We start from the raw sequence: 55300 nt of genomic DNA on the forward strand, positions 1-55300 counted from the left end.
CTGCGCAACGTGCCAGTGCCGCCGCGTCCCGATCCACGCACGACGCTCGGCTTCTGGCAGCGCACGCTGGGCTATTCCTACCTCTTCGACTTCGTCCTGCGCCGCCTCGACCTGCTGCACGACTGGTTCGGCGACCATATCCGCGTGCATCCGGCCGGCGAAGGCGAGGCGATCGCCTGCCGCCTGACGGCGCGGCTGCAGACCCTGCAGCGCGTGAGCGATGCGCGGGTGCTGGTGCTCGCGCAATACGATCCGGTGGTGTGGCAGGATCCCGACTTCGCGGCCGATCAGCGCCGCATGACGGCCGGCCTGCTCGCCTGCGCCCGCCGGCGCGGCCTCGACGTCCTCGACAGCTACGACACCCTGGCGAAGTGGTCCGACACGGACGGGCCGCGCGGCCTCTACGGCCTCTGGCACATGAACGACCGCGGCAATGCGCTCACGGCAAAGCTCGTCGCCGAGGCGCTGGCGAAGCAGGATCGCTGACGGCTCTGCCGCTTGTCCACACATCCGGCGCCGCGCCTGACTAATGACGATGCTTTTCTCGCTGTGCTATCAGGGTTGCCGCGAATGCCACGAAGCTTGCAGCGGCAGCGAGCGACGCTTCGGCCCGCTCTGTCAGACCAGTTGCGCCTGCGTCGTCGTCGGCAAGCAGGCGCAACTCGAAGCTTTCGCGCAGGGCCCGGCCATGTTCACGGGCATTGCCGGGCATGTCTTTGATCAGCAGGCCGAACTGGCCGACGAGCGATGCGTGTGTCTTGGGATAGGTACTGTCTCGTTCCAAGAAGACCGCGGTCGCCGCATTGTACATTGCATAGTACGCGTGATGCGCGATGCCTTCCGGGTCTTTCCTGGCGTCGTAGCGGCGGGCAATTCGGACAAGCCGCCTTGCCTTGGCGAGCCTCTGCCGCACTTCAGGTTTCAAACAACGATTCCATCATGGCGGACGTTGCGCAGGAAGAAGCTGTCTTCGTTCTCTCGGCGCGCCGGCAACGTCACCGGATGAATATTCCATCCTAGATCGAAGAAGAGATCGGAGCCGATATGGGAAAGCATCGTTGCCTCGGCCGGCGCCACCGCGCCCTTCACGAAGATCGCGACGTCCCAATCCGAGTGGCGGCGAGCCTCTCCGCGTGCGCGCGGTCCATAAAGCACGACCTTCTTGATCCGGCCCGGCAGGGCTTGCTCGGCGCGGCGCTTGAATTCGCGGACAGGAGCGAGATCGCCTCTCATGCTAGCCATCATAGCGTGAGAGGCGATCGATTGCATTGCGGTCACTTCCCGCAGTACGCCTCCAGCCGATAGCCGTCGGGATCGATGACGAAGGCAGCGTAATAGCCGGGGCTGTACTCCTTGCGAAGGCCGGGCTTGCCGTTGTCCTTGCCGCCGGCCTCGAGCGCGGCGGCATGGAAGGCGTCGACGGCGGCGCGGTCGGGGGCGTTGAAGCAGAAATGCAGGCCCGACTCCATGTCGGCCTTCACCGGCTTGGTCGCCGCCGAGATCCAGAGCTGCACGCCCTTGCCGCCGTAGCCGAGCGAGCTCTCGCCGTCCGACAGTCGCGTGAAGCCCAGCGGCCGCAGCGCCGCGTCGTAGAACCTGCCCGTCCGCTTGATGTCGCTGACGCCGATCGAAACGTGGTCGAACATCGTTTCCTCCTTAACTGGATAACCAGTTAAGTGGTTAATATCTCCTATCGAGCTTGTCAACCGGTCAGGCGGTTATTAACTGCTGGTCATAATGGTCCGTCCCGATCTCTGCCTCGACTTCGCCAACACCCGCTATTGGCGCGGCCAGGCCACTCCCACCGAGACGCTGGACGGGCCGGAAGACCTCGCCACCTGGGCAGCGGCCAGTCTCGGCGCCAGGGCCGACAGGCCGCTGCCGAGCAGGGAGTTCGAGCATGCGCTTGCCCTGCGCGAGACGATCTATCGGCTGTTCGATGCGCAGGCCCAGGCCCGGCCCGCGGCGGCGCGCGACCTCGCGGCCCTGAACGGCGCGCTGGCAGCGGCGCCGGCACGAACGGCGCTCAAGCGCACGCGCAACGGCTATGAATGGGACATCGAGGCGCGGTCGGGGACCGCGCTCGCCCTGCTCGCCCCGGTCCTGTGGACGGCCGGCGATCTCCTGACCGGGCCGCGGCTCGGCCGCGTGCGGCGCTGCGCCAACCCGGAATGCGGCTGGCTGTTCCTCGACGACAGCCGCGCCGGCAAGCGCCGCTGGTGCTCGATGTCGGCCTGCGGCAACCGTGCCAAGGCGCGGCGCCACTATCACAAGAGCAAGGAAGAGGCCTGATGGCGCCGGCCGGGACGGACAGGCTGGCGCGGAAGGCGTTCCAGAGCATTGTCGGCGTCTTCCTCGTCACCGCGGCGCTCCTGTTCGGCATTCCGTGGACGCTGGTTTACTGGCAGGCCTGGATCTTCCTGATCGTCTATTTCGCGGCGTCGCTTCTGATCACGGCCCGTCTCCTGAAGACCGATCCCGGGCTGGTCGAGCGGCGCATGCGGGCCGGTCCTCTGGCCGAGAAGGAAACGTCGCAGAAGATCATCATGCTGTTCGCCTCGATCGGCTTTGCCGGCCTGATCGTCGTTCCGGCGCTCGACCGCCGCCTCGGCTGGTCCCACATGCCGCCGCCGATCGCCGTGGCTGGCGACATCCTCGTCGTGCTGGGCTGGCTCGCGGTCTGGCGGGTGTTCCGGGAGAACAGCTTCACCTCGGCGACGATCGAGGTCGCCGACGACCAGAAGGTCATCTCGACCGGGCCGTACGCCTACGTGCGCCATCCGATGTATGCCGGATCGCTGGTGATGCTGCTCGGCATTCCGATCGCGCTCGGCTCCTGGTGGGGGCTGATCGCGCTCGGCGTCATCGCTGCCGCGCTGGTCTGGCGAATCGTCGACGAGGAGCGCTTCCTCGCGCGCCGGCTCGCGGGCTACGCCGCGTACAAAGAAAAAGTGCGGTATCGCCTGATACCGCACCTCTGGTGAGCCGCCTGCGGCGCCCTTAGCGCAGGATGCTTTGCAGCTTCATGGCGACACCCATGTCGCCCTCGATCTTGAGCTTGCCGGTCATGAACGCGCTCATGCCGTCGAGCTTGCCGCCGATCAGGTCGGCGAAGTCGCTGAAGTCCATCTTGATGGTGCAGTCGGCGGCCTTGTCGTCGTTGCTGACGGCGGGCGGGTTCGCGTTGCCGTCGATATAGACGACGCCCTGGTCCGTAGCGAACTTCACGGTGTTGCCGAAGGACGACTTCTTCGCCGCGCCTTCCTTCATTTTCGCGGTGATTTCCTGCAAGGTCATGTCGAGTTCCTCCTGTCGGCCGACCGTCCGGGGGGCTTACTTGACCTTTACGTAAACGTCAACTACAGCCCGGTGAACGGCTGTTCAGGCGTGCGGAGGAAACATGTCGTATCGCTCGGTCTTCGCGCCGGGACTGTTCAGGGACCAGACGGTCGTCGTGACGGGCGGCGGCAGCGGCATAGGGCGCTGCACGGCGCACGAGCTGGCCGCGCTCGGCGCGCACGTCGCCATCACCGGCCGCAAGATCGAGAAGCTCGAGAAGGCGAAGGCCGAGATCGAAGCGAGCGGCGGCAGTTGCGAGTTCCACGCCTTCGACATCCGCGAGGAGGCGCAGGTCAGGGAAGCGGTGGCCAGGATCGTCGCCGCCAACGGTCGCATCGACGGGCTGTTCAACAATGCCGGCGGCCAGTTCCCCTCGCCCGCCGCCGAGCTCAGCGCCAAGGGCTTCGACGTCGTCGTGCGCAACAACCTCACCGGCGGCTTCCTGGTGAGCCGCGAGGTCTATACGCAGTCGATGCGGCGGCACGGCGGCTCGATCGTCAACATGACGGCCGACTACCGCAACGGCTTCCCCAACATGGTGCATACGGGCGCGGCCCGCGCCGGCATGGCGAACCTCACCATGACGCTCGCCTACGAATGGGCGGTCTCCGGCGTGCGCGTGAACTCGGTGGCGCCGGGTTGGATCGCCTCCTCCGGCATGGACACCTACAGCGGCGAGTTCAAGGAACAGATTCCCAGGCTCAAGGGCTACTGCCCGCTGGGGCGCCTCGGCACCGAGAGCGAAGTCTCGGCCGCCGTCTGCTTCCTGTTGAGCAAGGCCGCGGCCTACATCACCGGCACCGAGATCCGGATCGACGGCGGCGTGCCGCTCGCCAACCGCTCGGTCGACCTGCCGGCGACCGACCGGTCGCAGCCCTTCAACGGCTTCCACCTCGCCGTCACGCCCAAGGTCCTGGGCGGCTGAACCATGCCGATCATCGAGACCCAGATCGACCGCAACAGCGACGAGTTCGGGCGGAACCGGACGCGCATGCTGGCGGCCATCCGCGAGTTTCGCGACGCCGAGGCGAGCGTGCAGGCGGTCGCCGAGAAATCGCGGGCGCGGTTCGCCAAGCGCAAGCAACTCATGCCGCGCGAACGCATCGCCCTGCTGCTCGATCGCGGCGCACCGTTCCTCGAGCTGATGCCGCTCGCCGGCTACCGCATGCACGACGACAGGGACGGATCGAGCGCCGGCGGCGGCTCGGTCTCGGGCATCGGCTATGTCGAGGGCGTGCGCTGCGTCGTGACGGCGTCGAACTCCGCCATCAAGGGTGGCACTGTCGCACCGTCCGGCCAGCGCAAGGGCCAGCGCGTGCAGCAGATCATTCTGGAGAACAAGCTGCCGGTCGTGAACCTCGTCGAGTCGGGCGGTGCCAATCTCCTTTATCAGGCCGAGATCTTCGTGCCCGGCGGCCGCGGCTTCGCCAACCAGGCGCGCATGTCGGCGCGCGGCATCCCGCAGGTGACGGTCGTTCACGGTTCCTCGACGGCGGGCGGCGCCTACCTGCCCGGCCTCTCGGACTACGTCATCATGGTGCGCAACCAGGCCAAGGTCTTCCTGGCCGGCCCGCCGCTTCTGAAAGCCGCGACCGGCGAGATCGCGACCGACGAGGAGCTGGGCGGCGCGGAGATGCATGCCACCGTGTCGGGCGTCGCCGAATGGATGGCCGAAGACGATGCCGACGGCATCCGCATGGCGCGCGAGGTGATCGCCAGGTGGCACTGGAACGACAGGCTGCCGCCGCGAACGACCAAGCCGTTCAAGGAGCCGCTGTACGATATCGACGAGCTCTGCGGAATCGTGCCGCCCTCGCACAAGGACCCCTACGACGTGCGCGAGGTGATCGCGCGCCTGGTCGACGGCTCGGATTTCCTCGAGTTCAAGGGCCTGTTCGACCAGCAGACGATCTGCGGCTGGGCGGAGATCGAGGGCGAGCCGGTCGCCCTGATTGGCAACAACGGCCCCATCACCTCCAAGGGCTCGGTCAAGGCGGCGCAATTCATCCAGCTCTGCTGCCAACAGGGCACGCCGATCGTCTACCTGCAGAACACCACCGGCTACATGGTCGGCACTGAGGCCGAGCGCGGCGGCATCGTCAAGCACGGCTCCAAGATGATCCAGGCGGTGGCCAACGCGACGGTGCCGCAGATCACCATCGTGATCGGCGGCAGCTTCGGCGCCGGCAACTACGGCATGTGCGGCCGCGCCTACGACCCGCGCTTCATCTTCGCCTGGCCCAACAGCCGGATCGCCGTGATGGGCGGCGAGCAGGCGGCGGGCGTGATGCGGACCGTGACCGAGCAGAAGTTCCGTCGCGAGGGCAAGGAACCGCCGCGCGAGCAGATCGACAAGATGTACAAGTCGATCGTCGACCAGTTCGATCGCGAGTCCACGGCGCTTTACGCCACCGCGCATCTCTGGGACGACGGCATCATCGACCCGCGCGACACGCGCCGCGTGCTCGCCTTCACGCTCTCCATCGCCCGGGAGTCGATGGTGCGGCCGCTCAATCCCATCACCTTCGGCGTCGCGAGGATGTAGAGATGAAGTTCACGCCCGAGCACGAGGCGCTGCGTCAGACCTGGAAGACGCTGATCGACCGCGAGATCAATCCCCATGTCGATCAGTGGGAGAAGGAAGGCCGGTTCCCGGCCCACGAGCTGTTCAAGAAGATGGGCGATGCGGGCCTTCTGGGCGTCGACAAGCCGGTCGAGTTCGGCGGCTCGGGCCTCGACTTCTCCTACGCCATGATCTGCTCCGAATCGCTGGGCCTGGTGAACGGCGGCTCGATCCCGATGGCGACCGGCGTGCAGATCTCGATGGCGACCCCCGCCCTCGCCCGCTACGGCAGCGACGAGCTGCGCCGCGAGTTCCTCGCGCCCTCGATCAGCGGCGACTATGTCGCCTGCCTCGGCGTCTCCGAGACCGGCGCAGGCTCCGACGTCGCCTCGATCAAGACCACGGCCCGCCGGGTCGGCGGCGACTGGGTGATCAACGGCGGCAAGATGTGGACCACCAACGGCGCGCAGGCCGACTGGATGTGCCTGCTGGCCAACACCGGCGACGGCCCGGTGCACAAGAACAAGTCGCTGATCGTGGTGCCGATGAAGAGCAAGGGCCTGTCGATCGTGAAGAAGCTCGACAAGCTCGGCATGCGCGCCTCCGACACCGTGCAGACCTTCTTCGACGAGGTGAAGGTGCCGGTGCGCCATACGATCGGCCAGCCGGGCATGGGCTTCGTCTACCAGATGCAGCAGTTCCAGGAGGAGCGGCTGTGGGCGGGCGCCGGCACGCTGATGGGCTGCGAGCGCATCATCAACGCCACCATCGACTACACGCGCGAGCGCCAGGTCTTCGGCCGGCCGCTGCTCGACAATCAGGTCGTCCATTTCCGCCTCGCCGAGCTCAAGAGCGAGGTCGAGGCGCTGCGCGCGCTGGTCTATCGCGCCTGCGAGGAGTACCTCGCGGGCAAGGACGTCACGATGCTGGCCTCGATGGCCAAGCTGAAGGCGGGCCGCCTGCGCCGCGAGGTGTCGGATGCCTGCCTGCAGTACTGGGGCGGCGCGGGCTATCTCTGGGACAGCCCGGTCGCGCGCAGCTATCGCGACGGCCGCCTGGGTTCGATCGGCGGCGGCGCCGACGAAGTGATGCTGCAGATCATCGCCAAGCTGATGGGCACCCTGCCGCGGTTGGGGAACCGGTGATGACCGCTGTTTGCCAGTTGTCGGTGCCATCCCGAGCGCAGCGAGGGATCTTTGATCAGCATCGTGAAAGATCCCTCACTTCGTTCGGGATGACACGGATCTCGAGTAACGCGACCGGGCGTGCGCAGGAGGCATAGATGCAGTTCACGCAAGAGCATGACGAGATCCGCCGCACGCTGCGCGCCATCATCGACCGGGACATCAATCCGCACGTCGACCGGTGGGAGGAGGACGGCATCTTCCCGGCCCACGAGGTCTTCAAGAAGCTGGGCGATGCCGGCCTGCTCGGCATCAACAAGCCGGTCGAGTACGGTGGCATGGGCCTCGACTATTCCTACGCCATGGTGATGGCCGAGGAGCTGGGCCACATCCACTGCGGCTCGGTGCCGATGGCGATCGGCGTGCAGACCGACATGGCCACACCGGCCCTGGCCCGCCACGGCAGCGACGAGTTGCGCCGCGAGTTCCTCGCGCCCTCGATCGCCGGCGACTATGTCGCCTGCCTCGGCGTCTCCGAGGTGGGCGCCGGCTCCGACGTCGCCTCGCTCAAGACAACCGCGCGCAAGGTCGGCGGCGACTGGGTGATCGACGGCGGCAAGATGTGGACCACCAACGGCACGCAGGCCGACTGGATGTGCCTGCTGGCCAATACCGGCGAAGGCCCGGTGCACAGGAACAAGTCGCTGATTTGCCTCCCGATGAAGACCAGGGGCGTGCAGGTCGTGAAGAAGCTCGACAAGCTCGGCATGAGGAGTTCCGACACCGCCCAGATCTTCTTCGACGAGGTGAAGGTGCCGGTGCGCCACACCATCGGCCAGGAGGGCATGGGCTTTGTCTATCAAATGCAGCAGTTCCAGGAGGAGCGGCTGTGGGGCGCGATCAGCGCCGTGGTCGGCATGGAACGTCTGATCGACGAGACGATCGACTACACGCGCGAGCGCAAAGTGTTCGGCCGGCCGCTGCTCGACAACCAGGTGATCCACTTCAAGCTCGCCGAATTGCGGACCGAGGTCGAGCTGGTGCGCTCCCTCTGCTACCGCGCCTGCGAGGAGTACCTCGACGGCAAGGACGTGACGATGCTGGCCTCCATGGCCAAGCTGAAGGCCGGCCGCATGCTGCGCCTCGTCACCGACGGCTGCCTGCAGTACTGGGGCGGTGCCGGCTATCTCTGGGAATCGCCGACGGCGCGGGCCTTTCGCGACTCGCGGCTCGCCTCGATCGGCGGCGGCGCCGACGAGGTCATGCTGCAGATCATCGCCAAGATGATGGGCACCCTTCCCCGGCTGGAGAACCGCTGATGGCCGAACTCGCCTCGACATACGAGACGCTGCTGCTGCGCCGCGACCGTTCGCGCCTGCACGTGACGCTGAACCGGCCGCAGGTGAAGAACGCGCTCAACCCGACGCTGATCGGCGAGCTGTGCGCGGTGTTCCAGGGCCTGCGCGAGCGACGCGACATCAAGTCGGTGGTTCTGCGCGGCGCGGGCGGCACGTTCTGCGCCGGCGCCGACCTCAAGAACATGGAGCAGAGCTTCGCCGAGCAGCCGAAGCCCGGCGAGAAGGATCCGATCGCGCTCAACAATCGCGAATATGGAACCTTTCTCGAGATGGTGAACAGCACGCCGCAGGTCGTCGTGGCCGCTGTCGAGGGCTATGCCATCGCCGGCGGCTTCGGTCTGCTGTGCGTGTCGGACGTAGCGCTCTGCACCGAGGACGCGGGCTTCGCCATGAGCGAGACGGCGATCGGCATCGTGCCGGCCCAGATCGCCCCTTTTGTCGCCGCCCGCATCGGCGTGCCACAGACTCGCCATCTGGCGCTGACCGCGGCGCGCTTCAGGGGACCGGAAGCCTATCGCCTGGGCATCGTGCATCACCTCGTGAAGGATGGCGCGGCGCTCGACGCCAAGCTGGAAGAGGTCTTGAGGCAGATCGACCGCTGCGCGCCGCTGGCCAATGCCTTGACGAAGGCGGTGGTCATGAAGGTCGGGGCCGAGCCGCTGTCGGCCGTGCTCGACTTCGCCGCCGACAAGTTCGCCGAGGCGCGGCGCAGCCCCGAGGCGGCCGAAGGCCTGCGCGCCTTCGCCGAGAAGCGCCCGCCCAAGTGGGCCGTCGAATGACCTCCTTCACCAAGATCCTGGTCGCCAACCGCGGCGAGATCGCCTGGCGCGTGATGCGCACGGCCAGAGCGATGGGCTACCGCACGGTGGCCGTCTATTCGGATGCCGACCGGGAAACGCCGCACGTGGCCTTCGCCGACGAGGCGGTGCGGATCGGGCCGCCGCCCGTGGGCGAGAGCTATCTCAGCGTCGACCGCATTCTCGAGGCGGCGCGCGCCTCGGGCGCCGATGCCGTCCATCCCGGCTACGGCTTCCTTTCCGAGAATGAGAGCTTCGCGACAGCCTGCGAGAAGTCGGGCCTCGTCTTCATCGGGCCGCCGCCTGCGGCGATCGCCGCCATGGGCAACAAGGCCGCCGCCAAGCGCCGCATGATCGAGGCAGGCGTGCCTTGCGTGCCCGGCTATCAGGGCGCCGACCAGAGCGATGCCGGCCTCGAGCAGGAGGCGCGCAAGATCGGCTTGCCTGTCATGGTCAAGGCCGCCGCCGGCGGCGGCGGGCGCGGCATGCGGCTGGTGGAGCATGAGGCCGACCTGGCGGAGGCCATCCGGACCGCGCGCACGGAAGCGGAGAGCGCCTTCGGCTCCGGCGAGCTGATCCTGGAGAAGGCCGTCGTCGATGCGCGCCACGTCGAGATCCAGGTCTTCGGCGATAGCCACGGCAATGTGATCCATCTCGGCGAGCGCGATTGCTCGGTGCAACGGCGCCACCAGAAGGTGATCGAGGAAGCGCCCTCGCCCGCCGTCGACGCCGACTTGCGCCGGCGCATGGGCGCGGCCGCGGTCGCCGCCGCCAAGGCCATCGGCTATCGCGGCGCAGGGACGGTCGAGTTCCTGCTGGGCGGCGACGGCGCCTTCTACTTCCTGGAGATGAACACGCGGCTGCAGGTCGAGCATCCCGTGACCGAGGCCGTCACCGGCCTCGACCTCGTCGAATGGCAGCTTCGCGTGGCACGCGGCGAGCCGCTCCCCTTGGCACAGGACGATATCCGCCTGGACGGCCATGCCATCGAGGCGAGGCTCTATGCCGAGGATCCCGATGCCGGCTTCCTGCCGCAGACCGGCCGTATCGATGTCTGGCGGCCGGCGGCCGGGCCCGGCGTGAGGCTCGACCACGGCGTGCAGGAAGGGCTCGCCATCTCGCCCTTCTACGATCCCATGATCGCCAAGGTGATCGCCCATGGCGCAACGCGCGACGAGGCGCGCAGGCGCCTGGTCCGGGCGCTGCGGGACACCATGGTGCTCGGCCCGACCACCAACCGCCATTTCCTGATTCGCGTGCTGGAGCATCCAGCGTTCGCGAGCGGCAAAGCGACCACGGCCTTCCTCGGCAGACATGCCTTCCCCACTCCGGCCATCAGCGATGCCCATTGGAAGCTGGCGGCGAGCCTTCTGTGGCGGCGGTCCGCCGAGCGCTATCCCGCCCCCTTGCGCGGCTGGCGCAACTCCAACCCGGAACCGACCCCGATCAAGCTGGCGGTCGGCGACAGCGAGCGCGTGCTGCATCTTTTGCCCGAGGACGTCGTGGCCACGCATGCGCCCTTCCACCTCGACGGCAACGATATCCTCGTCGATCTCGACGGGCATACAGTGCGCTTCCAGGACCGCACCTATCTGCCGCCCGCGTCCGCGCAGGCCGGCGGCGACGGCAAGCTGCGCGCGCCCATGGACGGGCGCATCGTTTCCGTGAAGGTCGATGCCGGCGAGAAAGTCGTGCGCGACCAGACGCTGATCGTCCTGGAGGCGATGAAGATCCAGCACCAGCTCAAGGCGGCGCTCGATGCCACGATCGAGACGATCGCCGTGAAGGAAGGTCAGCAGGTGAGCAATCGCACGGTCCTGGTGACCATGACTGCGGCCGCTCAGTCGGCGTAGTTCGGCGGCACCGGACAAGGCGGCAGCAGCTTCTCCATCACTTTGGCGATCCCCAGCAGCCTGGCCTCGTCCCAGCGCTTGCCGACGAGCTGCAGGCCGATCGGCAGGCCGTCCTTCGAGAGACCGCAGGGCACCACGATCGCCGGCTGGCCGGTCAGGTTGGCGAGGAAGTTGTAGGACGTGCCCGTCAGGAAATAGGGATGCTCGCGGCCATCGACCGTCAGGGGCTGCCCGGACTTCTGCCGCTCGAACGCGACATCCGGTGTCACCGGCATCAGCCAGGCGTCGTGGCCATCGAGGAAGGACTCGCAGCGGCGGATCAGTTGGTCGCGGCGATCGAGGACCGCGAAGAAGTCGGCGAGACCGAGCCGCGAGGCGCGCGCCACCGAGCGCAGGCTGGGATCGGGCGCATCGGTCTTGTCGAAGAAGCGCTCGCGCTCGGCGAGCGGCTGCAGCGCCCGCACCTCGTATTGCAGCAGGTCCGACCAGTCGTCCCAGGCCTGCTGCCAGTCGAGCGCATCCGGCCCGGCATGCCTGACCTTCATGCCCGCCCTGGCCAGCAGGCGCACCGTCTCCTGCACCACCCTCGCCGTCTCGGTGGAGGCCGGCACCAGGGGATTGCCGTCGATGAAGGCGATGCGCAGCCCCTTGGCGGCGAGCTTCGGGGTCGGGCCCAGCGGCACCGGCGCCGCCTCCGCCTCGCTGCCGTCGGGCCCGGCGATGATGCGCAGGGCGACGTCGAGATCGTCGACGCAGCGCGCCAGCGGCCCGTAGACGCCCATATGGCGCACCGTCCGCGTCTGGCCGGGAAGGCCGGGCACGTGCCCTCGTCCCGGCACGCGCCACTCGGTCGGCTTCAGCGAGAAGATGCCGTTGTAGTGCGCGGGATTGCGCACCGAGCCGCCGATGTCGCTGCCCAGCTCGAGCGGCGACAACCGGGCCGCAACTGCCGCCGCACCGCCGCCGGTCGAGCCGCCGGCCGTGCGCCTCGCATCCCAGGCGTTCTTGGTCGTGCCGAAGAGCGGACTGTCGGTCTGAAAGTCCATGCACAGTTCGGGCACGTTGGTCTTGCCGAGAATGACGGCGCCGGCCGCGCGAAGCCGGGCCACGGCGGTTGCGTCCATGGACGCGACATTGTCCTTGAGTGGCAGGAAGCTGGAAGTCGTCACGAGTCCCTCGACGTCGAAGGCCTCCTTGATGGTGATCGGCACGCCGTGCAGCGGCCCGAGCCTGCTAGCCTTCCGCACCACGGCACGATCGGCGGCACGCGCGGCCTTCAGCGCATTCTCGCGGTCGACCACGACCAGCGCGTTGAGCGCACCGTTGAACCGAGCAATGCGCTGAAGATGCGCGTCGGTCGCTTCGCGCGAGGACAGGCGGCCGTTTCGTATGGCGCGGGCAAGCCGAGTGGCGGTCTCGAAACACGGATTCATGCATGCCTCCCCTGCGACGCGGCGAGACTAGCCGCCTCATCGTCGTCCGGCTATAGAGCCGCAGGGAACCTTGGGGACCGGATGAGCTCGGCCGACAAGACGCAATTCGAGACCGGCGCAAGCGCCCGCCCTGTCGAAGGGCGGTCCTGAGGATGGCGACGTTCATTCTCGTCCACGGTGCATGTCATGGCGGCTGGTGCTGGGAGAAGGTGACGCCCATCCTCGAAGGCCACGGCCACAAGGTGTGCGCGCCCGATCTTCCCGGTCTCGGCAAGGATCTGACGCCGCCCGCCAATGTCACGCTGGCCGACAATGTCGAAAGGATCTCGCGTCTCCTCGACAAGATGGACGAGCCGGTCGTGCTGGTCGGGCATGCCCTGGGCGGCGTCACCATCAGCCAGGTGGCCGAAGCCCGGCGGCGCAAGCTCAAGGCACTGGTCTATGTCTGCGGATTGATGCCGCCCTCGGGCAAGGCGAGCCGCGAGATGACGGCGGGCGATCCCGACATGCTGTTCCGCCGCTCGCGCGAGATCAGCCCCGATGGCCTCACCTACACCTTCGTGCGCTCGCAGCTTCCGGCGCTCTTCTATACCGACGTGTCGCCCGAGGACCGCTATCGCGCCATGGAGCGGTTGCGGCCGCAGCCGATCTCGATTTCCAAGACGCCGGTCACCCTGACCGAGGAGCGCTACGGCTCGGTGCCGCGCTGGTACATCGAGTGCACCCAGGACCTCGCCATCCGCATCGCGCGCCAGCGCGCCATGGTCAAGGCGCTGCCCTGCAAGGTGATCACCATGGAATGCGGCCATTCGCCGTTCTACAGCCAGCCCGAGGAGCTGGCGCAGCACCTCGAGACCATCGCCAGCTCCTAGAGGCATGAGCGCCACTAGGAAGAAGCAAGATCAGGCATCCAGCCAGTGTCGTGTCATCCTGAACGCAGCGATCTTTCGCAGCGCTGACAAAGGATCCCTCGCTGCGCTCGGGATGACGCGGCCTCACCAAAAAGTGCCGGTTCATTCCCGAGGATCTGCCCTTGGCCGGCGACGAACTCCAGTGGCCCAATCTTGTTCTTACATCAGTCGAAGAAAGCGAAGGTGCGGACCTCGATGCTCTGGCGCGGCCTGGGATCGGCGGGTGACGACGGATCGTCGAAGGCCGAGTGCAGCGAGAAGCGGGCGCGGCCGTCCTTTGCCGAGTCGTAGCACTTGATGAGGATGGCCTCCTCCCGCGTCATCGCCGGGAAATAGTGCCACTGGTGATCGGCGTTGTAGACGCCCTGGTAAATCTCACCGACGCGGTCGGCATAGACGAGGTCGCAGACCGCGAGATCGCGGGGCGCGATCGACTGTGCATCGACCAGCCCCAGCGGCGCCATCTCGACTGCCTCGTGCGCGATGTTGCGCCAGACATTGTATTCGGCGAAGCGCCCGGCGAGCCGTGCTTCCGCTTCGCTTGCCGGCAGAAGATCGCGCACTCGCTGAGGGCCGGACTTCTCGGTGTAGTCGTTGTGCACGCTGCGCACCGGCGTGCGCAGCCCGCGCTCGACGGCCCGGTCGGCGGTGCGCACGGTATGGTCGAAGATCACGACCTTCGACGCGCCGGTCTCGCGCTTGATCAGCGCCTCGACCTCGGGAAAGTAGATCGAGCGCACTTCCCGCTCGTCGTAGAAATCGCGCACTTTCGTGTCGTGCCGCGTCAGGACGAAGGCCTGCCTGTCGAGCGAGAAGCTGCGCGCGAGCGGACGCCCGTTGCGGATGCGCACCGTGAAATCGCGATAGTTGCCCTCGCGGCGCGGCATCCCGGTGCCCGGCGGTGGATTGTAGGTCACCGGCCTGACGCTGAGATCGGCAAGGTAGTTGACCGGCGCTTCGACCCAGGCCGCGGTCGGCGCGGCGCAGGCGGAATGGGCAAGGCGAGCTTCGGGCATGATCGGCATCCGTTCGTCGAGAAGCAACGCTTAGATCGGGTGGCAACATACGCAGCCCAAGGCTGCGACCCCACGAGAAGAATTCATGGGGTCATTCATGCCTCAGGCCGCGAGCTCGAGGATTTCCACGACCTGGGCCGGCCCGCTGATCGGCCGCGGATTGTTGAGCACCGCCCGATCGTGCATCGCCTTCTCGGCGATCTCGCGGAAGCGGTCCCGGCCGACGCCGACATCGGCCAGACGCCCGGGCAGTCCGAGTGTCCTGACCAGCCCCGCCACCAGGTCCGCCGCCGGCACCGCCGGCTGGCCGAAGGCCTCGCTCGCCCTCTTCTGGCGGTCGGCATTGGCCGGCAGGTTCCAGCGCAGCACCGAAGGGAGCATGACGCAGGACGTGTGCCCGTGCGGCACGCCGCAGGCGGCGCCCAGCACATGGCCGATGCTATGGCTCGCGCCCACGCCGACGCCCGACGTGCCGGCGCCGATTGAGAGCCACATGCCGAACTGCAGATCGAGCCGCGTTTCCATGTCGTCGGGCCTCGCCTTGTGCGCCGGCAGGGCCTTCGCCAGAAGCTTCAGCGCCTCGCTGGCCGTGCCGATGACGAAGGGATGCGCCTGCTGGGAGCACAGCCGCTCGACAGCGTGATCGACTGCTTTCAGTCCGGTAGACAGCATAAGGTCCATCGGCGTGGCGAAAGTCGCCGCCGGATCGAGCACGATCACCCGCGGCACGATCAGGCGATGGCCGAAGCTTTCCTTGATGCCGTGACGCGGGTCGGTGATGCCGGCATAGGCATTGAACTCGGCCGCCGACAGGGTCGTCGGCACCGCGATCATGCGGATCGCGTCCGCTGGCGGCCGGATTGCCTCCGACGGCGGCGCCGCGCCCTCCTTCGGCCGGCCGGCGCGATAGGGGTCGAGATCCTCGATCCGTGTCGCCTTCTGCCACAGCGCGACCAGCATCACCTTGGTGGCATCGATCACCGAGCCCCCGCCGACCGCCACGATGAGGTCGGCCGCCGCCTCCCGCGCGAGCCTCGCCCCCTCGATCACGCACGGCCGCGGCGAATGGGCGGTGATGCCGGCATAGGTGCCGACATGTCGCCCGCCCAGCGCGCCCACGATCCCGGCCAGCAGGGGACTCTGCGCCACCGATTTCGACGTCGTCACGAAGACGCGCCGAGCGCCCACCCGCTCCGCTTCGGCGCGCACGGCACCGCCGGCAGGCCTGCCATAGACGACCCGCTCGATGTCCTGATGGCCATGGATTCCGCTCAGCATGCGCCCCTCCTCCACCGAGGCGCCGACGGTACCGGGCCCCTGCCGCATGGTCTATAACCGCGCCTCCTGACCGGGTTCGAGGAGTGGAACGAGATGCCTTTGGGCAGCATGGGTGCGTTGGAAGGGCTGAAGGTCGTCGATCTGTCGCGGGTGCTGGGCGGCCCCTATTGCGGCCAGATGCTGGCCGACCATGGCGCCGAGGTGATCAAGATCGAACCGCCGCAGGGCGACGAGACCCGCGGCTGGGGCCCGCCCTTCGACCAGGAAGGCATCTCGGCCTATTTCGCCGGCATCAACCGCAACAAGCGCACCATGGCGCTCGACCTGGCGAAGCCCGAAGGCCGGGCCGTGCTGCTGCGGCTCCTGGAAGACAGCGACGTGCTGATCGACAACTTCAAGACCGGCACGATGGAGAAATGGGGCATCGGCTATGCCGACACGCTGTCCGCGAAGTTTCCACGGCTGATCCATGCCCGCGTGTCGGGCTTCGGTGAAGACGGTCCCCTGGGCGGCCTTCCCGGCTACGACGCCATCGTGCAGGCCTCGTCCGGTCTGGTCTCGGTCAACGGCTCGCCGGAAAGCGGGCCGGTACGCATCGGCGTGCCGGTGGTCGATCTCTCGACCGGCATGAACGCCTGCATCGGCATCCTGATGGCGCTTTACGAGCGCAATCGGTCCGGCAAGGGCCAGTTCGTCGACGCGACGCTCTACGACAGCGCCATCGCCCTGCACCAGCCGCACGCGCCCAACTACTTCATGGCCGGCCTCAAGCCCAGGCTCGTCGGCAACAGCCATGCGAGCCTCGCGCCCTACGCCAACTTCCCGACCCGCAACGGCAACATCGTGGTGGGCGCCGGCAACGACGGACAGTTCCGCAAGCTCTGCCAGATGCTGGGCAAGCCGGCGCTTGCCGACGATCCGCGCTTCAGGACCAACAAGGATCGCGTCGCCCATCGGGCCGAGCTGGAAGCCGAGCTGAGGGAGCTCTTGAAGGACCGCGACGCCGACGCCTTCTCGAAGGAGCTGATGAAGGGCGGCGTGCCGTCCGGCGCGGTACTCGACGTGCCCGAGGTCATGGAGCACCCGCATACCGCGCATCGCGGCATGGTGTGGGAGAAGGACGGCTATCGCAATGTCGGCAACCCGGTGAAGCTCTCGCGCACGCCGGCGGCGGTCCGCAGCAAGCCCAAGAAGTTCGGGCTCGACACGAAGGCGGTCCTGGCCGAGCGTGGCTATTCGGAGGCTGAGATCGACAAGCTTGTCGCTTCCGGCGTCGCGTTGACGGAAATCCGGAAAGGCTGACGGCAGCACCGGAAGTCCGGGGCCGACCGCCGGTCGCGCCGGGGCCGGTGCTTGTGAAGCCAGGAATTCCCTGCTCTGTTCCATCCGAAGCAGGTCGGGGGAACGGACGGCATGGCGGACTATGACTACATCATCGTGGGCGCGGGCTCGGCCGGCGGAGCCCTGGCGGCGCGGCTGAGCGAGAACCCGAAGACCCGAATCCTGCTGCTGGAGGCCGGTGCGGCCAGCCATCCCTACGCGCGCATGCCGCTCTCCTTCGGCCTGCTGATCGACAATCCCGCCGCCAACTGGCTCTACCAGTCCGAGCCCGAACCCGGCACCGCCAATCGCGTCATCCCCGTGCCGCGCGGCAAGCTGCTGGGCGGGTCGAGCTCGATCAACGGGCTGGTCTGGGTGCGCGGCCAGCCGCTCGACTACGACACCTGGGCGCAGATGGGCTGTCGTGGCTGGAGCTGGCGGGACGTGGCGCCGCTCTTCACCCGCATCGAGCACTTTGTCGACGGCGACGGCAGCAATGGCCGTGGCACCGCGGGCCCGCTCAAGGTGTCGACGGTGCCCGACCGCAACCCGCTCTATGACGCCCTGTTCGAGGCGGCTGTGGCGGCCGGCTATAAGCTCAATCCCGACTACAACAGCGAGGACCAGGAAGGCGTCGTGAAGACGCAGACCTCGATCTACAGGGGTCGCCGCATGAGCGTGGCCCATTGCTACATCGAGCCGGCGATGAAACGGTCGCCCAACCTCAACGTCGTGACCAACGCCCATACGCTGCGCGTCCTGCTCGAGGGCAAGCGATGCGTCGGCGTCGAGTACGAGAAGGACGACAAGGTCGCGCAGGCCCGCGCCCGAGAGACGATCGTCTCCGCAGGCGGCGTCGCCAGCCCGCAGCTCCTCGAGCTGAGCGGCATCGGCCAGCCCGAGCTGCTGCGCCGGCACGGCATCGAGGTCAGGCACGAGCTCCCGGCAGTGGGCGAGAATTTCCGTGACCACATCAACGCCCGCATCGTCTGGCGCGTGAAGGACCGCCGGGTTTCCTACAACCACATGGCGCGCGGCGTGGGCGCCGTGACCCAGATGATGAAGTACCTGGCGACCGGCGGCGGCTTCATGAGCCTGCCCTCGGCGCCATTGCTCGCCTTCCTGCGCACGCGACCCGAGCTCGCCACGCCCGACGTGCAGATGCACCTCGTGCCCTATTCGATCAAGGACCCGAAGACGCGCAAGCTGCAGGACTTCCCGTCGATGACGATCGCCTGCTACCAGCTTCGCCCCGAGAGCCTGGGCTCGATCCACATCAAGTCGCCCGACCCGAAGGCGCAGCCCGCGATCCGCTTCAATTTCCTCGCCGACCCGATCGACCAGCGCGCCATGGTCGCGGGCTTTCGCATGATGCGGAAGATCGTCGATGCCGCGCCGATGGACGCCTATCGCGACTCCGAGTTCTCGCCGGGTCCGGCCGTCCGGTCGGACGAGGAAATCCTGACCTGGATCCGCAACAACTCGCAGACGGCCTACCATCCGATCGGCACCTGCCGCATGGGACCCGGCCCCAACGCCGTGGTCGACGACAAGCTGAAGGTGCACGGGATCGAGGGACTGCGGGTCGCCGACGCCTCGGTCTTCCCGACCATGCCTTCCGGCAACACCAACGCGCCCTCGATCATGGTCGGCGAGAAGGCGGCCGATATCCTCCGGGGGGTCCCGTGATCACCGTCTGGTCACCGCTCCCCCACCCGCCTCCGGCATAACATCGCCGCCAATCGAGAGCAAAACGCACGCAGTGCACACATGGTCGACGTCAACAGCACCTATGCCGAGGCGCGGCACGCCCTGCGTGCCATCTGCCCCAAGCCGATCCTGAACTGGCGCGAGGCCCGCTACTACGGCCGCTACGGCGAGATCGAGCTGCATCTTCTCGAGTTCCTGTGTCGCCGCGATCGCGACGCGATCGATGTCGGCGCCAACGACGGCAGCTACGTGCACTACATGCGGCGCTGCGCGCGCCATGTCGTGGCGTACGAGCCGATGCCGCACCTCGCCGCCGCCCTGCGCGCCAAGTTTCCGGCCAGGGTGCAGGTCGAGGCCATGGCGCTGTCCGACGACCAGGGCACGGTCGAGCTGCGCATGCCGTTGGTCGACGGCATTCCGATCGAGGGTTGCTCGACCATTTCCTTCGACGCGTCGGCGACCTATGCGGCCTATAGGAGCGTCGAGGTGCCGATGGCCAAGCTGGACGACGTCTACAAGGGCGATGTCGGCTTCATCAAGATCGACGTCGAAGGCCACGAGCAGGCCGTGTTGGACGGCGCCGCCGCGACGATACGGCGCTGCATGCCGAGGCTGCTGGTCGGGATCTATGAACGCCTGTCGCCGGGCGGCATCGAGCGCGCCCGCAGCTATTTCACCGAGTTCGGCTATCGCGGCTTCTTCATCCACAACGGCAACCTGAAGCCGATGGAGCGGTTTTCCGTGGAGCGCATGCAGCGCCCGGACAATCTGCCGAAACTCACAGCGCCCCTGCCCGAGCGCGAGCGGTTCGGACGCTACCTCTACAACTTCATCTTCCTGCCGCCGGATGAACCGCAGCAGACGCTGTGGAAGATGTCGGAACGCCTCTACCGGCTGTCGGCGCACTGAGGCCGCCAGCGTTCGCCAAGGTCGCTGCGGCCCTGCCTCGCTGACGGCGCTGGCCGGCGCGCCGCATGTGCTCGAGCAGATGCCGGCCGATCCGATCCCAGTCGAACCTCACGGAACAGGCCTCGAAGGCGGCCACCTGCCGCCGGTTGAGCGTCTCGAAGTCGTCGACCAGCCGGACGATCGCGGTCGTCAGCTCCTCGTGGCTGTCGAACAGACCGATGCCGTGGCCGTCCTTGAGCGGCATGCCGGGAAGCGCGACGCGCATCGCGAGGATCGGAACGCGGTTGAAGACGTAGTCCAGCCCCTTGAGCTTGAACCCGCCGAGAAGATCGATCACCAGCGCGAGCCGGGCGGCAGCCATGTACGGCAGCACATCCTCGACGCGGCCGACGAAGGTCACGGACGGGTAGCGCCGCCGCAGACCGGCGAGATAGTCGGGATCGATCTCGCCCACGAATTGCAGATCGACTCCCGCCTCCGCCAGGCGCGATGCGGCCGTTGCCAGGAACCGTTCCAGAGCGACCCGCTTGGGCGGCCAGTTGAAGCTTCCGACGACGACGGCACGGCGCGGCACGCTCTCATCGATCGTGCGCGAGGCGACTCGATGGCCGCCGTAGCCGGGCGGCAGGAAGGCGACCGGCGTGCCGTGGGCATCGGCGACGAAACGGCGGCAGTCGTCGGGCGTATTGGACGTCACGAGGTCCGAAGCCGCGATCAGCGACCGCTCCAGCCTGACGACCTTGAGGAAGTCCAGCTCCTTCATGATCCGGCGGACGCCCCGGCTTTCGTCGGCAATGCGGCGCGCCGCCGTGACCTCGTGATTGTGGGCCAGGTAGACGACCTTCGGAGGGTGCACGGTGCGCGCACAGTGCCGCCGCACCGCCTCCAGCGCCCAGCCGGCGCAAATGCTGTCGAAGACGACCGCATCCCATGGCCGCGCCGCGAGCGTCGAGGCAAGCATATCGGCCATCGGCCTGGAGATGCCGCGCATCGCGACCTCGGGCATGCGGTGAAGCAGGCGCCGCCAGCGCGGCAGCCGCTCCTCGCTCACGAGCCGCCATGCAAGTCCGCTCTCGTCGGCGGGGATCGTCGACTTCTCCATGCGCGAGAGTCCAACGACGCACAACGACGCTCCGGCCGATCGCATCGCCCGGATGAGCCCCTCGGAGTATATGAGCTGACCGTTCGTTGCCGGTTCGGGATCCGCAAGCGTGATCCAAAGGCAGTGCATCATTCCCCCAAGACTGCTCGGTGCGGACAAGATGCGAAGACGTTTCCGCGCTGACCAGTGACCAAGAAATGGTTGTTGCCACCATCGCATGCACTAACACCGGCCACAAAGAGGCCACTGGCTTCGACCGTCCAACACACGTCTGATGGCGTGAAGTCGCTCGTGTTTGGGGTGTGCGGGCGGCGAAGAGTATCCCGAAGGAGGACTCGATGTCTTTGTCCGTTGTGGAAGCGCGGCCGGTTGGGGACGGCGCGCTGGAAGGGGGAGACGACTTTGTTTGCAGCACTTCGGAAAGCCTGATCGCCGCCATCGAGAAGTGCCTCGACAATGGCCTGGGTACATGCCTGGTCGTCGGCGACAAACGTCACGTCGTCGGTCGCATCTCCCTCGACGACATCGGCAAGGCCGTGCTGGACGGTGCGTTGCTCAATCCGCGGCTCGATCAGCACATCGAGCGATTTTCGCATCGGTTGCATAACGACTCATCGGTCGACAAGGACGTCCTTCGTCCCGTCCTCGATGCGTCGGGCCGTCTCATCGGCGTCGACATCGACCGGTCGTCGCAGCGCATCCAGGTCGCCCGACCCGACATGGGCCACCAGGAGTTCCGGTCGATCCTCGATGCCTTCCTCTCCTCGTGGATCTCGAGCAAGGGCCCGTACGTCGACAAGTTCGAGCAGGAGTTCCGGGCCTTCATCGGCACAAGCCACGGCATCGCCGTCTCCAACGGCACCGTAGCGCTCCATCTCGCCCTGCTGGCGCTCGGCGTCGGGCCGGGCGACGAGGTCATCGTTCCCGACCTGACCTTCGCGGCGACCATCAACGCCGTCCTGTTCTGCGGCGCGACGCCGGTCGTTGTCGATGTCGACAGCCACCTGTGGGGCATGTCTCTCGCGGGTGTCCAGCACGCCGTCACGCCGCGGACCAAGGCGATCATTCCGGTGCACCTCTACGGCCGGCCGGTGGAGATCGGACCGATCGCCGCCTTCGCCGCCAAGCGCGGCATCGGCGTCGTCGAGGATTGCGCGGAGGCTCATGGTGCGCGATATGCCGGCCGGCCCGTCGGCCAGTTCGGCGATGTCGCCTGCTTCTCGTTCTACGCCAACAAGATCGTCACGACCGGCGAAGGCGGCATGTGCCTCACGAACTCGGCCGAGCTCGCGCAGTCGATCCGCTTGCTGCGCGATCACGGCATGACGCCCAGCCGCTCCTACTGGCACGAGCGCGTCGGTTACAACTACCGGATCACCAATCTCCAGGCGGCGATCGGCTATTCGCAGCTCTGGCGCATCGAGGACGTGCTCGATCGCAACCGGGAGATCGCCAACGCCTACCAGGCGGCGCTCAAGGGTATCCCCGGCGTCAAGTTCCCGCCGCCGATGGATGCGGTCTACGAACCGGTCGTCTGGCTCGCATCGGTGCAGGTTCCCGCCGACAAGCGCGACCGGCTCCTGATGACAGCACAAGAAGCCGGGATCGAGATGCGGCCCTTCTTCCACTCGCTCTCGACCCTGCCGCCCTATGAAAAATACGCCCGGGTCTGTCCCAACAGCCTCGAGCTCTCCGCCACTGGCATCAACCTGCCCACTTCGCGTGCGGTGGACGACCAGGTCATCGACCGTATTGTGAAAGTGTTCCGCAATGTGCTGGGCTGAACCGCAGTCTCGTCGTGAGTTCTCGTCCATTGTCGTAGGGGGAGGCCCGGGTGGCCTCGGCCCCCTCCTGTGGGCGGCGCAGCACGGCCTCCTCGAAAGCTGGCTGGAGCAGGGTGTCGCCCTGGTCGAGCGCACCGGCCGGCTCGGCGGCACGCTGGGCTGCTACGGCATAAACTCGGACTCACTGGGAGGCTCCTACCTCGAGTGCCTGGAGGCCAAAGGCTGGCCGGCGGCCCTGCAGCACCTGCGTCGCAATCCCGTGACGCTGGAGATGCGGCGCTACCGGACGAGCTATCCGCCGCTTCCGCTCGTCAACCAGTACATGGGGTGTGTCGGGCAGGCGGTCGCGGACATGTTCGGCGGCCATTCGAGCTCCGCACTTCATCTGCATACGACCGCACAGTCGGTGCATCTCTGCGATGACGGACGGGTTGCCGTCGTCGTGCATGGTCAGGACGGACGAGCGAAGACCCTCGTCGCCCGTTCGGCGGTGGTGGCCCTCGGTGGTCGGCAGCACTGGCGGGACGAGATGGCGGCGCCGGGACTCAAGTTCGTCGACTGCGCCGCGCGGCAGTTGTTGTCGTCGAATGAATTCCTGACACACGACGGGCTCGCCCGGGCGGACGAGATCATCCGCGATGCCGCTGGCCGGTCGATCGTGATCGTGGGCGGGGCACACAGCGCCTATGCCGCCGCCTGGGCCCTTCTGCAGTTGCCGGCCGCCAGGTCGTTGAAGGATGGCCAGATCGTCATCCTGCAGCGTCGGCCGCCGCGCATCTTCTATCCGGATCGGGCGGCTGCTGTCGCCGACGACTATCCGTTCGAGGAGGGCGACATCTGCGTGCGCACCCAGCGCGTCAATCGCATGGGCGGCATCCGCGGCCACGGCCGGGACATCTGGCGACAGATCGCCCACAAGCCCAACGTGCCGCCGGAGTCGCGCGTGGCCGTCCGGGCGATCCAGGACTTCTCCGCCGCACAGTTGCGCACCGTGCTGGAGGAGGCCGCCCTCGTCATACCGTGCCTCGGCTATCGATCGGCGACCATGCCGATCTTCGATTCGGCCGGCCAGCGGCTGACGCTGAAGGCGGACATCAACGGCGACGCCGTCGACGGCGACTGCCGCCTCCTCACGGCGGACGGCAGGCCGTTGCCCAATGTCTTCGGCATCGGCCTCGGCAGCGGCTTTCGTCCCACGCAGGCGATGGGCTGCGAGCCGAATTTCCGCGGCCAGGCGAACAGCCTGTGGATGTACCAGAACGACATCGGCGCGGTGATCTATCGCGAGATCCAGGTGCTGGCGGACGAGAAGCTGACGGCGGCGGTTGCCGCCTGAGGCTGCTTCTCAGCCGACGAGCCTCTTTCGCACATCGTCCGGGATGGCGACGGCCCTGAGCGAACGGGCGTCGCCGTCCTTGCGGGCCCAGATGCGGGTCTCGCTTCCTTCAGCCGCGATCTGTCCCGTGCTGTCGCGGAAGACATGCCGGATGGTGAAAGAGCTGCGGCCGAGCTTGTCGACATGGCTTTCGATGATGAGCTTCTCGCCGTGCTGGGAGGGGCGGCGGAAGGCGCATTCGGCGGCCACCAGCGGCGTTCCCTCCTTCCATTGACCGCCGCTGACGTCGTCGCGCTTCAGCCCCGCCGCCAGGAACAAACGATAGGTCGCCTGGTCGAGCCAGCGGAAATAGGACGGGTAGTAGACGATCCCGGCGGGATCGCAGTCGCCCCATTCGACGGTGATCTCGTGGCGGCCGGTCAACGCCATCGCTATTCCGCCGCCCGCCGCAACATGGCGCCCGACGCGGCAAGCGCCGCCAATGTCCTGGACAGCGACTCGCCGTCGGGGTCGGCGAGCGCCGCCACGCGCGCGCTGGCGATGGCGTCGGCGGCGACCTTCGGCGGGAGTTGGCCGGCCAGCGCCGGTGCAACGATCTCCGCCACGATGCGCCGGTAGTTGCCCAATCCGCGCTTGAAGGTGTCGCCGTAGCCCTTGATGAGACGTGCCAGCTCGGCGATCTCCCGAGCGAGCTCGACGCCGAGCGGCGCCGCGGCGCGGATGTCGGCCAGCCAGCGCTCGATCTCGGCCTGCTCCTCGGCATAACGGAAACTGTGCGGCCGCCACCAGCGCATGGCAGCGAGGAAGCGCAGCCGCGCGAAGCCCCAGATCGTGGTCGTGCGCACGCGCATCGGAAGGTGGATCTTGCCCAGCCGGCCGGTGCGCTGGGCCCAGACGAGGATGCGCCGCGCCAGGGCAGGCGGCAGGACGGCGCAGATCTCATCGATGCCCGGCTTGAAGTGTTCGGTGAGGGCGACCGGCTCATCGGCCTTGGCGCGCACCTCGGCGCGCACCCGTGCCAGTCGCTCGCGCGAGGTCTTGGCCTGGGCGACGCGAATCACGTCCTCGAACGACATGCGCACGGCGAGGTGCCGCGCCGTGTCGCGCAAAAGCCCGGCGGAGCCGAGGGCCGCGACCGCGTCGAGCCGATCGAGATAGAGCGTCGCGTACCGCCGGTCCTGATAGGCGGCCAGCCGACGGATGCCCTCCTCCACCATGTCGAGCGATGCCGCGGGATAGCTTCGCCGGGCCCGCTCGATCAGGTCCTCGATGCCATGGGCGGCCGCCTGCCGCTTGCGATGCTCGAGCACCACCTGGGCAAGCTCGCCCCGCGCATGGCCACGCCCGAAGGCGAAGCCCGCGAGGTTGGCATCGACGGCCTTGCCGCCCTCGCGAATCGCGGCCTCGAACGCTTGCTCGGGAATCGGCAGCCGGCCGGAGCCGGCAAGCGCCCCCAGCAACACCGCGTTCAGCACGCCGCCCGACTCCTCGGCGGCCTGGTCCATGTCGAACAGGATCTGCGCCTTGCTGCGTTCCTTCACTGCGCGCAGCAGGCGGCCGAGATCGAAGCTGCCATCGCCCATGGCCGACCGCTCGCCGATCGACAGCACGCGATGGGTCGAGGCGACGAGGGTCGTGCGATCGGGCGTGACGAAGCCATTGAAGATCATGCGGCCGGCCTCGAGGAGCTCGGTGGCGAGCGCCACGTCGACCTCGCCCATCGCCGGATTGAGCGCCAGCACCGCCGGCGCCGGGCCGGGCGTCGGCATGATCTCGAGATAGTAGGTCGTGGCGCCGGTGCGCTGTGCGACGCCCGGGATCTGCGTTGCCTGCACGGCGAGCCCCTGGCTGTGCGCCGCAGCCACGATCCAGTCGCACAATACGCCGCCGCCGTCGCCGCCCAGCGCCCCGACCAGGATGGTGATGGGCCTAGGCACCCGCCATCGCTCCGATCACCGCCGACCGCAGGCGCCAGAGGGTCCGGTTCCACCATGTCGGATTCTGCACGATGTCGGCGCGGTAGAAGGACGGGCAGAGAACGGCCGCGTCGGCCACCTCGCCGCACAGGCCGCAGCCGACGCAGCCGTTGTTCACATGCGCCACTGGATCGGAGCGCAGCGGATCGGGGCTGGGCTTCACCACCAGTGACGGGCAGCCCGACAGGCGGATGCACGAATGATCGCCGGTGCAGACCTCGTCGTCGACGCCGAAGCGCGTACGTACCACGCGCTCGCCGCGCTTGAGCCGGGCGGCGAGCTCTGGGCGGATGCGGCGCTGGCGCGCGAGCTGGCACTCGCCGTCGGCCACGATCACCTTGAGGCCCGAGTAGTCCGTGCGCATCGCCTCGCGCAGCGTCTTGAGCATGGTGCCGACGTTGTAGGTGCGGATGGTGCGCAGCCATTTGACGCCCATCCCCTTCAGGGTCGCGGCGATGTCGGAGGTCGTCTCGCCGTCCCGGCGGTTGCCGGCGGTGCTGGGAATGAACTGCGCGCCGGTGGCCGAGGTGTAGCCGTTCTGCATGATCACCAGCACGCGGTCGCCGCGGTTGAACATCGAGGAGGCGACGCCGCTCAGCAAGCCGTTGTGCCAGAACCCGCCGTCCCCCATCACCGAGATGGTGCGCTTCTGCATCACCGGCGCGACCGCGCCCGCGGCCGCCAGCGACATGCCGAAGCCCAGGATCGAGTTGCCGAGATTGAAGGGCGCCAGCGTCGCGAAGGAATGGCAGCCGATGTCGCTCGAGATATGGACCTTGCCCACCTCGCGCTCGAGCAGCTTGATGGCGGAGAAGACCGGCCGCTCCGGGCAGCCGACGCAGAAGCCGGGCGGCCTGAGCGGCAGAGCGCCGCCCAGCAGGCGCTGCGCTTCGGCGCGGCCGGCGCGCGCCGCCTCGAAACGCTCGCGCGGCTTTGCGAGATCGATGTCGTTGGCCGATTGCGCGAAGAACTTCAGCAGCCCTTCGGTCACCACCTCGGCGGTGTATTCGCCGGCCATCGGCAGCACGTCCTTGCCATGGATACGGGTGTCGATGTCGCGCTGGCGCAGCAGCGCGTTGACCGCCTGCTCGATATAGTCGGGGCCGCCCTCCTCCACGATCAGCACGGCGCGCTTGCCCTCGCAGAACCCGGCGATCTGGTCCGGCACCAGCGGATGCGTGACGTTCAGCACCAGGGTCGGGATCCTGCCTTCGACTTCCAGCCGATCGAGCCCGCGCATCAGCACGTTGGTGATGCCGCCCTGCACGATGATGCCGAGATCCGACCGCTCGCCGGGGAAAAGCTCGTTCAAGCCCTGCTCGACGATGAAGCGCCGCGCCGCCGGCAGGCGCACATCGGCCTTGAGCTTCTCCTGCGCATAGGTCGAGGGCGGATGCGAGATGCGGTCGTAGTTGTGCGGCGCCGGGTCGGCGAGCCGGTGATTGCGCGAGATCGCGGGCGGCCTGTTGTCGCTCGCGACGAACTCGCCGGTGACGTGGCAGGCGCGGATGCGCAGCTCCATCATCACGGGCGTGCTGCTGGCTTCCGAGAGCTCGAACGCCTTCTCGGTGCAGCGCACGATGGCGGGCAGCGAGGGCCGCGGGTCCATCAGCCACACGGAGCATTTCAGCGCGTAGGCGTGGGAGCGCTCCTGGATGACCGAGGCGCCCTCGCCATAGTCCTCGCCCACCACGATCAGGGCACCGCCGACGACGCCCGGCGAGGCGAGATTGGAAAGCGCATCGGCCGCCACGTTGGTGCCGACGATCGATTTCCAGGTGACGCAGCCCCGCATCGGATAGTTGATCGACGCGCCGAGCAGGGCCGCCGCCGAGGCCTCGTTGGTGCAGGTCTCGAGATGGACGCCGAGCTCGTCGAGCAGGTCCTGCGATTCGATCAGCACATCGACCAGATGCGACACCGGCGCTCCCTGGTAGCCGCCGACATAGGCGACGCCCGACTGCAGGATCGCCTTGGTGACGGCAAGGATGCCCTCTCCGCGGAAGACCTCGCCCTTGCCGAGGCGAAGCGCGCGCACTTCCTGGCGGAACGAGCGCTCCGGATTGGTGCGCTGGGCAATGGGAAGCCGGGGCTGATCGAGCATGGTCGAAGTCTACTGTCCGGATGTCGCAGGTGTCAGCCTCATTGTCAGCCGGCCATGCCTCCTGTGACGCTGAGCGTCGTGCCGGTGGTGAAGCTGCTCTGGTCCGACGCCAGGTAAAGCACCGAGCGGGCGATCTCGCGCGGCGCCGCGTGCCGGCCGAGCGGGATCAGCTCGTTGAACATCGCGGTAGCATCGCACTTGAGGATGGCGCCGAGATTGCTTTCGAGATCGGCCTGAAAGGCGTTGTCGGTCGGGCCGGGATGGATGGTGTTGACCCGGATACGGCGCGGCGCGGCCTCCCTGGCGACGCAGCGCATGAGGCCGATCTGGGCGATCTTGGCGGTGATATAGGCGGTGACGCCCGGATCGCCCCGGAAGGCCGCCACGCTCGAGGTGATGATGATGCTGCCGCCGTCGTTCATGCGCGGCAGGCCGTACTTGCAGGCGTTGTAGGCGCCCCTGACATGGACCGCCTGGACGCGGTCGAACACCTCATCGGGGTATTCGGCGATCGGCGCGATGACGCCGGCATTGCCGGCGTTGCTGAACAGCACGTCGATCTTGCCGAAACTCGCGACCGCCTTGTCGAGATAGGCGCGCGTGTCGCCGGCCCTGCTCACGTCGGCGACGCTACAGGCGATATTCCTGCCGCCCAGCTCGCGCGCCGCCGCGCTAAGCGCTTCCGCTTCCAGGTCCACGAGCAATACCCGCGCGCCTTCTTCCAAGAACAGGCGGGCACTCTCGAGGCCGATGCTGCCGGCACCGCCGGTCACGACGCACACCTTGTTTTGCAGTTCGTTCATGAGGGGAGCTTCAGGACGCGAGGGCAGCCCGTCAACTACGCCGCAACCCGAGCGGCCTCCGGCGCGACATCAAGGACGGAAAGGTCGGCGTCGCCGATCGCGGCGACCGTCGTGCATACCGGTAGCGCGCGCCTCGGCAAGCAGGGCGCGGAACGGCACGAGCAGCTTCTCGCGCACCGCGGGATCGCCCTCCAGCACGGACAGGGCGAGCGCAACGGCCTCCAGCGTCGAGACGGCGTCGGCTCGCGCCTCGCGGCGCAGATCGCCATAGAGCGAGGGACCGTCGGGCACGACGACGAACCGGCGAAGCCTGGTGAGCCAGGGATTGCGCCACCACAGCGCCTTCGCCTGCGCCCAGTTGCCGTCCAGCGCGACGATGCCCCTCAACCCTCGGCGCGCGGTCTGCTGGTCGGCCAGCGGCTCGCTCTTGCGGTCGAGGGCGATCAGCGGGCCGCCGCCGGCCTTTCGCGCCTGTGCGGAACCGAGATAGAGCACGCCCCACTCCTTCGCCTCCGCCGGCGACCCGAGCGCATGACCGAGATTGCGCCACGAGAGACCGACCGTGAGCGTCGCATGGGCAAGGGTCGTGCAGACGAGCCTCGCGGTGCCGAGGACGCGATCCTGCTCTTGCGGATGCTGCAGGATCAGCACGGCGGTCTTGTTCTCGACGAGGGGCTGGCTCATCGGGCGACATATAGAACGCCGACGGTTATGCTGTCGCGCGATGAACGTACCCGTCCTGATCCTCGACAGCGTGACCAGGCTGCCGCCGGAGGCCGATGGCGCGGTGGTGGTCGGCGGCTCGCATGCCGCGATCTACGCCGCCTACCTGTCGGCGAAGGCCGGCACCCGCGCCGCCATCCACCACGATGCCGGGATCGGCCGCGACGAGGCGGGCGTCGGCGGACTTGCCTATGCCGACGCACTCGGCATGGCCATGGTGGCGCTGGCGGCCGCGAGCTGCCGCATCGGCGACGGCCAGGACCAGGCCGAGCGAGGCATCGTCAGCCGCGCCAATGCCCATGCCGCCGCCTGCGGCGTCGCAGCCGGCATGAGCTGCAAGGAGACCGTCGAGCGCCTGAAGCGCGCGCCGTGGCCGCACCGATCGCCGCCGCCAAAGGCCGAGAGCCGCCATATTGTCGAGGGCATCGTCTGCATCGACTCGGCCAGCCTGGTCCTGCCCGAGGATCGTGGCCGCATCGTCGCCACCGGCAGCCACGGCGCGCGCAACGCGGGCACCACGACCGCGCCGATGCGACCGCGCCTGATCTTCTTCAACGACGCGGGACCGGGCATGGACCGCGGCGGCGTGCTCGGGCTCGACATCCTCGAGAGCGAGGGGCTCGCGGGTGTGGCGGTGGCCGCGGCGTCGGCCCGGATCGGCGACGGGCGCTCGACTTTGCAGGACGGAACGATCTCGGCAATCAATGCAACCGCCTATCGGCTCGGCGCCCGCATCGGCGGCACCGCCCTTGCCTTGGCGCGGACGCTGGCCGAAAAAGCCGAATAGCCAACTGCAAAGGAACCGGGAATGGCCGCCATCAATGTGAAGTCGGAGATCGCCGGCAATGTCTGGAAGATCCAGCTCAAGCCGGGCGACAAGGTCGAAGCCGATGGCGAGATCATGATCCTGGAATCGATGAAGATGGAGATCCCGGTCCTGTCACCCAAGGCCGGCACCATCAGGGAGATCAAGGTCAGCGAAGGCGAGGCTATCGGCGAGGGCCAGCTCGTGGCCGTCCTCGACGCCTGAGCGCGCCGAGACCCTGATCGGCGTCTCAGACTCGACACAATCGGCGGCACAATTGTGCTGCGGTGACGCTCTACCGAACGCAGGGGATCGCCGGTTCGCCGACACCGCCCTCCTTCACAGGGAGCCGGACCCGTGACCGACCGCTACTTCGAGGACTTCAGGAAAGGCGAGCGCTTCGTGAGCGGCGGCATGACCATCACCGAGGCCGCCATCATCGACTTTGCCCGCCAGTGGGATCCGCAGCCCTTCCACATCGATGTGGAATTCGCCAGGAAGTGGGCGTTCGAGGGTCTCATCGCCTCCGGCCTCCATACGATGTGCGTGACCTTGCGCCTGTGGCTCGAGCTCGGCATCTTCCGCGCCTGCAGCCTGGGCTCGCCCGGCCTCGGCGAGACCCAGTTTCCGCGACCCGTCCGGCCAGGCGACACACTGCGCGTGGTCACCGACATCGTCGATCTGCGCAGCTCGACATCCAAGCCCGACCGCGGTGTCGTGCGCATCCGCCAGGTCACCATCAATCAGCGTGGCGAGCATGTGATGGAGCAGGAGACGACCGTCATCCTCAAGCGCCGCCCGGTCACGGTCGCGAGCATGCGCTCCTAGCCTAGCGCCAGGCGAAGACCGGCTGTTCGTAGTGATCGACGCGCGTGCCGCGGCCCGCGAGCGCGACCTCCTTGAACTGGTAGAGAATGGCCGCCGTCGGCGCATTGACCGTGGCGACGGGCAGCGGCAGCCGGATGATAGGCCGGTCCGATTCCTCGATCGCCACGATCTCGGGGGAATCGGGACGAAAGAGTTCCGAGCATCGGATGCGATAGGCTGCCGCGACCTCGCCCGGATTGGGCGCCAGCTCGACGAGGCCGCGCAGCCACACGATGACGGGCGTGATGAGATAGCCCGATCGCGTGGGATAGTCGTCGAGCGTGCCCAGGACGTCGTCCGCCGCCGCCAGCACGCCCAGCTCCTCGTGCAGCTCGCGCAGCGCCGTCTGCTCGATCGTCTCGCCCGGATCGACGCGGCCGCCCGGCAGCGCCCATTGCCCGCCATGGGCGCGCAGCTTCGGTGTCCGCTTGGTCAGCAGGAAGGCTGCCTCGCCGCGCGCCTCCGACTCGATCACCGTCACGGCGACTGCGGCGTGACGCAGACTGCCCGGATCGCTGCGACGCCGCACCTCGAAGCGCCGCAGGCGATCGACGATGGCGCCGCGCAGCGCCTCGTCGAAGGCCACTCCCGTCACTTCTCCGGCGCCCTCGTGAAGGTCCAGACCACGGCCGGCGGCACGTTGCGCCAGATACGTCGGCTGTTGACCGCCACCAGGTTCAGGCTGCGACGCAGGCTGCGCGGTATGGGCGGCGTCGGGCCATAGGTGAACTGCACCATCGCGGCGCCGCGCGGCATGGATGCGAACACGCCGCGCACGATGCCACGCACGACCTCCGCCGGAAGCGACAGGAGCGGCACGCCGGACACGACGGTCGAGACGCTGTCGATCGCATTGGCTGCGAGCAGGCGAGGCAACCGCGCGGCGTCGCCCTCGATGATCCTGAGGCCGGCGAAATGGCGGCGCAGGAAAGCCACCAGCTCGGGATCGCGCTCCACGAGTGCGAGGCGATTGGGCGGGATGCCCGCCGCCAGAAGGGCTTTCGTAACCTCCCCGGTCCCCGCGCCGAGTTCGATGACATGACCGGGATAGTCGCCCATCGCCTCCACGGCTGCCCGGGCGATGGCCTCGCCGAGGAACGGGCCGCTGGGCAGGAAAGCGCCCATGGACAGCGGCCGTGCCAGCCAGCGCTTCAGGAAAAGGGTCCGGCCGACGTGAGCTGCAGTGGGCATACCAAACGCTAGCAGAGGATGATGGTGTGTCGAGAGCGAAAAGCGATGCTTCTTCTACTGTGCGGGTTGCATCGCGGGTCCGGCGGAGGCCGGCGCGGCCCGGGGGGCAGGTTCGAAAGCCGCTTGCGCGTGCCGCATCTGCTCGAGCGCATTCACCAGCGAGACGACGACGGCAGCCGTGAAGGGCAGCGACTGCACCACCATGAAGCCGGCCCACAGCCGCGCCTCGGGATCGATGACGCCGCTGGTATTCCACAGCACTAGGGCTGCAATCCAGAGCAGGATCATGAGGAGCGCCTCGCCGCGCGCCATGCCGAGCGCCATGCCGAGCGTGGCGCGCTCGTCCATCTTCGGGGTCCGCATGAACGGCAGCCGGCTGGTCGCGAGCCCATAGATCACCGCCCGCCCGACCGTATAGGTGAGCGCAAGGCCCGCCAGTGCGGCGCCGAGGCTCTGACGGAACGAGCACTCAACGCGGTCGGCGTAGAGGCTGAAGGAATAGACGAGCTTGAAGATGAAGATGCCGATCGTGGGCACGATGAACTCCGCAGGCGGCAGGCCGACCGGCTTCAGGCCGAACACCGGCGGAACGAGCACGGCGAGCGCCCACACCAGCCCCGCCCAGGTGAAGATCAGGTTCAGCGCATCGGCGAACCAGGGCAGCCAACCGGCAACGAAATGGTACTTCTGCCAGAAGGTGAGCCGGGTACCCTTGCCCAGCATCCTGCCGGCATGCGCCTTCATGATCTGCATGGCGCCGTAGGCCCAGCGGAAGCGTTGCTTCTTGTAGCCCGCGAAGTGGTCGGGGGTCAGGCCGTGACCGAAGCGCTCGCGACTGTACATTGCGCCGTAGCCCTTCTCCATCAGGCGCAGCCCGAGCTCGGTATCCTCGGTGATGCACCAGGTGGCCCAGCCGTCCATCTCCTCCATGCGGTCCTTGCGCACGAGCGTCATGGTGCCGTGCTGGATGATGGCATCGTACTCGTTGCGCAGGCACATGCCGATGTCGAAGAAGCCGGCGTACTCCCAGTTCAGCATTTCCTTGAAGCGGTCGTCGCGCCAGTCGCGATGGTCCTGCGGCGCCTGCACATAGCTCACCTTGGGATCGTCGAAGTACGGCACCACCGCCTTGAGCCAGTCCGGCCGCACCATGTAGTCGCTGTCGATGACGCCGATCACCTTGGCGTCGGGCGCGGTCTGGCTCAGCACATAGTTCAGCGCGCCGGCCTTGAAGCCCTTCATCACGTCGAAATGGAAGAAGCGGAAGCGCTCGCCGAGCTGGGCGCAATAGTCCTGCACCGGGCGCCACACCGCGGGATCCTTGGTATTGTTGTCGATGACGATGACCTCGAAGTCCGGATAGTCGAGCGCGGCCAGCGAATCGAGCGTCTCCATCACCATGGCCGGCGGCTCGTTGCAGATCGCCAGATGCAGCGAGACCTTGGGCCAGATGCGATCGGCGGGTTGATGCGCGATCATCTTCGCGGCCGGCAGCGCCTCGCGCCGCCACCGCCGGCGCCAGATCGTCTCCACCATCTCCAGCGCCTGCACGAGCGCCATGGCGAGACTGAGGACGAGGAAGAAGGCGAGCGCCGCCCAGCCGATCACCTCGCCGGTCACCATGTAGGTGCCGGCGGCGACGGCGGCGCCGTAGGCCACCGCACTGGTCGACAAGACAGCGAGGCCGCAGAAGGCGAGCTGGCCCACCGCACCGACATCGCGCCACTTCCACAGGAACAGCGCCATCAGCGGCAGCGCGGCCGCCAGCGACCAGGCGGCACAGCGCCACCACTGCGGGAAGGTCTCGACGGGCCCCGTCCAAGCGAATTTCGGCTGCCGGTCGGCGTTCCAGAGGCCCCAGTAGCCGCCGGCCTTGCCCTCGAGGTCGTAGGCCTTCCACGGCTGGTCGATGGCCTCGACGACGAAATAGTCGATGTTCTGCGACTTGAGCCAGGCCACCATGTCGCGAATGTTCTTGGCCTGCTCGGCGGGCGTCGCGCGCTTGACGAGGCCGGTGCCGGGGCTGCGGCGCTCGGCGCCGTTCGACGGCCAGCCCACCTCGGTCACGATGATGTTCTTGTTGGGATAGGCCTGCCGCAGGAGCTTGATCTTGTTCTTGAGGTACTCGAGCGGCGTCTCGCTCGACTGCTCGTCCCAGTAGGGCAGGATGTGGACGGCGAGGAAGTCGACCTCCCGCGCCAGCTCCGGATAGCGCAGCCAGATGTGCCACGGTTCGGCGGTGCTGACCGGCACCTTGACGTTGCGCTTGACGTTCCTGATCTCGCGGATGAGCTGTGCGGGGCTGACGGCCGTGTTGTCGCGGTCGTCCTTCTGCGCATCCCAGCGCAGGATGTTCTCGTTGCCGACCATCACGCGATCGATCACGTTGGGATTCTGATTCGCCATGCGGATCAATGCGCGCGTCTCCTCCGCATTGACTTCGGCGGCGTCGCGACCGAACTGCTGCTTGGCTTCGATCGCGCTGTAGATCCACGCGCCCGGCACGAGCTTGAGGCCGTGGCGCGCGGCGATCTCGGGCATCTCCTCGCCGCCGTCGGAGGTGCGATAGGTGCGGACGTACTCGACATGGCCGGCCATCGTGGCGAAGTCGCGCTCGATCTGCTCCTTGCGCGGCTTGACCGGGGGCGGCGGCGCTTCGGTGAAGGCGGTGCGCAGGAAGCTGAAGACGCCGCTCGACTTGGCCGACAGCGGATCCTGGTCCTTGGCCCACGGCGCATAGGTCACGCCGTGCAGCGGTCCTTCGACGTTGGCGGCCTGGACATGGCTGTCGAGAAGACGCCATCCCCCGAAGGTGACCGCGGCAACGAGTAGGACCAGCCCGAAACGGAACATGAAACGGCGATCGCTCCGGCAATCCGACGACGGCGGCCCACCCGCACTCGAGATCGCGGTCGCATGTCTCCTGCAGACGACGGACGTCGGCGCAAGGACCGTCCCGGATCGACTCCCAAGCTACGAGCCGATGACCACGCGGCGAGACCTCTTGGAGGTTTCCTTGCGCCAGATTTCCTCGTCTGCGACCCTTCGCAGGCGATGAGGCGACCGCGTCGATCTATAGCCGCACGTCCAGAAGCGGTAAAGAGTCCGGAACCAATGATGGCCAAAATGCCAAATTCCCGTCGCGCCCGATGACCCGGCGCGATCCGTCGGCCGCTCCGGCAGCCGTCCCCACCGAACTCGCATCGACCTATCGACCGGCCGACCGCTATGCCTTCCTGCAGTCCGGAGCGACGCGCTTGCGCTACGCCTGGTGGGACGCCCCGGCGGCGCCGCGCGGCACGGTGCTGCTCCTGCCCGGCCGCGTCGAGTTCATCGAGAAGTACGCGACCGAGGTGGTGGGTGAACTGCTCGGTCGCGGCTTCGCCGTGGTCGGCTTCGACTGGCGCGGCCAAGGGCTGTCCGACCGTCCCCTGGCCGATCACGACAAGGGCCACATCGATCGCTTCGAGACCTATCTCTCCGACCTGCGCCTGTTCCTCGACACCGTCGTCGCGCCCGAAGCGCCGCGGCCGATCCTGGCGCTTTGCCATTCGATGGGCGGCCATCTTTTTCTACGCTCTCTCGCTTTGCACGGTAGCGCACCCTTCGCGGCGGCCGTGACGACAGCGCCCATGACGAGGCTCAGCCAGGAAGCTCTGCTGCGCAACGTGCTGCGCCTAACGCCGCCCCTGCGGATGATCGAGCAGCGCTATCTGTACGGAACCGGCCCGTTCAATTCGATTGGCCAGCCCTTCCAAGGCAATGTCCTCACCCGCGACGAGCGACGCTTTCGCTTCACGGCGCGATGGTTCGCCGCGGATCCGCGCCTGTCGCTGGGCGGTCCGACCATCGGATGGTGTCGCCAGGCGATACGATCGATAGCAGCCGGGCTGGCGCCGGGAGTCTTGGAGCGCATCGACCTGCCATTGCTGGTGGTGAGCGCCGGCAAGGACACGCTGGTCGATCCGGCAAGCCACAGCCCCGTCGTCGCCCGGCTTCGTCACGGCGAGCTGGTGACGATCGCGGACTCCCGACACGAGGTCATGATGGAGACGGACGCCGTGCGCGCGGCATTCTGGAGCGCCTTTGACCGGCTGGTGAGGATGGCCCTGGGCTGACGGCCGTCGCGACCCGGCCTGCCCAACACGCCTTCGTTGCTGTAGAACCGTCCCCATGCCCCTGCCGACCCAGAAGCTCACGATCTGCGGCATCCCCGAGCTGCCGCAGCATGCCGCGATCGGCGTCAGCCATGTCCTGTCGATCATCGATACGCACGAGCCGCGGCCGGACGCGCTCGACGGCTACCTCAGGATCGATCATTTGCTGCTGCGCTTCGACGACGTGGTGGCCGAGTATCCCGGTTTCGCCGCCTGCACGCCGGACCATGTCCGGGAGGTGCTCGAGTTCGGCGAGCGCGTGCACGCGGTCCGCGACAGCCACGTGCTGATCCATTGTCACGCCGGCATCTCGCGCTCCACCGCGGCGGCTGCGATCCTCATGGCCCAGCATGCGCCGGGACAGGAGGAGGCCGCATTTCTGAGGCTGCTCGAGCTGCGCAAGCACGGCTGGCCCAACACCCGCATGGTCGAATTCGCCGACCGGCTGCTGAAGCGCGACGGTGCTTTGATGGAAGGGCTCGTCGCCTACCGACGAGCCCTCCTCCAGGCCAAGCCGCACTTGAGCGAAATCATTCGCAACATCGGCCGCGGGCACGAACTGCCGGCCTAGGTCCGGCGCCAGCGGTGGAACACCAGCGTGCGCACTTCGATGCTCTCGCGCGGCGGGGCGTCGGCGGGCGCGGTCGGATCGACGAAGGCGCTGTGCGGCGTGAAGCGCGCCGGCACAGCGGTCGAGGTGTCCGAGCATTTCAGCAGCAGCGCCTCGTCCGTCCGCATCCGGGGCACGTAGTACCAGCGATGGGCCGGATCGTAGGTCACCGAGTAGGTCTCGCCGACACGATGGGGATAGACGAGATCCGACGGCACGAGCTGATCGGCGCCGACGCTGGTCGCATCGCAGACGGCGAGCGGTGAATCGAGCAGTGGCCCGTTGATCGGCCGCCAGACGTTGATCACCTGGACGCGCCCCTTCAGGAGCTCGCCGGCCTCGTCCGGGAGAAGATCGCGCACCCGCTGCGGGCCGGACCGCGCGGTATGGTCGATGTGGACCCGCTGCACCGGCTGGCGCGGACCGCCGCTGCGGTCCTCGACTCCCGCCATACGGCGGCGCGTCGTGTGGTCGAAGATGTGCACGCGCCAGGCGCCGGTCGCCTCCTTCACGATGCGCTCGACCTCGGGATAGTAGACGCGCCGCACTTCCTCCTCGTCGAAGAAGTCGCGCACGGCGCTCGCGTGCTTCACCAGCGCGAAGCCGGTCGCATCGAGCGATATCCTGTCGGCGATCGGCCGCGCGTCATGAATGGCGACGCGGTGCGCCTCGTGCTGTGCGTTGCTGCGCGGCACGCCAGCCGGCGGATCGAAGGTGTAGTTGCGCGGCCGCTCGGCCATCGGCGCGAGATAATTCATGTCGGCCAGCACGTGCGGCAGCGCCGCGATGGTCTCGACGGTGGCTTGAAGCGTCATGGGACAGGACCTCCGGATCGTACGGTCGAACTCGTGCCACCGATTTTGGTCCCCGCCGCGCCCGGCGCCATGGAGAAGAACTGCCGGAGTCCATGAGAGGACCTACTGCGAAAGAGCAAGACTTTTTCCGGCGGGCGCGCCGAGAAGCAGATTCACGTCGCGGCCGCCGCCTCGGCATACACCGCGGCGAGCCGCCGGTGGAAGTCGGCAACGAGATTGTTGTCGCTGGAGGCCATCCTTCCCGCGATGCGATCGGCTTGCAGCCGCTCGCAGGCCTGCTTGATCAGCTCGCCTGACACCCTGTGCTCCTCGGCCGCGCCGCCGAACAGATGCGTGAGCAGACGCGAGCGCAGGAAAGTGTGCGGCACGACCTGCTCGAGGATGGCGAGCGTGCCGGCACGGCGCAGCGTGAGCAGCGGCCACAGCCAGATGAAGTCCTGCGAGCCGGCCGGATGCTCCAGCAACAGATGCTCGACCAGGACCTTCCAGTTGCAGGCGATCTCGGTGGCGACGGTGCCGCCATAGGCCGGCAACCGGACATCGAGGTCGGGTGCGCCGGCCTTGCCCGCCAGATTGAAGAACACCAGGCCGGCCGCCCGCGCGATTGCAAACGAGATCAGGTTCACCTCGGGCGTGCCGGTGTCGGCTGGCGCGACGGGGGCCGGCGCCGTCACGAACCGTCCGGCAAGATCGTAGGTCCAGCCATGAAAGCGGCAGCGGAAGGTCTCGCACTTCCCTGCCGGCACGCCCACGACAGGCATGTTCTGGTGCCGACAGGCATTGCGCAGGACGCGGACAGTCCCCTGCCCGTCCCGGACGGCTACGACGCCCCAGCCGCCTATCGTGGCCGAGAAAAAATCTCCGGCGGCGCCGATCTGGCCCTCGGCGCAGACCGGCAGCCACTCGGTCGAAAAGACGGTGCGCTTCTCCACCTGGAAGGCCTGGCCTTGGCCGTAATCCTCGGATTTCATATTTGTTGTATACAATAACGCTTGCCGTGGGACGACAACGGATCAATTATCGTTAAATTGTATACGATCCTGGAGGTCGGCATGGCAAAAAGCGCATTCCGTCTGGCGCTCGAGGAGGCCATCGAGCAACGGCATTCGGCCGTGCATCCGTGGAGCGAGGCCTGGACGTCGGGCAAGCTCAATCGCCAGCTTCTTGGCGAATGGGTGAAGCAGCACTTCCACTATGTCAGCCACTTCTCCGAATGGCTGGGTGCGGTGTACGCCAACTGCCCGCACTGGGAGGTGCAGCACTTCCTGCTGGAGAACATCACCGAGGAAGAAGGCTTCGTGGGTTCCGGGGACTTCGCGCCGGTACGGCATTCCGAGCTGCTGCTCGACTTCGCCGAGACCTGCGGCATGAAGCGGGACGAGATCCTGGATGCGCAGGTGAAGGGCGAGCTCCTGCCCGAGACGCTCGGCCTGCAAAGCTGGTGTGCCATGCAGTCGACCAAGCCCTTCGTCGAAGCGCTGTCGGGGCTCCTGATCGGCCTCGAAAGCCAGGTGCCGCGCATCTACAGCAAGACGACACCACCGCTCCTCGAGAAATACGGCTTCGCCGAGGACGAGGTGACCTTCTTCACCCTGCACATCGTGGCCGACACCGAACACGGCGAGCGGGGATACGAGATCGTCGAGAAGTACGCCACGACCGACGCCCAGCGCGAGGCCTGCGTGCGGCTCGTCAAGGAGGCGACGATGATGCGTCGGCTCTATCTCGACGGCGTCTATCGCAAGTTCCTCGTCAAGCCCGAGGCGGCGAACAGGCTCGCCGCATAGACGTGCATACCTACAAGACGCTGACGCTCGCCGAGGCGCACATCATCCTCGACGCGGCACAGAAGAAGGCAGAGGAGCTCGGCGTCCCCGAGGTCCTCTGCGTGGCCGACAATGCGGGCTACCCGATCGCGCTGCGCCGCCTCGACGGCGGCAAGGTGACGAGCGTGCAGATCGCCATGAACAAGGCCTTCACCGCGGCCGGGCACCGCAAGCCCACGCATGCCTACAAGAATGCGCTGCCGGGCGAGGAAGCGTTCGGCATCTTCACCCAGCACGAGGGCCGCTTCACGGTGTTCGTGGGCGGCTTCCCGATCTTCGTCGACGGCCAGTGCGTGGGCTCGATCGCCGCCTCGGGCGGCAACGGCGAGCAGGACATCGCCTGCTGCGAGGCCGGGATCGCCGCCTTGATGGCAACGCTCGGCAAATGAGCGACCGCGCTTCCCTGAGCAAGTTCGTGCGCGAGCGCATCCGCGGCCGGATCCTCGACGGTCGTCTGAAACCGGGTGCGCGCTTGGTGGAGGATCGCCTGTCGGCCGAGCTCGGCGTGTCGCGCGTGCCCGTGCGCGAGGCGCTGCGCAGTCTCGCCGCCGAAGGGCTGGTGCGGCTGGAGCCGCATCGCGGCGCCACCGTCGTGGAGGTGACGCCCGAGACGGTGGCCGAGCTCGTCGAGGTGCGTGCCCTGCTGGAAGGCCAGAATGCCCGCCTCGCCGCCCGCCGCCACGATCCCGAAATCGTGGCCCTGCTGCGCGAGACGCTGGCGCATGGCAATGCCGCCGCCGAGTCCGGCACGACCGAGGAGCTCGCCCGGCTCAACGCCGAGTTCCACGAGCGGCTGGGCGAGGCCAGCCGCAATTCCGTGCTGCTCGACGTCATGCGCGGCCTGCGCGAACGCACCGGCATGGCCTTCGCCATCAACGGCCGCGCCCGCGCCCGCGAGGACTGGAAGGAACATGCCGGAATCCTCGAAGCGGTGATAGCCGGCGACGAGGAGCTGGCGTCCCTTCTCGCCATCCGCCACGTGCAGAACGCCGCCGCCGCCTTCGCCCGCGGCCACGCCGCGGCGAACACGAACGACGAAGCGGCCTAGCTATCGGCCTTTCATCGGCAGGCCGCCGAGATGCGTGCCGGCATCGACGATCAGGAACTCGCCGGTGATGTTGCTGGCGCTGGTCAGGAAGAAGATGGCGGCCTCGGCCATCTGCTCGGCCGTGCCCGCCTGGCGCAGCGGCGTCGTCTGTTCCTGGGCCGCCTTCAGCTTCTCGTAGTCGTCCTTGCCGAGGGCGCCGAGCAGCCAACGCGTCTGGATGAAGCCGGGGCATACCGTGTTGACGCGCACGGCCGGGCCGAACCAGCGGGCGAGCGACAAGGTGAGCGTGTTGAGCGCGCCTTTCGAGGCGGCATAGGGAATCGAGGTGCCGACGCCCATCACGCCGGCGATCGAGGAGATGTTGACGATCGAACCGCGCTCCTTCTTCTCGTCCCACTGCTTCTTCATGGTCGGGAACACGGCGCAGCTCATCATGTAGGGGCCGGTCACGTTCACGCGCAGGATGCGGTCGAAATCCTCCGGCGTGACGCCGTCGAGATCGCCCTGGTTCTGGAATTTCGTCGTGCCGGCATTGTTGATCAGCCCGTCGATGCGGCCCCACTGCTTCAGCGTTTCCGCAGCGAGCTTCCGGCAGTCGGCGTCCTGGCCCATGTCGGCCTGCACCAGGATCGCCTCGACGCCCTTGGCCTTCACCTTGGCATAGGTCTCGTCCGCTTCCTTCTTGCTCTTGGTGTAGTTGATCGCGACGTTCCATCCCTTCGCCGCCAGATCGATCGCGCACGCGGCGCCAAGACCGGTCGCCGAACCCGTCACGATTGCCACCTTGGCCATGCCTGCTCCTCCCGATAGGTCCTGCCGCCCTTTCTAGGCTAGGATCGCGCCCCATGGCAGACCTCTTTTCGATGAAGAACCGCGTCGTTCTGCTGACCGGCGCATCCCGCGGCCTGGGTCGCGACATGGCCCTTACCCTGGCCGGTGCCGGCGCCACGGTGCTGTGCGCCGGCCGCACGGTGAAGGCGCTCGAGGCGACGGCGCGGGCGATCCGCCGCAAGGGCGGCAAGGCCGACGTCGTGCCGCTCGACGTGACGGACGAGGCCGCGGTGCGCGAGCAGGTCGCGAACGTCATCGCCCGGCACCGCCGCATCGACGCGTTGGTCAACAATGCCGGCGTCCTGTCGCGCGAGCCGATCGTCGATCTTTCGACCGAGTCGTTCCGCCTCACGGTCGAGACCGATCTCGTCGCGCCCTTCGTGCTGTCGCGCGAGGTCGGCCGCCACATGCTGAAGCGCAAGTACGGCCGCATCGTCAACATCGCCTCGGTGCTGGCGGTCATCGCGCGCGCCCAGGTCGCGGGTTACGTCTCGGCCAAGCACGGTATCGTCGGCCTCACCAAGAGCCTCGCCACCGAGTTCGGTCCCAACGTGACGGCGAACGCCATCGCGCCGGGCTACATCCGGACCGAGATCAATGTGGCGTTGCAGCAGAACCGAAGCTTCAGCCAGATGCTGGAGCAGCGCACCGCCGCGCATCGCTGGGGCAAGCCCGAGGATCTGCGCGGCGCCCTGCTGCTGCTCACCTCCGACGCCGGCGCCTACATCACCGGCCACACGCTCGTCGTCGATGGCGGCCTGTCGACCGTGCTGGCGTGAACGTGCGCCGCCCTTTGCTCTGGGCGATCGCCTTCGTCTTCGCGATCGTCGTCGGCGTGGGAATCGCGATCTCGAGGGGATGGCTGCGGGAGCCGTCGCTGACGCGCTCGGACTATGTCGGCACGATCGAGGTCTCCGCCGACGATGCCCGGCTCTATCGCGCCGTGCCCTTCGAATGGCGTGTCACCGGCCCGACCGGCCGGGTCGGCGGCCGCGATGTCGCCCATATCCGGATTGATCCGACGGGCGAGCGCACGGTGATCTGCGGCTGGCTCACACTCGACAAGGGCGGCGCCTCGACGCGCGCCTCGCGTTGGCTGAGCGAGGCCACGCTCAGGATCGGCGATCTCGCCATTCCCGCCCTGTTCATCGCGGCCGTCCAGGCCGCCCCGGGGAACGGCCTGAATGCCGGCTGCGCCGGCCTTTTCGATCGGCTCGAGCCGGCGGTCGACGCCCCGCTGTCGCTCGACGGACCGGCGGTCCCCGAGTAGCGTAGACCGGAATGGATTCCAGGGACGAACGCCCATGCCCACTTTTCAACAAGCCCGCCAATTCCTGCTCGACAACCGCACCGATTACCAGGCGGCGGTCAAGGGCTTCGAATGGCCCGAACCGGTGCCCTTCAACTGGGCGCTCGACTGGTTCGACGCCGATCTCGCGCGCTCGCCCGAGAGCAAGGATCGCTGCGCGCTCTGGATCGTCGATGTCGCGAGCGCCCAGGAGACCAGGCTCACTTTCGCCGAGCTGAGCGCGCGCTCGAACCAGGTGGCCAACTGGCTGCGCGGCCTCGGGCTCGGGCGCGGTGATCATCTCCTGGTGGTTCTGAACAACGTCGCGCCGCTCTGGGAGGTAATGCTGGCAGCGATGAAGCTCGGCGTGGTGGTGATTCCCGCCACGACCCTCCTCACTACCGAGGAGCTGGCCGACCGTGTCGAGCGCGGCCGCGCGCGCATGATCATCGCCGGCGAGGACCAGGCGGAAAAGTGCAAGGGCCTGCCGCACGACGGCGTCACCTTCGTGACGACCAGCACGTCGAAGCTCGAGGGATGGCTGCCGCTCTCGGATGCCTACAAGTGCCCGACGACGTTCACGCCCGACGGGCCGACCCGGGCCGACGATCCGCTGCTGCTCTATTTCACCTCGGGCACGACGGCCAAGCCCAAGCTCGTGCGCCACAGCCACCGCTCCTACCCGGTCGGCGGTCTCTCCACCATGTACTGGCTCGGCCTGAAGCCCGGCGACGTCCACGTGAACATCTCCTCGCCGGGCTGGGCAAAGCATGCCTGGAGCACCTTCTTCGCGCCCTGGAATGCCGGCGCGACGGTGCTGATGGTGAACCAGGCGCCGTTCAACGCGAAGGGCCTGCTGGGCGTTCTGGAACGCTGCAAGGTCACCACCTTCTGCGCGCCGCCCACCGTGTGGCGGCTGCTGATCCAGGAGGATCTCGCCGCCTGCAAGCTCTCGCTGCGCGAGGTTTGCGGCGCGGGCGAGCCGCTCAACCCCGAGGTGATCAACAAGGTGCAGGAAGCCTGGGGCCTCACCATCCGCGACGGCTACGGCCAGACCGAGACCACGGCGCAGATCGCCAACTCGCCGGGCCAGCCGGTGAAGGCGGGCTCGATGGGTCGGCCGATGCCGGGCTATCGCGTGCGGCTTCTCGACCCCGACGACAAGGACGCCAAGGAAGGCGAGATCTGCCTCGTGCTGGGCGCCGACCGGCCGGCCGGCCTGATGCAGGGCTATGCCGACGCCGCGGGCAAGGTCACCGGCGCCGATGGCGCGATCTATCGCACCGGCGATGTCGCCAGCATCGACGAGGACGGCTATCTCACCTTCGTCGGCCGCGCCGACGACGTGTTCAAATCGTCCGACTACCGCATCAGCCCGTTCGAGCTCGAAAGCGTGCTGATCGAGCACGAGGCGGTCGCCGAGGCCGCCATCGTGCCGTCTCCCGACGAAATTCGCCTCAGCGTGCCCAAGGCCTTCGTCCTGTTGACCGCCTCGACGCCGCCCACGCGCGACACCGCCGCGTCCATCCTCAAGTACTGCAACACGCGGCTCGCGCCCTTCAAGCGCATCCGACGGCTGGAGTTCGTGACCGAGCTGCCCAAGACCATCTCCGGCAAGATCCGCCGTACCCAGCTCCGCAAGGTCGAGTACGAGGGCAGCGCGCCCGAGGTCGCTCGCGGCGTGGAATTCCACGAGAAGGACGTGTTGGGCGGCTGAGCGGACCCTCGTTAAAGTATCGCGTATGAGGGAAGCCCAGCTCGACGTCTCCGGTCTCGCGTTCGCCTACGACGGCGCCCTTGCCGTGCGCGATGTGTCGCTGGCCGTAAAGCCCGGCGAGATCGTGGCGCTGCTGGGCGCCAACGGCGCGGGAAAATCCACCACCGTCCGCATGATCGCGGGCGTGCTGCGGCCCCAGAAGGGCGAGATCCGCTTCGGCGGCGAGATGCTCGGCGGCGTGCCCAGCCATCATGTCGTGCGCCGCGGCATCACCCTGGTGCCCGAAGGCCGGCTGGTGTTCCCGCAGATGACGGTGATGGAAAATCTGCAGCTCGGCGCGCACGTCAAGCAACGGACCGAAGTCGCCGGTCTGGTCGACAAGGCGTTCCGCCTGTTCCCGCGGCTCGGCGAGCGGCGCGGCCAGCTCGCCGGCTCGATGAGCGGCGGCGAGCAGCAGATGCTCGCCATCGCGCGCGGCCTGATGGCCGAGCCTCGGCTCATCATCCTCGACGAGCCGTCGCTCGGCCTGATGCCCACGGTGACGCAGGAGATGTTCCGGCTGATCGAGATGGTGAACGCAAGCGGCATCGGCGTGCTGCTGGTCGAGCAGAACCTGCACCAGTCCCTGCGCATCGCCCATCGCGGCTATGTGCTGGAAAAGGGCGAGGTCGTGCTGGCCGGCACCGGCCGGGAGCTGCTCGCCGACGCCTACGTGCAGAAGGCGTTCCTGGGCCGGTAGCTGGAGCACCTCACGAACAAAAGCACGACAGGCGCCCCAACTACCTTGGTGTCATCCCGAGCGTAGCGAGGGATCTTTAATTGGCATCACGAAAGATCCCTCGCTGACGCTCGGGATGACACGGAGTTGATATAATCAGGAACGGATGAGAGCGACTGCAGTCGCGCTCCCGGCATTCAGGGCAACACTTCCGGCGTCCCCAGGTAGGCGGCGATCACCTTGGGATTTTTCGCCACCTCGTGCGGCGGGCCGTCGGCGATCAGGGTACCGGCGTCAAGCACCAGCAGCCGGTCGGAGATTTCCATCACCGACGGCATGTCGTGCTCCACCAGCAGCACCGTGACGCCGCTCGCCCGGATCTGGCGCAGCACGTCGATCATGGCCGCGGTCTCGGTGGGATTGAGGCCGGCACAGGGCTCGTCAGCCAGCAGCAGGTCGGCGCGCGTCGCGATCGCCCGCGCCACCTCGAGATGGCGCAACTGCCCGACCGTCAGCGCGCTCGCCGGCCGGTCGGCGAGAGAGATGAGCGAAGCGAGCTCCATGCCGCGCCGCGTCGTCGCCTCGACGTCGCGCGGCCCGGCCTTGCCGAACAGCGCGCCGATGCGCACGTTCTCGCGCACGCTCAAGTCGCGGAACGGACGGGCGATCTGGAAGGCGCGGGCGATGCCGAGCGTGGCGATGCGGTTGGTCGCCATCCCGGTGATCGACCGGTCCTGGAAGCGGATCTCGCCCGCGGTCGGCGCCAGATAGCCGGTGATGAGGTTGAACAGCGTCGACTTGCCCGCGCCGTTGGGGCCGATGATGCTGGTGATCGACCCCGACAGGATCGAGAAGGAGACGTCGGTGATGGCCTGCAGACCACGGAAGCTCTTGGACAGGCCCTCCACCTGCAGGATTGGCATGGCGCTCATTCTGCGGGCGCCACGGTGTCGCGGCGGGGCCTCCACGACCGCGCCATGCCGATGACGCCGCCGGGCGCGGCCAGCACGAGCAGCACGAGGAGAAGGCCGGTCGCGAAGAGATGGAAATCGAGCAGGCGGGCCAGGATCACCTGGGTGATGAAGACCAGCAGGAAGGCGCCGATCACCGGCCCGAACAGCGTGCCCATGCCGCCCAGCAGCGAATACACGATCAGACTGAGGTTGGTGTCGTCGCGATAGACCGAATCGGTCGTGATGTAGCCGAGTGAATGGGCGTAGAGCACGCCCAGCAGCCCGGTGAGCACGGCGCTCACGACGAAGGCCAGCCGCTTGTAACGCTCCGTCGGCACGCCCAGCATGCGCGCGGTATCCTCGTCCTCCCGGATGCTGAGCAGCCCCGCGCCGAAACGGCTGCGGCGGATCCGCCAGGCGATGAAAAGCACGGCGAGACCGGCCAAGAGATAAAGCCAGTAGAAGAAGTCGGCAGGCTCCATCGCCGAAGGCGCGACGGGCGGGAAGTTGAGGCCGAGCGAGCCCTGGAAGAAGTCGACGTTGTTGGTCAGCTCGGCGCAGACATGGCTCACGCCCAGCATGGCGATGGCGAAGAAGGTGCCGCGCAGGCGCAGGATCGGATACGCCACCGCCGCCGACAGGATGGCGCAGGCGCCGCCGCCGGCGAGAAGGCCCAGCGGCAACAACCAGATGGTCGGCAAGGTCGAGAAGCTGCTTTCGACCAGGCCGGCGGCGAAGGCGCCCACGCCGACGAAGGCGGCATGGCCGAAGCTCGCATAGCCGGCGAAGCCGCCGAGGATTCCCCAGGCGAGCCCGAGCCCGGCCGAGTAGAGCATCAGCTGGCCCACGCGCACATAGAACGGCGGCAGGACGAGCGGCCCGGCGGCGAGAAGGACGACGCAGGCGGCGACGAGCAGCGCGGCCGGAGCTGACGAACGTGTCATCGCGAGGCGCTGAAGGCGTTGCCCAGCAGGCCGTGCGGGCGGACCAGCAACAGGATCACCAGCATCAGGAACATGGTCACGTTGGGAAAGGGCGGGCCGACATACTGCGCGGTGAGCGTGTTCACGATGCCGAGCAGCAGGCCGCCCAGCAGCGCGCCGGCCGGGCTGCCGACGCCGCCCAGCACGACCACCACGAAGGCGTTCAGCGTCCACAGCGCCTCGTCGGCCGGCGAGAACGGCAGGATGACGCCGATCACGATGCCGGCGGCGCCCGCGAAGGCGGCGGAAACGGCAAAGGTGAGCGCGTACACGTGGCGCACATTGACGCCGCAAAGCTGGGCCGCGAGCGTCTGCTGGGCGGTGGCGCGGATGAGCCGCCCCAGATTGGAGAACTTGAGCAGCAGCGCGAGGCAGGAGAGCAGCACCAGGCTCGCCGCCAGCGCGCTCAGCCGCACCGCATCGAAGGTGAGGCCGGCGACCTTGAAGGAATCGAAGGCATAGGTCGGCGTGATGTTCTTCATGTCCGGCGAGAACACCCAGATCATGGCATTCTGCAGCATCAGCGCGATGCCGAAGGTGAGCAGCATCGAGCCGAGCGGCGTGCGACCGACCGTGCGCTGGATCAGGAAGCGCTGATAGACGTAGCCCACGCCGAACAGCGCGGCCATCACCAGCGGCAGGGTGAGCAGCGGATCGATGCCGAGTGCGTTGGACACGACGAGCGCGAGATAGGCGCCGAGCAGCACCAGCACGCCATGGCTGAGGTTGATCACATGCAGGACGCCGAAGATCAGCGAGAAGCCTACCGCGGCAAGCGCGTAGATGCCGCCCAGCACCAGACCGTCGGCCACTGTCTGCAGGACAAGGCTCATGCCGGACCGCGCCCGTCTTGCGCGCTCACGGGCGGGCTGGAAGCCCGCGGTGCCATGATCACGCCTTCTTGTCCCAGGTCGGAGAGGGATAGACCGGCGGCGCCGAGCGAGCCGCCTCGGGGAAGACCGTCTCGAGCTTGCCCTTCTGCACCTGGCCGATCATGCCGCCCAGCAGCAGCGGATCGCCGTCGCCTTCGGGCGTGAACTTGATGCGGCTGTAGAAAGTCTCGAAATCGGCCGCCGCCAGCGCGTCGCGCACCGCCTGCGGCTCGAGGCTCTTGGCCGCCTGCATCGCCAGCACGTAGGTCTCGATGCAGGCCGCGGCGCCGGCCGTGTGATAGGCGATCGGGCGCGTGAACTTGCTGCGGTAGTAGTCGGCGAACTTCTTGGCGCTGCCGAAGAACTTGTCCTTGTAGGGAACGTCCTCGTTCCAGTAGGTCGAGCAGCAGAGGTCCTCCGAATACTTGCCCAGCGCCTCGCGGAAGGAGGCGAGCTGAGGCCCCAGCCCCTGGAACAGGAGCTTGACGTTGGTGTTGGTCGCCACCATCTGGCGCGCGATCAGGAGCGAATCCTGGTCGTGCACGACGCAGATCAGCAGGTCCGGCGTCTTGGCGCGCACCGAGGCGAGCACGCTCGAAACATCCGTGACCTTGGCCGGCAGCTCGTAGGTCTCGATCCTCTTGAATCCCGCCTTGTCGCAGGCAAGCTGCACACCCTTGCCCGCCGTCTTGGAGAAGGGATCGTTGGCGTAGATCACCGAATAGGTCTGCGGCAGCGGCGTCAGCGTCTTGAAAAGCGCCGAGGCGGCGGTGAACTGGCGTGTCGCGCGCGGGTACATGCCGAAGACGTACTTGAAACCCCGGGTGAAGATGGCATCGGAGCCGCCGCCGGTCTGCACCATCGGCTTTTTCGCCCGCTCGGTGATCGCCGCCGTGGGCAGCACGATGTTGCTGCCGAACGAGCCGAGGAAGAAGTTCGTTCCTTCGTCGAGCTGGCGCTGGATCAGGGTGGTGGCGCGCGCCGGGTCGCTCGCATCGTCGAACAGCTTGAGCTCGATCCTGTATTTCTCGCCCGCGATCTCGACGCCGCCCAGCACGTCGTTGAAATAGCTCGCCGCCGTCAGATAGCCGTTGTTCACGTTGAGGCCGGTCTCGGCGGCGGCTCCGGTGAGCGGAACCGAGCCGCCGATCACCAGCGGCTTGCCGGCCGCGGCCCGCGCCGTACGAACGGCAGGCGCCGCAAGGGCCACCGCGCCAAGCCCTGCTCCACGAAGAACATCGCGACGATGCATCAATGCCCCCTCCCTCTTCGCTCCCAACGTTGACGGATCGCTTCCACGCCGGACTATAGGGCAAGATGGACGCCCGATGGAGATCGCTCGCGCGTCGCATTCCGCGAGACGCAACCTCCCGAAGGAGATGCTCATGGCTATCCGGCGTGCCCTCGCCAGACATGCCGCCGCGGCGGGCGTCATGCTTTGCCTCGCCCTCCTGTCCGGCGTCCATCCGGCCGAGGCGCGCGAGTTCAAGGTGCTCGACGCCTACGGCGCCTATGCCGACAGTCCAACCGTCAACAGTCCAGCCGACTACATCGCCTGGCTGAGGACGCAGCCGCGGTTTCGGGACGGCAAGCTCGACCGCCTGCCGGACCGCGCCGTGATCCTGCACCACGTCGAGGTGCGCGGCATGCTGAACCGGCTCGGCTATCCGGACTCGGAGATCGAAGAGCTTCGCATCGGCCATATCGATCCCAATCTGCTGTTCGTCGTGCGACCGAAATCGGGCCGTGCCTTCATCGTCAATCGCGGCCTTCCCGGCGCTGGTGGCATCGGCACGCAGGTGGCCGAGCTCGGCGCCCTCGGCGTTCGGCAGGCGATCCATATCGGCACCGCCGGTATCCTCGGTGAGCGGCTCCCCTACGGCTCCCTGATCGTCGCGCAAGGCTCCTACAAGGACGGGGCGGCCTTCCTGCTCGCCTCGAGCGCCAAGGAATTCGCCGAGCAGATCGCCTTCGCCGACGCCGCCCTGGCCGAGGCGATCGCCCGGCAAATGACCGCGGCGCACGTCGCCCACAGGCGCGCCCTCGGCTTCACCTCGCCGGTCTACTATTTCCAGAAGGTCGGCTTGCTGAAGGCCCTGCTCGCCTTCCCCTTCGATCCGGGCAAGGCGCCCGGCTTCGTCGAGATGGAAGAGGCGCCGTTCTTCGCGACGGCGCAGCTTGCCGGCGTCCGGGCGGCCAGCATCGTCGTCGGATCGGACCGGGCCGTTCCGGCGGGAGACGCGCTGCGACAGGAATTCTTCGACGGCGACCTCGATGCACTGCTGGCGCTCGCCCTGCGGCAGGCCATCGCAACCTTGTCTTCGAGTCCCTAAGGTGACGCTGCCGTCAGCTTCTTCTTGAGACGCCGCGCCGCTCTCCTTACAGTGGCTCGCAACAAGGCGGGCCAATGCCCTCGTTCTGGGAGGAACATCGATGATCAGGAGCGCAAGACTGCTCGCATTGGCCGTTGCGGCCACCTTCATCGCCGGCGGGCCCGCGATGGCCCAGAAGCAGGGCGGCACCCTCACTGTCGGGCTCGAGCTCGACATCCCGGGCTTCGATCCTCTCAAGGTGGGCGTTTTCGATACCGCGGCCGAAACTGCCGCCGCCCTGATCTTCGACACGCTCACGACCCGCGACGACAGCGGCAAGGCGCAGCCCAAGCTCGCCCTCTCCTGGACATCGTCCGACGACTACAAGACCTGGACCTTCAAGCTGCGGCCCAACGTCAAGTTCCAGGACGGCTCGCCGTTCAACGCCCAGGCGGTGGCCTGGAACTATGCCCGCCAGAAGGATCCGAAGAACCACTGCCGTTGCGCCTTCTACATCTCCAACATCAACAGCGTGGAGGCGGAGGACGACCTCACCGTCGTCTTCCATCTGCGCGACCCGGCGGTCGATCTTCCATCGCTGCTGACGATCCCCTCGTCGAACAATGTCGTGCAGTCACCGACGGCGATCCAGGCCAAGGGCGACGACTACAACCGCAATCCCGTCGGCACGGGCCCCTATGTCATCAAGTCATGGACCGCCGGCGACCGCATGGTGCTGGAACGCAATCCCGACTACTGGAACAAGAGCCATCAATATCTCGACCGTATCGTGCTGCGGCCGTTGCCCGATTCGCAGTCGCGTTTCGCAAGCCTGCAGTCCGGCGAGGCGCAGGTCGTGTGGGCCGACGAATACGAGGCCGACAACATCGCCCGCGCCCGCAAGGACAAGAACCTGAAAGTGCTCGAATATGTCGGCTCGGGCGCAGGGGTGTACGCCTTCAACACCAAGGTGGCGCCGTTCGACGATGTGCGCGTGCGGCAGGCGCTGGTGATGGCGATCGACCGCAAGAAGATGTCGCAGGCGCTGACCAACGGCCTCAGCCGGCCCGCCACCAATCCCTACGGCGACGGCTCCTGGGTCAAGTGCAAGGACGACGGCGCGCTGCCGTACGACCCCAAGAAGGCGGCGGAGCTCATCAAGGAGTACGGCAAGCCGGTCGACTTCAAGATGCTGGTGACGGCGACGCCGCGCGGCCGGGCGGTAGGCCAGGTGCTGCAGCAGTTCTGGAAGAGGGTCGGCGCCACGATGGAGATCGAGCAGGTCGACCAGGCGACGATCGTGCCGCGCGCCTTCCAGCGCAAGTTCCAGCTCACGCCGTGGCGCATCATCGATCTGGCCGATCCCGATCCGCAGATGTACGCCAACTTCCACACCGGCAGCCCGGTCGCGCTTGCCAACTATTCGAACCCCGAGCTCGACAAGCTCCTCGAGCATGCCCGGGTGACGGCCGACCCGGCCAAGCGCACCGAGGACTATTGCGCCGTCAGCCGCCTGATCAACAAGGAAGCGATCTGGTTCTGGACCTTCCAGAACACCTACTACGCCATGACGAGGGCCAACGTGAGAGGCATCCCCAAGATGTTCAGCGGCGTCATCGACGTCTCCCAGGCCTGGCTCGAATGACGGAACTCCATGACGACGCCGTTCTCCCGCCGCGACCCCGCATGAGCGCAACTGGGGTTGCGCGCTCCGATGAGCGTCCAAGGGAGCGCGCCGGTCCAATGACGCAATCTTGGAGTTTCGTTCGCGGTGATGGCCGGCGGGTCAAGGAGGTCGCATAGTGGCGCGATTCGTGGGACGGCGGCTGCTCCATCTCGTGCCGGTGCTGCTCGCCGTCACCCTGCTGACCTTCCTGATCGCATCGCTGCTGCCCGGCGATCTTGCCTATACGATGCTGGGCGACCAGGCGACTCCGGACAAGGTCGCGGCGCTGCGCGCCGAGATGGGGCTCGACCTGCCGATCTGGCAGCGCTACCTGCACTGGCTGTGGGACGTCCTGCAGGGTGACTTCGGCCGCTCCTTCCGCACCGGCGAGACAGTCCTGTCGGCGGTCCTCGACCGCCTGCCCGTCTCCATCGAGCTGATGGTGATGGCCGAGGCGCTGGGCCTGCTGATCGGCATTCCATTGGCCATCCTTTGCGCCGTCCGGAGCGGCAGCGCCGTCGACCGGTTCCTGACCGGGCTCGCCTTCGGCAAGCTCTCCCTGCCATCCTTCATGGTGGCGATCCTGCTGATCTACCTTTTCGCCGTGCAGCTCGGCTGGCTGCCCGCGACCGGCTGGGTCCCGTTCGCCGAGAATCCGGTCGGCAATCTGCGCAGCTTCGTGCTGCCCGCGCTCACGCTCGCCTTCGCCGAGTGGCCGGTGCTGATGCGCGTGCTGCGCTCGGACATGATCGCAACGCTGCAGGAGGACTATATCGCGATGGCCAAGGCCAAGGGCCTGCGGCCGGCGCGCATCCTGCTGGTCCATGCGCTGAAGCCGTCATCGCTGACGCTCGTCACGGTGACCGGCATCAATATCGGCCGGCTGATCGGCGGCGCGCTGATCGTCGAGACCATCTTCGCCCTTCCCGGCATCGGCCGCCTGCTGGTGGGCGCCATCTACGCCCGTGACTTCATCATCCTGCAGGGCGTCGTGCTGTTCGTGGCGGCCGGCTTCGTGATCGTGAACTTCGTGGTCGATATGCTCTATGCCGTCCTCGACCCAAGGATCCGTCATGGCCGTGCTTGAGATCGACGGCGACACCGCCCTGGTGTCTCCGGTGCGCAAGCGCCGCCGCGGATCGAATGCCTTGTTCGTGGCGGCGCTTGCCTGGATCGCCCTGATCGCGCTTGCCGCCATCCTGGCGGACGTGTTGCCGATCATGAGCCCGACCGACATGGACATGCTGGACAAGCGCGCGCCGCCCGGCGCCGAGCACCTGCTGGGCACCGACCAGCTCGGCCGCGACATGCTCTCGCGTCTGATCTATGGCGCCCGCATCTCGCTCACTGTCGGCCTGCTGGCGCCGGTGATCGGCCTCGTGATCGGCGGCGCGCTCGGCATGCTGGCCGGCTATTTCGGCGGCCGGTTCGAGGCGCTCACCGTGGGTGCGGTCGACGTCCTGCTGGCCTTCCCGCCGCTCGTCTTCGCGCTCGCCGTCACGGCCTATCTCGGCCAGTCGGTATTCAACCTCACGCTGGTGATCGGCGTGCTGGGCATCCCTGCTTTCACGCGCGTCGCCCGCGCCACGACCCTGTCGCTCTCGCAGCGCGAGTTCGTGGTCGCCGCCCGGGCGCTCGGCGCCACCCACACGCGGATCCTCCTGCGCGAGCTCCTGCCGAACGTAGCGCTGCCGCTGCTGGCCTTCTTCTTGCTGGGTGTTGCGGTCACCATCGTCGTCGAGGGCGCGCTGAGCTTCCTCGGCCTCGGCGTGCCGCCGCCGGCGCCGAGCTGGGGCAGCATGATCGGCGAGGGACGTGAGAGCCTCGACATCGCGCCATGGCTCGCTTTCCTGCCGGCCGGATTCATGTTCGTGACGGTCCTCGCGTTCAACATCGTCGGCGACACGCTGCGCGCGTTCACCGACCCGCGGCCCGGGGCCCTGTGAGGCGGGCGCGATGACGGGTCCGCTGCTCTCGCTCGAAGCCGTGTCGGTCGAGCTGCCGACCCCGCGCGGTGCATTGCGCGCCGTCGACAAGGTCGACCTCAGCCTGATGCCGGGCCGCACGCTCGGTATCGTGGGCGAATCGGGCTGCGGCAAGACCATGCTGTCGCGGGCGATCCTGCAGTTGCTGCCCAAGCGCGCGAAACTGTCGGGGCGCGTGGCCTTCGGCGGCCGCGACCTGGCGACGCTGTCGCCCGAGGCACTGCGCCGGCTGCGCGGGCCGGAGCTCGCGGTCGTGTTCCAGGATCCGATGACCTCGCTCAATCCGGTGCTCACCATCGGCACGCAGCTCGTCGAGACGCTGCAGGCCCATCTCGGCATGGATGCCACAGCGGCCAGCCGGCGTGGCGTCGATCTCCTTGCCGCCGTCGGCATCCCCGCGCCCGAGCAGCGGCTGCGCCAGTACCCGCACCAGCTTTCGGGCGGCATGCGCCAGCGCGTGGCGATCGCCATCGCCCTCTCCTGTGAGCCCAGGCTCCTGGTCGCCGACGAGCCCACCACGGCGCTCGACGTGACGGTGCAGGCCCAGATCCTCGACCTGCTGGCACGCGAGCAGAAGCGCCGGCACATGTCGATGATCCTGATCACCCACGATCTCGGCGTTGTCGCCGGCCGCACCGACGAAGTGGCCGTGATGTATGCCGGACGGGTCGTCGAGCGGGCGCCAACACCGAGCCTCTTCGCCCGGATGCGCATGCCCTATACCGAGGCGCTGCTGGCGGCCATCCCCAAGCTCGACTCGCCGCCCCATACGCCCCTGCCCGCCATCGCCGGGCGTCCGCCCGACCCGACGCGGCCGATGCCGGGCTGTTCCTTCGCGCCGCGCTGCCGCTACGCCGACGAGCACTGCCGGCAGGCGAAGCCGCCCTTGATCGATCCGGAGCAGAGCGGCGGGCTCTATGCCTGCTGGCATCCGCTGGCGCCGCCGGCCATGGCGGGGACGTGATGCCGGATTCGGCGTCGACCCTTGCCGCGCCTCTCCTGTCGGTGGAGCGGCTGACGGTCGAGTATCCGGTGGCCGGCCAGACGCTGTCGGCGGTCTCGGATGTCAGCTTGTCGGTCGGCCGCGGCGAGACGCTGGGCCTCGTGGGCGAATCGGGCTGCGGGAAGTCCACGCTCGGCCGCGCCGTGCTGCAGCTTCGCCGCCCCACGGCCGGCAAGGTCGTGTTCGACGGCACCGACCTCACTGCGCTCGGCGG

At 67.7% G+C, this 55300-nt stretch carries 56 protein-coding genes (2 of these 56 only partly in view); 33 read left to right on the forward strand and 23 right to left on the reverse strand.

Translation table 11 applies throughout. The features are described from left to right. Positions 1–486, forward strand: the 3' end of a protein-coding gene (locus OJF58_RS02615) for a GDSL-type esterase/lipase family protein (RefSeq protein WP_300781513.1). The gene continues 600 nt to the left of window position 1, outside the view; only the last 486 of its 1086 coding nucleotides appear in the window; the start codon falls outside the window, past its left edge; its stop codon occupies positions 484–486. Positions 487–526: 40 nt separating this feature from the next. On the opposite strand, the gene OJF58_RS02620 is transcribed toward OJF58_RS02615, so the two are convergent. The 3 genes from OJF58_RS02620 to OJF58_RS02630 are packed head-to-tail and all read right to left on the reverse strand — an operon-like array spanning position 527 to position 1646. After that, complete coding sequence (locus OJF58_RS02620) at positions 527–925, reverse strand: HEPN domain-containing protein (protein WP_300781514.1); 399 nt, start codon at positions 923–925, stop codon at positions 527–529. Continuing rightward, positions 922–1233 carry a nucleotidyltransferase domain-containing protein gene (locus OJF58_RS02625; RefSeq protein ID WP_300781515.1) on the reverse strand — a complete coding sequence of 104 codons (312 nt, stop codon included), beginning with the start codon at positions 1231–1233 and terminating at the stop codon, positions 922–924. The genes OJF58_RS02620 and OJF58_RS02625 overlap by 4 nt, the downstream gene beginning before the upstream one ends. A 41-nt stretch (positions 1234–1274) precedes the next feature. Then, positions 1275–1646: a VOC family protein gene (locus OJF58_RS02630; protein WP_300781516.1), complete on the reverse strand. Its 372-nt coding sequence runs from the start codon at positions 1644–1646 to the stop codon at positions 1275–1277. A 91-nt stretch (positions 1647–1737) separates the two neighbouring features. Between OJF58_RS02630 and OJF58_RS02635 the strand changes: the two genes are divergently transcribed. Continuing rightward, the gene (locus OJF58_RS02635) at positions 1738–2292 is read left to right on the forward strand and encodes an ABATE domain-containing protein (RefSeq protein WP_300781517.1); all 555 of its coding nucleotides are present in this window, start codon (positions 1738–1740) and stop codon (positions 2290–2292) included. Further along, positions 2292–2984 carry an isoprenylcysteine carboxylmethyltransferase family protein gene (locus tag OJF58_RS02640; protein WP_300781518.1) on the forward strand — a complete coding sequence of 231 codons (693 nt, stop codon included), beginning with the start codon at positions 2292–2294 and terminating at the stop codon, positions 2982–2984. Before OJF58_RS02635 ends, OJF58_RS02640 begins: the two co-directional genes overlap by 1 nt. A 16-nt stretch (positions 2985–3000) precedes the next feature. Here OJF58_RS02640 and OJF58_RS02645 read toward each other — a convergent pair whose 3' ends face one another. Then, complete coding sequence (locus tag OJF58_RS02645; protein WP_300781519.1) at positions 3001–3297, reverse strand: SCP2 sterol-binding domain-containing protein; 297 nt, start codon at positions 3295–3297, stop codon at positions 3001–3003. A 103-nt stretch (positions 3298–3400) separates the two neighbouring features. On the opposite strand from OJF58_RS02645, the gene OJF58_RS02650 reads away from it, so the two are divergent. The 6 genes from OJF58_RS02650 (at position 3401) to OJF58_RS02675 (ending at position 11034) form a co-directional block, all read left to right on the forward strand. Then, positions 3401–4264, forward strand: a complete 864-nt coding sequence (locus tag OJF58_RS02650) for an SDR family oxidoreductase (RefSeq protein ID WP_300781520.1) — start codon at positions 3401–3403, stop codon at positions 4262–4264. A gap of 3 nt (positions 4265–4267) precedes the next feature. Further along, positions 4268–5884 carry a carboxyl transferase domain-containing protein gene (locus tag OJF58_RS02655; protein ID WP_300781521.1) on the forward strand — a complete coding sequence of 539 codons (1617 nt, stop codon included), beginning with the start codon at positions 4268–4270 and terminating at the stop codon, positions 5882–5884. A gap of 2 nt (positions 5885–5886) precedes the next feature. Beyond that, positions 5887–7047 carry an acyl-CoA dehydrogenase family protein gene (locus OJF58_RS02660; RefSeq protein WP_300781522.1) on the forward strand — a complete coding sequence of 387 codons (1161 nt, stop codon included), beginning with the start codon at positions 5887–5889 and terminating at the stop codon, positions 7045–7047. 137 nt (positions 7048–7184) lie between these two features. After that, positions 7185–8345, forward strand: a complete 1161-nt coding sequence (locus OJF58_RS02665) for an acyl-CoA dehydrogenase family protein (protein ID WP_300781523.1) — start codon at positions 7185–7187, stop codon at positions 8343–8345. Next, positions 8345–9163, forward strand: coding sequence for an enoyl-CoA hydratase-related protein (locus tag OJF58_RS02670; protein WP_300781524.1), 819 nt, complete (start codon positions 8345–8347; stop codon positions 9161–9163). Before OJF58_RS02665 ends, OJF58_RS02670 begins: the two co-directional genes overlap by 1 nt. After that, positions 9160–11034, forward strand: a complete 1875-nt coding sequence (locus tag OJF58_RS02675) for an acetyl-CoA carboxylase biotin carboxylase subunit (protein ID WP_300781525.1) — start codon at positions 9160–9162, stop codon at positions 11032–11034. Before OJF58_RS02670 ends, OJF58_RS02675 begins: the two co-directional genes overlap by 4 nt. On the opposite strand, the gene OJF58_RS02680 is transcribed toward OJF58_RS02675, so the two are convergent. Next, on the reverse strand, positions 11022–12467 hold the full coding sequence (locus OJF58_RS02680; RefSeq protein WP_300781526.1) for an amidase: 1446 nt from the start codon (positions 12465–12467) through the stop codon (positions 11022–11024). The two genes, OJF58_RS02675 and OJF58_RS02680, sit on opposite strands and share 13 nt — an antisense overlap. A 152-nt stretch (positions 12468–12619) precedes the next feature. Here OJF58_RS02680 and OJF58_RS02685 point away from each other — a divergent pair, with 152 nt between their 5' ends. Continuing rightward, positions 12620–13339: an alpha/beta fold hydrolase gene (locus OJF58_RS02685; RefSeq protein WP_300781527.1), complete on the forward strand. Its 720-nt coding sequence runs from the start codon at positions 12620–12622 to the stop codon at positions 13337–13339. A gap of 203 nt (positions 13340–13542) precedes the next feature. Here the strand turns inward: OJF58_RS02685 and OJF58_RS02690 are convergent, their stop codons facing one another. Both OJF58_RS02690 and OJF58_RS02695 read right to left on the reverse strand, forming a co-directional pair. Then, complete coding sequence (locus OJF58_RS02690; protein ID WP_300781528.1) at positions 13543–14394, reverse strand: CmcJ/NvfI family oxidoreductase; 852 nt, start codon at positions 14392–14394, stop codon at positions 13543–13545. A gap of 102 nt (positions 14395–14496) precedes the next feature. After that, positions 14497–15672 (reverse strand): iron-containing alcohol dehydrogenase, encoded by a 1176-nt coding sequence (locus OJF58_RS02695; RefSeq protein WP_300781529.1) that lies wholly within the window; start codon positions 15670–15672, stop codon positions 14497–14499. A 93-nt stretch (positions 15673–15765) separates the two neighbouring features. Between OJF58_RS02695 and OJF58_RS02700 the strand changes: the two genes are divergently transcribed. From OJF58_RS02700 to OJF58_RS02710, 3 genes are all read left to right on the forward strand, one after another. Continuing rightward, on the forward strand, positions 15766–16974 hold the full coding sequence (locus OJF58_RS02700) for a CoA transferase (RefSeq protein WP_300781530.1): 1209 nt from the start codon (positions 15766–15768) through the stop codon (positions 16972–16974). Positions 16975–17085: 111 nt separating this feature from the next. Continuing rightward, positions 17086–18681, forward strand: coding sequence for a GMC family oxidoreductase N-terminal domain-containing protein (locus tag OJF58_RS02705; protein WP_300781531.1), 1596 nt, complete (start codon positions 17086–17088; stop codon positions 18679–18681). An 81-nt stretch (positions 18682–18762) separates the two neighbouring features. Beyond that, complete coding sequence (locus OJF58_RS02710; protein WP_300781532.1) at positions 18763–19611, forward strand: FkbM family methyltransferase; 849 nt, start codon at positions 18763–18765, stop codon at positions 19609–19611. Here the strand turns inward: OJF58_RS02710 and OJF58_RS02715 are convergent. Beyond that, entirely contained in the window at positions 19532–20713 is a 1182-nt protein-coding gene (locus tag OJF58_RS02715; RefSeq protein ID WP_300781533.1) for a glycosyltransferase, read from the reverse strand. The genes OJF58_RS02710 and OJF58_RS02715 overlap by 80 nt on opposite strands. 338 nt (positions 20714–21051) lie before the next feature. Here OJF58_RS02715 and OJF58_RS02720 point away from each other — a divergent pair, with 338 nt between their 5' ends. Beyond that, on the forward strand, positions 21052–22497 hold the full coding sequence (locus OJF58_RS02720) for an aminotransferase class I/II-fold pyridoxal phosphate-dependent enzyme (protein ID WP_300781534.1): 1446 nt from the start codon (positions 21052–21054) through the stop codon (positions 22495–22497). Continuing rightward, positions 22484–23833, forward strand: coding sequence for an FAD-dependent oxidoreductase (locus tag OJF58_RS02725; protein ID WP_300781535.1), 1350 nt, complete (start codon positions 22484–22486; stop codon positions 23831–23833). The genes OJF58_RS02720 and OJF58_RS02725 overlap by 14 nt, the downstream gene beginning before the upstream one ends. Positions 23834–23842: 9 nt before the next feature. Here the strand turns inward: OJF58_RS02725 and OJF58_RS02730 are convergent, their stop codons facing one another. From OJF58_RS02730 to OJF58_RS02750, 5 genes are all read right to left on the reverse strand, one after another. After that, positions 23843–24262 carry an acyl-CoA thioesterase gene (locus OJF58_RS02730; protein ID WP_300781536.1) on the reverse strand — a complete coding sequence of 140 codons (420 nt, stop codon included), beginning with the start codon at positions 24260–24262 and terminating at the stop codon, positions 23843–23845. Between the two features lie 2 nt (positions 24263–24264). Next, positions 24265–25770: an indolepyruvate oxidoreductase subunit beta family protein gene (locus tag OJF58_RS02735; RefSeq protein ID WP_300781537.1), complete on the reverse strand. Its 1506-nt coding sequence runs from the start codon at positions 25768–25770 to the stop codon at positions 24265–24267. Beyond that, entirely contained in the window at positions 25763–27913 is a 2151-nt protein-coding gene (locus OJF58_RS02740; RefSeq protein WP_300781538.1) for an indolepyruvate ferredoxin oxidoreductase subunit alpha, read from the reverse strand. Before OJF58_RS02740 ends, OJF58_RS02735 begins: the two co-directional genes overlap by 8 nt. Before the next feature lie 44 nt (positions 27914–27957). Beyond that, entirely contained in the window at positions 27958–28716 is a 759-nt protein-coding gene (locus OJF58_RS02745) for an SDR family NAD(P)-dependent oxidoreductase (RefSeq protein WP_300781539.1), read from the reverse strand. 69 nt (positions 28717–28785) lie between these two features. Then, a complete protein-coding gene (locus OJF58_RS02750; protein ID WP_300781540.1) occupies positions 28786–29400 on the reverse strand; it encodes a tRNA-uridine aminocarboxypropyltransferase in 615 nt (204 codons plus the stop codon). Positions 29401–29440: 40 nt separating this feature from the next. Here OJF58_RS02750 and OJF58_RS02755 point away from each other — a divergent pair, with 40 nt between their 5' ends. From OJF58_RS02755 to OJF58_RS02765, 3 genes are all read left to right on the forward strand, one after another. Next, a complete protein-coding gene (locus OJF58_RS02755; RefSeq protein WP_300781541.1) occupies positions 29441–30226 on the forward strand; it encodes a hypothetical protein in 786 nt (261 codons plus the stop codon). Positions 30227–30247: 21 nt separating this feature from the next. Further along, on the forward strand, positions 30248–30469 hold the full coding sequence (locus OJF58_RS02760; protein ID WP_300781542.1) for a biotin/lipoyl-binding carrier protein: 222 nt from the start codon (positions 30248–30250) through the stop codon (positions 30467–30469). A gap of 132 nt (positions 30470–30601) precedes the next feature. Next, positions 30602–31072 carry a MaoC family dehydratase gene (locus tag OJF58_RS02765; protein WP_300781543.1) on the forward strand — a complete coding sequence of 157 codons (471 nt, stop codon included), beginning with the start codon at positions 30602–30604 and terminating at the stop codon, positions 31070–31072. Between the two features lies 1 nt (position 31073). Here the strand turns inward: OJF58_RS02765 and OJF58_RS02770 are convergent, their stop codons facing one another. Genes OJF58_RS02770 through OJF58_RS02780 form a run of 3 tightly spaced genes read right to left on the reverse strand, consistent with a single transcriptional unit; the run spans position 31074 to position 35155 of the window. Further along, positions 31074–31697, reverse strand: coding sequence for a CoA pyrophosphatase (locus OJF58_RS02770; protein ID WP_300781544.1), 624 nt, complete (start codon positions 31695–31697; stop codon positions 31074–31076). Positions 31698–31702: 5 nt separating this feature from the next. Further along, positions 31703–32302: a methyltransferase domain-containing protein gene (locus OJF58_RS02775; RefSeq protein ID WP_300781545.1), complete on the reverse strand. Its 600-nt coding sequence runs from the start codon at positions 32300–32302 to the stop codon at positions 31703–31705. Positions 32303–32356: 54 nt separating this feature from the next. Further along, positions 32357–35155, reverse strand: a complete 2799-nt coding sequence (locus OJF58_RS02780) for a glycosyltransferase (protein ID WP_300781546.1) — start codon at positions 35153–35155, stop codon at positions 32357–32359. A gap of 296 nt (positions 35156–35451) precedes the next feature. On the opposite strand from OJF58_RS02780, the gene OJF58_RS02785 reads away from it, so the two are divergent. Both OJF58_RS02785 and OJF58_RS02790 read left to right on the forward strand, forming a co-directional pair. After that, positions 35452–36420 carry an alpha/beta hydrolase gene (locus tag OJF58_RS02785; protein ID WP_300781547.1) on the forward strand — a complete coding sequence of 323 codons (969 nt, stop codon included), beginning with the start codon at positions 35452–35454 and terminating at the stop codon, positions 36418–36420. Positions 36421–36475: 55 nt separating this feature from the next. Next, complete coding sequence (locus OJF58_RS02790) at positions 36476–37030, forward strand: protein-tyrosine phosphatase family protein (RefSeq protein WP_300781548.1); 555 nt, start codon at positions 36476–36478, stop codon at positions 37028–37030. On the opposite strand, the gene OJF58_RS02795 is transcribed toward OJF58_RS02790, so the two are convergent. Together OJF58_RS02795 and OJF58_RS02800 are read right to left on the reverse strand one after the other, a co-directional pair. Further along, a complete protein-coding gene (locus OJF58_RS02795; RefSeq protein ID WP_300781549.1) occupies positions 37027–37884 on the reverse strand; it encodes a CmcJ/NvfI family oxidoreductase in 858 nt (285 codons plus the stop codon). The two genes, OJF58_RS02790 and OJF58_RS02795, sit on opposite strands and share 4 nt — an antisense overlap. A 152-nt stretch (positions 37885–38036) precedes the next feature. Further along, complete coding sequence (locus OJF58_RS02800) at positions 38037–38855, reverse strand: Rieske (2Fe-2S) protein (RefSeq protein WP_300781550.1); 819 nt, start codon at positions 38853–38855, stop codon at positions 38037–38039. A gap of 81 nt (positions 38856–38936) precedes the next feature. Between OJF58_RS02800 and OJF58_RS02805 the strand changes: the two genes are divergently transcribed. From OJF58_RS02805 to OJF58_RS02815, 3 genes are read left to right on the forward strand one after another with little or no spacing between them, the layout of a single operon-like run. Then, the gene (locus OJF58_RS02805; protein WP_300781551.1) at positions 38937–39671 is read left to right on the forward strand and encodes an iron-containing redox enzyme family protein; all 735 of its coding nucleotides are present in this window, start codon (positions 38937–38939) and stop codon (positions 39669–39671) included. Positions 39672–39673: 2 nt separating this feature from the next. Further along, positions 39674–40099, forward strand: a complete 426-nt coding sequence (locus OJF58_RS02810) for a heme-binding protein (RefSeq protein ID WP_300781552.1) — start codon at positions 39674–39676, stop codon at positions 40097–40099. Further along, positions 40096–40758 (forward strand): GntR family transcriptional regulator, encoded by a 663-nt coding sequence (locus tag OJF58_RS02815; protein WP_300781553.1) that lies wholly within the window; start codon positions 40096–40098, stop codon positions 40756–40758. The genes OJF58_RS02810 and OJF58_RS02815 overlap by 4 nt, the downstream gene beginning before the upstream one ends. On the opposite strand, the gene OJF58_RS02820 is transcribed toward OJF58_RS02815, so the two are convergent. Then, complete coding sequence (locus OJF58_RS02820; protein WP_300781554.1) at positions 40759–41550, reverse strand: SDR family oxidoreductase; 792 nt, start codon at positions 41548–41550, stop codon at positions 40759–40761. It lies immediately after the preceding gene. Between the two features lie 53 nt (positions 41551–41603). Between OJF58_RS02820 and OJF58_RS02825 the strand changes: the two genes are divergently transcribed. Genes OJF58_RS02825 through OJF58_RS02840 form a run of 4 tightly spaced genes read left to right on the forward strand, consistent with a single transcriptional unit; the run spans position 41604 to position 45333 of the window. Further along, on the forward strand, positions 41604–42368 hold the full coding sequence (locus OJF58_RS02825) for an SDR family oxidoreductase (protein WP_300781555.1): 765 nt from the start codon (positions 41604–41606) through the stop codon (positions 42366–42368). Positions 42369–42370: 2 nt separating this feature from the next. Then, positions 42371–42859, forward strand: a complete 489-nt coding sequence (locus OJF58_RS02830) for a hypothetical protein (RefSeq protein ID WP_300781556.1) — start codon at positions 42371–42373, stop codon at positions 42857–42859. Positions 42860–42893: 34 nt separating this feature from the next. Continuing rightward, a complete protein-coding gene (locus OJF58_RS02835; protein WP_300781557.1) occupies positions 42894–44594 on the forward strand; it encodes an AMP-binding protein in 1701 nt (566 codons plus the stop codon). Positions 44595–44619: 25 nt separating this feature from the next. After that, a complete protein-coding gene (locus OJF58_RS02840; RefSeq protein ID WP_300781558.1) occupies positions 44620–45333 on the forward strand; it encodes an ABC transporter ATP-binding protein in 714 nt (237 codons plus the stop codon). Between the two features lie 176 nt (positions 45334–45509). Here OJF58_RS02840 and OJF58_RS02845 read toward each other — a convergent pair whose 3' ends face one another. The 4 genes from OJF58_RS02845 to OJF58_RS02860 are packed head-to-tail and all read right to left on the reverse strand — an operon-like array spanning position 45510 to position 49372. Continuing rightward, a complete protein-coding gene (locus tag OJF58_RS02845; RefSeq protein ID WP_300781559.1) occupies positions 45510–46244 on the reverse strand; it encodes an ABC transporter ATP-binding protein in 735 nt (244 codons plus the stop codon). Further along, positions 46241–47209: a branched-chain amino acid ABC transporter permease gene (locus tag OJF58_RS02850; protein ID WP_300781560.1), complete on the reverse strand. Its 969-nt coding sequence runs from the start codon at positions 47207–47209 to the stop codon at positions 46241–46243. The genes OJF58_RS02845 and OJF58_RS02850 overlap by 4 nt, the downstream gene beginning before the upstream one ends. After that, positions 47206–48081 carry a branched-chain amino acid ABC transporter permease gene (locus tag OJF58_RS02855; RefSeq protein ID WP_300781561.1) on the reverse strand — a complete coding sequence of 292 codons (876 nt, stop codon included), beginning with the start codon at positions 48079–48081 and terminating at the stop codon, positions 47206–47208. The genes OJF58_RS02850 and OJF58_RS02855 overlap by 4 nt, the downstream gene beginning before the upstream one ends. A 58-nt stretch (positions 48082–48139) precedes the next feature. Next, the gene (locus OJF58_RS02860) at positions 48140–49372 is read right to left on the reverse strand and encodes an amino acid ABC transporter substrate-binding protein (protein ID WP_300781562.1); all 1233 of its coding nucleotides are present in this window, start codon (positions 49370–49372) and stop codon (positions 48140–48142) included. Between the two features lie 133 nt (positions 49373–49505). Here OJF58_RS02860 and OJF58_RS02865 point away from each other — a divergent pair, with 133 nt between their 5' ends. The 6 genes from OJF58_RS02865 to OJF58_RS02890 form a co-directional block, all read left to right on the forward strand. After that, the gene (locus OJF58_RS02865) at positions 49506–50453 is read left to right on the forward strand and encodes a hypothetical protein (RefSeq protein ID WP_300781563.1); all 948 of its coding nucleotides are present in this window, start codon (positions 49506–49508) and stop codon (positions 50451–50453) included. 100 nt (positions 50454–50553) lie between these two features. Further along, positions 50554–52077 (forward strand): ABC transporter substrate-binding protein, encoded by a 1524-nt coding sequence (locus OJF58_RS02870; protein ID WP_300781564.1) that lies wholly within the window; start codon positions 50554–50556, stop codon positions 52075–52077. 157 nt (positions 52078–52234) lie between these two features. Further along, positions 52235–53185: an ABC transporter permease gene (locus OJF58_RS02875; protein ID WP_300781565.1), complete on the forward strand. Its 951-nt coding sequence runs from the start codon at positions 52235–52237 to the stop codon at positions 53183–53185. Next, positions 53172–54044 carry an ABC transporter permease gene (locus tag OJF58_RS02880; RefSeq protein WP_300781566.1) on the forward strand — a complete coding sequence of 291 codons (873 nt, stop codon included), beginning with the start codon at positions 53172–53174 and terminating at the stop codon, positions 54042–54044. The genes OJF58_RS02875 and OJF58_RS02880 overlap by 14 nt, the downstream gene beginning before the upstream one ends. Before the next feature lie 10 nt (positions 54045–54054). Further along, the gene (locus OJF58_RS02885) at positions 54055–55047 is read left to right on the forward strand and encodes an ABC transporter ATP-binding protein (protein WP_300781567.1); all 993 of its coding nucleotides are present in this window, start codon (positions 54055–54057) and stop codon (positions 55045–55047) included. After that, on the forward strand, positions 55047–55300 hold the 5' portion of the coding sequence (locus OJF58_RS02890) for an ABC transporter ATP-binding protein (RefSeq protein ID WP_300781568.1). 727 nt of this gene lie beyond the right edge of the window; the window shows 254 of its 981 coding nt (coding positions 1–254); it begins with the start codon at positions 55047–55049; the stop codon falls past the right edge of the window. Before OJF58_RS02885 ends, OJF58_RS02890 begins: the two co-directional genes overlap by 1 nt.

The organism is Enhydrobacter sp. (assembly GCF_030246845.1).
GTDB lineage: Bacteria > Pseudomonadota > Alphaproteobacteria > Reyranellales > Reyranellaceae > Reyranella.

What these genes read in the sequence shown, in the direction of transcription:
- OJF58_RS02625 (WP_300781515.1), bottom strand. Translation starts at nt 1,233, where the DNA reads ATGAGAGGCGATCTCGCTCCTGTCCGCGAATTCAAGCGCCGCGCCGAG.
- OJF58_RS02630 (WP_300781516.1), bottom strand. Translation starts at nt 1,646, where the DNA reads ATGTTCGACCACGTTTCGATCGGCGTCAGCGACATCAAGCGGACGGGC.
- OJF58_RS02635 (WP_300781517.1), top strand. Translation starts at nt 1,738, where the DNA reads ATGGTCCGTCCCGATCTCTGCCTCGACTTCGCCAACACCCGCTATTGG.
- OJF58_RS02640 (WP_300781518.1), top strand. Translation starts at nt 2,292, where the DNA reads ATGGCGCCGGCCGGGACGGACAGGCTGGCGCGGAAGGCGTTCCAGAGC.
- OJF58_RS02645 (WP_300781519.1), bottom strand. Translation starts at nt 3,297, where the DNA reads ATGACCTTGCAGGAAATCACCGCGAAAATGAAGGAAGGCGCGGCGAAG.
- OJF58_RS02650 (WP_300781520.1), top strand. Translation starts at nt 3,401, where the DNA reads ATGTCGTATCGCTCGGTCTTCGCGCCGGGACTGTTCAGGGACCAGACG.
- OJF58_RS02655 (WP_300781521.1), top strand. Translation starts at nt 4,268, where the DNA reads ATGCCGATCATCGAGACCCAGATCGACCGCAACAGCGACGAGTTCGGG.
- OJF58_RS02660 (WP_300781522.1), top strand. Translation starts at nt 5,887, where the DNA reads ATGAAGTTCACGCCCGAGCACGAGGCGCTGCGTCAGACCTGGAAGACG.
- OJF58_RS02665 (WP_300781523.1), top strand. Translation starts at nt 7,185, where the DNA reads ATGCAGTTCACGCAAGAGCATGACGAGATCCGCCGCACGCTGCGCGCC.
- OJF58_RS02670 (WP_300781524.1), top strand. Translation starts at nt 8,345, where the DNA reads ATGGCCGAACTCGCCTCGACATACGAGACGCTGCTGCTGCGCCGCGAC.
- OJF58_RS02675 (WP_300781525.1), top strand. Translation starts at nt 9,160, where the DNA reads ATGACCTCCTTCACCAAGATCCTGGTCGCCAACCGCGGCGAGATCGCC.
- OJF58_RS02680 (WP_300781526.1), bottom strand. Translation starts at nt 12,467, where the DNA reads ATGAATCCGTGTTTCGAGACCGCCACTCGGCTTGCCCGCGCCATACGA.
- OJF58_RS02685 (WP_300781527.1), top strand. Translation starts at nt 12,620, where the DNA reads ATGGCGACGTTCATTCTCGTCCACGGTGCATGTCATGGCGGCTGGTGC.
- OJF58_RS02690 (WP_300781528.1), bottom strand. Translation starts at nt 14,394, where the DNA reads ATGCCCGAAGCTCGCCTTGCCCATTCCGCCTGCGCCGCGCCGACCGCG.
- OJF58_RS02695 (WP_300781529.1), bottom strand. Translation starts at nt 15,672, where the DNA reads ATGCTGAGCGGAATCCATGGCCATCAGGACATCGAGCGGGTCGTCTAT.
- OJF58_RS02700 (WP_300781530.1), top strand. Translation starts at nt 15,766, where the DNA reads ATGCCTTTGGGCAGCATGGGTGCGTTGGAAGGGCTGAAGGTCGTCGAT.
- OJF58_RS02705 (WP_300781531.1), top strand. Translation starts at nt 17,086, where the DNA reads ATGGCGGACTATGACTACATCATCGTGGGCGCGGGCTCGGCCGGCGGA.
- OJF58_RS02710 (WP_300781532.1), top strand. Translation starts at nt 18,763, where the DNA reads ATGGTCGACGTCAACAGCACCTATGCCGAGGCGCGGCACGCCCTGCGT.
- OJF58_RS02715 (WP_300781533.1), bottom strand. Translation starts at nt 20,713, where the DNA reads ATGGAGAAGTCGACGATCCCCGCCGACGAGAGCGGACTTGCATGGCGG.
- OJF58_RS02720 (WP_300781534.1), top strand. Translation starts at nt 21,052, where the DNA reads ATGTCTTTGTCCGTTGTGGAAGCGCGGCCGGTTGGGGACGGCGCGCTG.
- OJF58_RS02725 (WP_300781535.1), top strand. Translation starts at nt 22,484, where the DNA reads ATGTGCTGGGCTGAACCGCAGTCTCGTCGTGAGTTCTCGTCCATTGTC.
- OJF58_RS02730 (WP_300781536.1), bottom strand. Translation starts at nt 24,262, where the DNA reads ATGGCGTTGACCGGCCGCCACGAGATCACCGTCGAATGGGGCGACTGC.
- OJF58_RS02740 (WP_300781538.1), bottom strand. Translation starts at nt 27,913, where the DNA reads ATGCTCGATCAGCCCCGGCTTCCCATTGCCCAGCGCACCAATCCGGAG.
- OJF58_RS02745 (WP_300781539.1), bottom strand. Translation starts at nt 28,716, where the DNA reads ATGAACGAACTGCAAAACAAGGTGTGCGTCGTGACCGGCGGTGCCGGC.
- OJF58_RS02750 (WP_300781540.1), bottom strand. Translation starts at nt 29,400, where the DNA reads ATGAGCCAGCCCCTCGTCGAGAACAAGACCGCCGTGCTGATCCTGCAG.
- OJF58_RS02755 (WP_300781541.1), top strand. Translation starts at nt 29,441, where the DNA reads ATGAACGTACCCGTCCTGATCCTCGACAGCGTGACCAGGCTGCCGCCG.
- OJF58_RS02760 (WP_300781542.1), top strand. Translation starts at nt 30,248, where the DNA reads ATGGCCGCCATCAATGTGAAGTCGGAGATCGCCGGCAATGTCTGGAAG.
- OJF58_RS02775 (WP_300781545.1), bottom strand. Translation starts at nt 32,302, where the DNA reads ATGCCCACTGCAGCTCACGTCGGCCGGACCCTTTTCCTGAAGCGCTGG.
- OJF58_RS02780 (WP_300781546.1), bottom strand. Translation starts at nt 35,155, where the DNA reads ATGTTCCGTTTCGGGCTGGTCCTACTCGTTGCCGCGGTCACCTTCGGG.
- OJF58_RS02785 (WP_300781547.1), top strand. Translation starts at nt 35,452, where the DNA reads ATGACCCGGCGCGATCCGTCGGCCGCTCCGGCAGCCGTCCCCACCGAA.
- OJF58_RS02790 (WP_300781548.1), top strand. Translation starts at nt 36,476, where the DNA reads ATGCCCCTGCCGACCCAGAAGCTCACGATCTGCGGCATCCCCGAGCTG.
- OJF58_RS02795 (WP_300781549.1), bottom strand. Translation starts at nt 37,884, where the DNA reads ATGACGCTTCAAGCCACCGTCGAGACCATCGCGGCGCTGCCGCACGTG.
- OJF58_RS02800 (WP_300781550.1), bottom strand. Translation starts at nt 38,855, where the DNA reads ATGAAATCCGAGGATTACGGCCAAGGCCAGGCCTTCCAGGTGGAGAAG.
- OJF58_RS02805 (WP_300781551.1), top strand. Translation starts at nt 38,937, where the DNA reads ATGGCAAAAAGCGCATTCCGTCTGGCGCTCGAGGAGGCCATCGAGCAA.
- OJF58_RS02815 (WP_300781553.1), top strand. Translation starts at nt 40,096, where the DNA reads ATGAGCGACCGCGCTTCCCTGAGCAAGTTCGTGCGCGAGCGCATCCGC.
- OJF58_RS02820 (WP_300781554.1), bottom strand. Translation starts at nt 41,550, where the DNA reads ATGGCCAAGGTGGCAATCGTGACGGGTTCGGCGACCGGTCTTGGCGCC.
- OJF58_RS02825 (WP_300781555.1), top strand. Translation starts at nt 41,604, where the DNA reads ATGGCAGACCTCTTTTCGATGAAGAACCGCGTCGTTCTGCTGACCGGC.
- OJF58_RS02835 (WP_300781557.1), top strand. Translation starts at nt 42,894, where the DNA reads ATGCCCACTTTTCAACAAGCCCGCCAATTCCTGCTCGACAACCGCACC.
- OJF58_RS02840 (WP_300781558.1), top strand. Translation starts at nt 44,620, where the DNA reads ATGAGGGAAGCCCAGCTCGACGTCTCCGGTCTCGCGTTCGCCTACGAC.
- OJF58_RS02845 (WP_300781559.1), bottom strand. Translation starts at nt 46,244, where the DNA reads ATGAGCGCCATGCCAATCCTGCAGGTGGAGGGCCTGTCCAAGAGCTTC.
- OJF58_RS02850 (WP_300781560.1), bottom strand. Translation starts at nt 47,209, where the DNA reads ATGACACGTTCGTCAGCTCCGGCCGCGCTGCTCGTCGCCGCCTGCGTC.
- OJF58_RS02855 (WP_300781561.1), bottom strand. Translation starts at nt 48,081, where the DNA reads ATGAGCCTTGTCCTGCAGACAGTGGCCGACGGTCTGGTGCTGGGCGGC.
- OJF58_RS02860 (WP_300781562.1), bottom strand. Translation starts at nt 49,372, where the DNA reads ATGCATCGTCGCGATGTTCTTCGTGGAGCAGGGCTTGGCGCGGTGGCC.
- OJF58_RS02865 (WP_300781563.1), top strand. Translation starts at nt 49,506, where the DNA reads ATGGCTATCCGGCGTGCCCTCGCCAGACATGCCGCCGCGGCGGGCGTC.
- OJF58_RS02870 (WP_300781564.1), top strand. Translation starts at nt 50,554, where the DNA reads ATGATCAGGAGCGCAAGACTGCTCGCATTGGCCGTTGCGGCCACCTTC.
- OJF58_RS02880 (WP_300781566.1), top strand. Translation starts at nt 53,172, where the DNA reads ATGGCCGTGCTTGAGATCGACGGCGACACCGCCCTGGTGTCTCCGGTG.
- OJF58_RS02885 (WP_300781567.1), top strand. Translation starts at nt 54,055, where the DNA reads ATGACGGGTCCGCTGCTCTCGCTCGAAGCCGTGTCGGTCGAGCTGCCG.